Here is a 52416-nt window from a genome sequence, read left to right on the forward strand (position 1 = left end):
CGAGCTGGCGATCCTCGGCTTTATCGCGGTGGTCGAGAACCTCGGCTACCGCCAGCTGTCGAATGTCTGGCGGCTCAAGGGCTGGTGGCAGTTCGCCCGGCGCGAGCAGGGCTGGGGAGCGATGACGCGCAAGGGCTTCGGCGGCACGACGGCCTAGCCGCGGGCGCGTTCGATCGCCGCGATGAGCTGCGAGAGCTGCCCCGCGTAGTCGGCGCCGCTGCGCGCGCTTTCCTCGAGCTGCAAGGCGGTCTCGCCGACCTCGGGCGCCCCCACCATACCGGCGAGCCCGGCGAGCTTGTGGGCGCGCTCGATGATCGTCTCCCGGTCGCGCCGCGCCCAGGCAGCGCGGAGGGCCTCGATCTCGCCGGGAAGCCGGTTCGCGAACTTCGCCCTGAGCGGCGCCAGCCAGTCCTCGTCGGATGTCATGCGAGGAAGCCGCGCACCTGCTGCGCGAGGCTCATCGGGTCGAAGGGCTTGGCGATCACGCCGCGCGCGCCCTGCGTGGCGAAGGACTGCATTTCCGTCGGCTGGGCCCGCGCCGTGATGAACACCACCGGCAGCTGCGCGGTCCGGGGATCCTCCCGCAGCCGTGCGAGTGTCGCGGGGCCGTCCATGCCGGGCATCATGACGTCGAGGAGGACGAGGTCGGGCATCCAGTCCGCGACGGTCGCGATCCCCTCGGCCCCGCTCGACGCGGACCGCACCTCGAGCCCTGGATCGAGGGACAGCGCCAGCAGCGCGATCTCTCGAAGGTCGGGCTCGTCGTCGACGTACAGGATGCGGAACATAGGATGATTTACTTGGGCTTGGCGGGTTTCGCCATCACGCTTTTCGTGAGGGTCGTGGGGTCACGACGAAGCCTGATCTCGCTTGGCTCGACTGCTGCTGGACGGTAGCGAAAACCATCTTCTATTCGCGTCGTTTACGACCCTGACGAGGGATAATCCATGTCTTGGAGTTCCACGCCACTTGGCGCCAGAAGCCGCCCCCGAAAGGAGAGAAGGTGTCCGGTGCTTGGACTTCTCGCATCGATCGGAGCTTCCTCGTCGCTGATGGCGAGACAAGTTGGCTCATGCGTTCTCTCGACTGGTCAACCTCACCCTGCTACGCCTTCCTGCCGACCGCGACGATCAGGGTGTCGAAGAGGATGCGCACCGCGTCGCCCGCGCGGGTGGCGACGAGCACCCGGTCCTCGATCCGCGCCGCCGTGTGGCCGGTGAGGACGCGCACCCCGTCGGCTGCGAAAGGCCAGTAGGTTCCGCGCACCGTATCATTCCAGCCGCGGCTGACCGTCAACACGGTGCGAGCGGCGCTTCGCTCTGCGATCGCAGGCGTCGGCGTCACCAGGCTCTACTCCTATCACGTCGCCGAGGCGGTCGCTGCGGGGCAGCTGCGCATCGTTCTCGCCCACGCCGAACACCCCCCGCTACCGGGGCACCTTCTGACCCCGGCGGGGCGGGTCTCGATGCCCAAGGTTCGCGCCTTCCCCGATTTCGGAGCACCGCGGCTGCGCGCCGCGTTTGCACGCCTTGCTGTCGAAGCCGCCGCGATGAATTGATCTCCATCTCGGTGAGCGCGGCCCTCAAGCGGCCAGCCGAACTGCAGCAGCTTTCGCGACCCGAGGCAGGTCCGGGACGATCCAGGGGCCAGCTTATCGGAGAGCGGACAAGGGAGCAGAGCCCTCAGGAAGAAAAAAGGTCAACCCAATCAGTATAGATTGGCGGAGCAGGAGGGATTCGAACCCTCGATACGGTTTTGCCGTATACACACTTTCCAGGCGTGCGCCTTCGACCACTCGGCCACTGCTCCGTGCTCACAAGTGCGCTACCGCTTCGCTGCATCGGCGCGAGGAGGGACGCCTCTCGGGGCAAGTGCGCGCCGATAGCGGCGAACGTGCGGGGGCGCAAGGCGCTGTGGATTGGTCGGCTTGTGAAATCGTGGTAAAGGAATCGCCGTGGCCAGCGCTGCGCGGATTCGGCATTCCCTGCGAACGCTGCCTCGAGAGCCCCTTTCCGCCCCTCGTGCGCGCGGAAAGGGGTTTTTGCTTTGGCGGGCGAGTGTGCCACAAGCATCGCCCATGAGAACCGCATTCCTCGCCGCTGCCGCGGCCCTCGCCCTGACGCTTCCGTTGGCCGCGCAGGAGGCCGCCAAGCCCGCCTACCCCGCCCCGAACGAGATCGTCGCCGCCGCGCCCCCGGCCGACTGGGTGGCGATCCCGGCGGAGGACCTGCTGGTGATGACCCTCGCCCCCGATGCCAAGGGCAAGCCCCGCACTGTGGTGATCCAGCTCATGCCCGCGCCCTTCTCGCAGGGCTGGGTCCACAACATCCGGCTGTTCGCGCGGGCCAGGTGGTACGACAACATCTCAGTCAACCGGGTGCAGGACAACTACGTCACCCAGTGGGGCGATCCCAATTACGACAACCCCGAAGCCAAGGGGAAGCCGAAGCCGCTGCCCGGGGGGCTGAAAGTGATGACGGAGAAGGAGTATACAGTTGATGTGACAACGTCAGCTGCGGCGGGCGTTGATGGCGCTCTTCAAGACGAGTTTGAGAGCTTAACCGAGCAGCGCGGCAGATGGCGCGAAGGAACTGACAAGCTGCCTCGCACCGGCAATTATGCTGATTTCGATTCCTTCTTTGAAGGGTGGCCCTTCGCTGGCAACGAGGATAATCCTGATGTCTGGCCCACCCACTGCTACGGCATGGTCGGCGTCGGCCGGAACTACTCCCCCGACACCGGCTCGGGTGCGGAGCTCTACACCGTGATCGGGCACGCCCCCCGCCATCTCGACCGCAACATCGCGCTCGTAGGGCGGGTGATCGAGGGGATGCAGCACCTCTCCTCGCTCCCGCGCGGGTCGGGGGCGCTGGGGTTCTACACCGAGGAGGAGGCGGGCAAGCGCACGCCGATCCTCACCGTCCGGGTGGCGAGCGACCTGCCGCCTGCCGAGCAGCCCAGGTTCGAATACCTCTCGACCGAGAGCAAGACCTTCGCGGCTTACGCCGAGGCCATCGCCAACCGCCGCGACCCGTTCTTCATCGTGCCGGCAGGCGGCGCGGATATCTGCAACATCCGGGTGCCGGTGCGGCGGGCTGCACCTTAATCGTCATTGCGAGGAGCCAAAGGCGACGCGGCAATCCATGGACTGACGTTGACCAATGCAGAACCGTCAATCCATGGATTGCTTCGCCTGCGGCTCGCAATGACGAGGAAGGAACTTACACCCGCTCCATCAGCTCGATGCGGTTGCCGAAGGGGTCTTCGGTGAAGAACCGCTGGTAGCCTTCGACCGGCTTGTCGTCACGGATCGCGCAGCCCGCCGCTTCCAGCCGATCGCGCAAACCGGCAAGATCGTCCACCAGCAGTGCCGGATGCGCCTTGCGGGCGGGGCGGAAATCGGGATCGACGCCGAGATGCAGGGCCAGCGTGCCGCCGGTGAACCAGCAGCCGTTCGGCGAGAGGTTGGCGGGCTTGGGCACCTCGACCATCCGCAGCAGCCCGGCATAGAACTCGCGCGCCCGCTCTTCGCCGCCTGCGGGAATGGCGAGCTGAACATGGTCCAGCCCCAGGACGGCCATCATTGCCGCTCCGCCTGCGCCACCGCGTCGCTCGCCCGCAGGGCCGAGACGATCCGGTTCAAGTGCGCCACGTCCTGCACCTCGACCTCGATGTCATAGGTCACGAAAGGCGGGTCGAGCTGCGACTGGGCGAGGGTCGTGATGTTCGCCTTGTTCTGCGCGAAGATGCCCGTCATCTCGGCAAGCGTGCCCAGCCGGTCGTAGATCGTCACCGAGAGTTGGCCGAGCGCGCCCACCGAGCGGTTGCCCCAGGCTAGATCGATCCAGTCGCTGTCGACCCCGCTCGCGAGTTCGAGGCAGTCGATCGCGTGGACGGCGACCCGCTCTCCCTTGCGGCGGATGCCGACGATGCGGTCGCCGGGGACCGGGTGGCAGCAGGTCGCGAGCTCGAAGGCGACCCCCGGTGTGAGGCCCCGTATCGAGATCGCTCGCTCGCGCCGGGTCCAGTGCTCATCCTCGTCGATCCCGGCGGTGCAGCCGGGGACCAGCGCCTCCATCACCTCGCGGTCGGATATCTTGGCCGCGCCGATGGCGTACATGAGGTCGTCGGGCTCCTCCATCCCGAGCCGCTCGACCGCCTCGCGGATCGCCTTCTTGCCGATCTTGGCGGGGACGCGCGCGGAAATCTCGTCGAACAGCTTGGCGCCGATGCTCGCGACCTCGGCGCGCTCCTTCATGCGCACCGCGCGGCGGATCGCGGCGCGCGCCTTGCCGGTGACGACGAAGGCGAGCCACGAGAGCTGCGGCGAGGCGCGCGGGTTCCTGATGATCTCGACGACGTCGCCGTTGCCCAGCGGCGTGCGCAGCGGCATGTGCCGCCCGTTGATCTTGACCCCCGCGGTCTCGAGCCCCAGCTTGGTGTGCACCGCGAAGGCGAAGTCGACCGCGGTCGCGCCCTTGGGCAGCTGGAACAGCGCGCCCTTGGGGGTGAAGGCGAAGATGCGGTCCTGATAGATCGCGAGCCGTGTGTGCTCGAGCAGCTCCTCGGCATCATGGCTGGCATCGACGATCTCGATGAGGTCGCGAAGCCAGCCGACCTCGCCGTCGGGCTTGTCGCCCTGCTTGTAGGCCCAGTGCGCGGCGAGGCCGTATTCGTTGGTGCGGTGCATCTCGCGGGTGCGGATCTGCACCTCCACCCGCATCGAGTTCTCGTACATCAGCGAGGTGTGCAAGCTGCGGTAGCCGTTCGACTTCGGCGTCGAGATGTAGTCCTTGAAGCGCCCGGGAAGGAACTGCCAGGTGGTGTGGAGGATGCCCAGGGCCCGGTAACAGTCCTGCTCGCTGTCGGTGAGCACGCGGAAGGCCATGATGTCGGTGACCTGCTCGAAGCTGACGTGCCGCTCGGACATCTTGTGCCAGATCGAATAGGGGTGCTTCTCGCGCCCCGAGACCTCGACCTTGAGCCCGGCCTCGGCGAGCGCCTGCTTGATCTTGAGCGCGATGTCGTCGACCTGCCCGCCGTCCTGCGAGCGCAGCTGTTCGAGCCGCCCGGTGATCGTGGCATAGGCCTCGGGCTCTAGCTCGCGAAAGGCCAGCGCCTGCATCTCACGCATGTATTCGTACATCCCCACGCGCTCGGCGAGGGGGGCGTAGATGTCCATCGTCTCGCGGGCGATGCGCTGGCGCTTCTCCGGCGACTTGATGAAGTGCAGCGTGCGCATGTTGTGGAGGCGGTCGGCGAGCTTGACCAAGAGCACGCGGATGTCCTCGGACATCGCCAGCAGGAACTTGCGCAGGTTCTCGGCCGCGCGCTCGTTCTCGGGCATGGCCTCGATCTTGGAGAGCTTGGTGACCCCGTCGACCAGCCGCGCGACCTCGCTGCCGAAATGGGCCTCGATGTCGTCGATGGTGGCGAGCGTGTCCTCGACCGTGTCGTGGAGCAGCGCGGTGATGATGGTCGCCTGATCGAGCTTCAAGTCGGTCATCAGCCCGGCGACTTCGACGGGGTGCGAGAAATAGGGGTCGCCTGACGCGCGCTTCTGCGAGCCGTGCTTCTGCACGGTGTAGACATAGGCGCGGTTGAGCATCGCCTCGTCGGCGTCGGGGTCGTAATCGAGGACCTTCTCGACGAGTTCGTACTGGCGCAGCATCACCGCAGAATATGTGCGCCGGGGCCGCCTGCCGCAAGTGCGAAGAACGCCGCAGTCACGGCGCCCACAGCGCGCCTATCGCCGCCCCGCCATTCGCCCCCCTCACGGGTCGAACCCGCAGCGGCGTTCCAGCGGCTCGATCGCGCTGCGAAGATCGCCCCTTGCGCGCGCGGCAGAAACATCTTGGGCAACCTTGTCGCGGGCCGCGACGAGATCCTGCGTCAGCACGGCTTCGTAGCCCTGTGTCTCGATGCCCCCGCGTTTCGCTTCGGAAAGCCTGCCAGCGGCGTGCAGTTCGTTGAGGATGGTCAGGCTGTGCTCAGTCCAGCGCTTGCCTCGCGCAGCCGCGGGCTCTCGTTGAGGATTGCTCTGGGACAGAGCGCTGCCGAGGAACAGGTAATAGCCAGCGCAGGCGATGCCGGCTTCATACTGGGCCATGTCGCGCGGCGGCGCGGCGGGCACCTGCGCGCCGAGCGGCGCAGCGGCGAGCGCAAGGCTCGCGAGGCCCGCTGCCCCCTTGGCGATTGCAAACAGCCTCACGACCACGTGGCTCTGGGCGGCAGGCTCATCAGGATCGCATCGATGTTTCCGCCGGTCTTGAGGCCGAAGATCGTGCCGCGGTCGTAGACCAGGTTGAACTCGGCATAGCGCCCCCGGTATTCGAACATCTGCGCCTCGTCGGCGGCGTCGAAGGGCTGGTTCATCCGCTTCCTGACGATCGCCGGGAAGATGCTGAGGAACTGCGAGCCGATGTCCCGGATGAAGGCGAAGTTGGCCTCGAAACCCGCCTCGTCGGTGCATTCGAGGTGGTCGCAGAAGATGCCGCCCACGCCGCGGTGGACCTTGCGGTGGGGGATGTAGAAATAGTCCTCCGCCCACTTCGAATAGCGCTGGTAGTAATCGGCTCCGTGGGGATCGCAGGCGGCGCGCATCGCGGCGTGGAAGGCTTGCGTGTCCTCCTCGTAGGGGATCGGCGGGTTGAGGTCCGCTCCGCCCCCGAACCACGCCTTGGTGGTGGTGAGGAAGCGGGTGTTCATGTGCACCGCGGGCACGTGCGGGTTGCTCATGTGCGCGACGAGGCTGATGCCGGTCGCGACGAAGCCGGGGGCTTCCGCGCTTGCCCCGTTGATCGAGCCCGCGAACTCCTTGGCGAAGCTGCCGCGCACGGTCGAGACGTTGACGCCGACCTTCTCGAAGATCTTGCCCTTCATCAGGCCCTGCACCCCGCCGCCGGGATCGGGATTGCCTTCCTCCTCGCGGTTCCACGGGGTGTAGGTGAAGGCAGCGTCCGAGCCCGCCTCGCGCTCTACGCTCTCGAAGGCGGCGCAGATGTCGTCGCGCAAGGCCTCGAACCACGCGCGGGCGCGCGCGGTGTGTGGTGTCCAGTCCGTCATACAGCCCCATCCGTCATTTTCGCGGGCCAGCATAGGCGATGGGGCGCGGCGCACAAGTCCCCGATCGGGTCGCCGCAAGCGGTCTTGCCAAGCCGCCTGGCGGCAGGCAGAGGAGGCGCATGGTTCGCGCTATGTTCGCCCCCTTCGCCTTCGCCGGTCACGAGCTCGCGCTCGGCGCGGCGCGCGCGCTCTACTGGCCGGCGGAGCGCGCGCTGCTGGTCGCTGACCTGCACCTCGAGAAGGCGAGCTGGTTCGCGGCGCGCGGCCAGATGCTCCCGCCCTACGACAGCCGCGACACGCTCGAGCGGCTGGCGGACGCGGTGAAGGCGACCGGCGCGCGGCGGGTCATCACATTGGGCGACAATTTCCACGACGATGCGGGCGCGCTCCGGCTCGACGCGCATTGCACCGGAATGCTGGAAGCGCTGACTCGGTCGCTCGACTGGGTGTGGATCACCGGCAACCACGACGAGCAGCTGCCGCGCGGCTTCGGCGGCACGATCGTGGAGGAACTCGCGATCGGCGGCGTGATCCTGCGCCACGAGGCCCGCCCCGGCGAAACCGCGCCGGAGCTCTCCGGCCACTATCACCCCAAGCTGCGCCTCAACGTCAGGAACCGCCACATCGCCCGCCCTTGCGCCGTGATGGGCCGCAGCATGGGCGGGACCGAGCGCATGATCCTGCCCGCTTTCGGCAGCCTTACGGGCGGGCTCGACGCGGCCCACCCCGAAATCCTCGGCGCGCTGCAACCGGCCGCGCGGATCGAGGCGCTGATGCCCGCCGATGGCCGCATCGCGCGTTTCCCGCTATGGCAGGCGGCGGCTCAAGACTCCACCTAGCGCTCAGGCCCGTTTCGCACTACATAGCCGCCAGCACGAAGCTACCACAGGAGAACACCCCATATCTCGTCCACCCCGGCGCTCGTTGGCCCCGCCTGTCAAAAGCGGCCCTCGTTTTGATTTCATGATCCAGGTTCCCAAGGTCCGCGTCATCGACGACGAAGGCGAGAACCTGGGGGTGATGTACACGCGCGAAGCGATTGAGCAGGCGAACGAAAAGGGCCTGAACCTCGTCGAAGTGTCCCCCAACGCGGACCCGCCGGTGTGCAAGTTCCTCGATGTCGGCAAGTATCGCTACGAGGCGCAGAAGAAGGCCAACCTCGCGCGCAAGACGCAGAAGACGCAGGACATCAAGGAAGTGAAGATGCGTCCGAACATCGACACGCACGACTACGACGTGAAGATGCGCAACGTCCACAAGTTCATCGAGCACGGCGACAAGGTGAAGATCACCCTGCGCTTCCGCGGCCGCGAGATGGCGCACCAGCATCTCGGCATGGACCTCTTGAAGAAGGTCCAGGACGACGTCGCCGAGGTCGCCAAGGTCGAGGCCTTCCCACGGCTCGAAGGCCGCCAGATGCTGATGGTGCTCGCGCCCAAGTAGCCGTGCGGCCAAGGACTCGGACAATCGCGGTGCGGACGCGCCACGCTCCCGCACCGCGCCTTCCTGCCGACCAGCGACGTGGCGCGTCGACAAAGCGCTGAATCATCCCGATTGCCGACAACACGAGGCCTCGGAACTGCGCTATAGGATCGGTGCGGTCCGGGCGGCCATCTGGTCCCCGCCGAGCCTGCCCGGACCGCATGACCCTTTTCGCAAGACCCCGGCAGGCGACGCGCCTCGCGGGGGCCTTCATGCAGGAAGACCCTTGACGATGCCGTTCCTGTCCCGCCCGCTCGCCCCCGCCCTGCTGCTCTCCGCCGCCGCGCTGGCCTTCGCCGCGCCTGCCCAGGCTCAGGCGCGCAGCGACGACGCGCTCGCCGCCTTCGCGCCCGCCGACCGGCTCGACCCCAAGACCATCGACTATTCGATTTGGGACGAGGCGATGAAGAGCATCGTCATCTCGATGGGCCCCTCCTTGCGCGAAGGCGCGCCGCGCCCCGACCCGAGCTTCGGCACCCGCCGCCAGTACGGCCACGTCTCGCGCTTCCGGCTGGAAGGCACGCGGGTGATGTTCAGCTTCCTCGATTCCGACGTGATCGCGAGCTTCACCGAGTACCGCAAGGACCTCGAGAACACCGCCAACATCGTCGACATCCAGTCGCTCTCGCGCAACGAGCAGCTCGCCTACTGGATCAACCTCCACAACGTCGCGATGGTCGAGCAGATCGCCAATGCCTGGCCGATCCGCCAGCCGCGCGAGATCAAGGTGGGCGGCGTCCCGCTCGACGATGCGCCGTTCATCACCGTCGAGGGCATCCGCCTCTCCCCCCGCGATATCCGCGAGAAGATCGTCTACCGCTACTGGAAGGACCCGGCGGTGATCTACGGCTTCTGGCGCGGCGAGATCGGCGGGCCCTCGCTCCAGAAGGAGGCCTACAACGCCGACAACGTCGCGCGCCTGCTCACCCGCGGGGCGATGGACTACGTCAACTCGCTGCGCGGCTCGCAGGAGAGCGGCGGCAAGCTCCAGGTCGCCGAGCTCTACCGCGAAGCCGCCCCGTTCTTCTTCCCCGATTTCGAGAAGGACGTGCGCGCCCACCTCGCCCGCTATGCCGACGAAAAGACCGCCGCGCTGCTCGAGAAGACCAGCGGCGCCGACCCGGTCATCAACGAGCACGACATCGCCGACATCGAGGGCGGCGTGCGCGAGCCGACCTATTCGAACATCACCTCGAACGGCCAGGCGATCAGCTTCCGCATCCCGCAGAGCGTCGCCTCGCTGCTGCGCGAGCGCGACGAGAAGTTCCAGGAGATCATCCGCCAGGGTCGCACCGGCACGGTGACCTTCAGCAACATCACCCTGCCCGGCGTCGAGAACGAGACCGGCGAGGTCGAATAGGGCGCGCGCCCTCCTGAACATTCGTTCATCGGCGGTTTAGCTTCCTGTAATATCATCGCTTCCCGACGGGATTCTCACGCTCGGGGAGGCATGACATGATCTACCAGCTGGTGATCGGCGCTCTGGCAGGTTCGGCAATCATCGCCCCGGCGATTGCCTCCGGGCCCGTCGAACGCACACCTTTGGCGGCCGCGACCGTCGCCTTCGCCCCGCCCCCGACTGCACTCGCGAACGAACCCGGCGCAGTCGATCCTCTTGCGATCTTCACGCCCACCACCGACCCGGTGCGGACCAGGATCGATTTCGAGATCTGGGACTATGCGCTCAAGCGCCTCGTCCTCAACATGGGCCCCTCCAGCGGCAAGGGCGCACCGCGGCCCGACCCGCAGGTCGGCACCCGCCTGAAATACGGTCCGCAGTCGCGCTACCGCCTCGAAGGCTCGCTGGCGATGTTCCGGTTCTTCGACAAGGATGTGATCGCAAGCTTCACCGAGTACCGGCAGGACCTGGAGCGGGTGGTCGCCACCCACGATATCGCTGCCCTCCCGCGCAACGAACAGCTCGCCTTCTGGCTGAACCTGCACAACGTCGCGCTGATGGAGCAGTTGGCGAAGGAATGGCCGGTGCGCGAACCGCGCGAGATCACGATCGGCGGCGTGCCGCTCGACGAGGCGAAGATCATCGATCTGCGCGGCATCCCGGTGTCGCTGCGCGACATCCGCGAGAAGATCGTCTTCCGTCACTGGCGCGACCCGAAGGTGATCTATGGCTTCTGGCGCGGCGAGATCGGCGGGCCGCAGCTCCAGTCCTACGCCTTCACCGGCGCCAATGTCCCCTCGCTGCTCGACGTTGCGGCGGCCGATTTCGTGAACTCGCTGCGCGGCACGCAGAAGTCGGGCGACACGCTCGCGGTCTCGACGCTCTATGCCGAGGCGGCGCCTTTCTATTTCCCGAACTTCGAGACTGATCTGCGCGCGCACCTGACCAGGTATGCCGAAGCCCGCGTTTCCGCGCTGCTCGCGGAGACGAGCGGCGTCAAGGCGACGATCGACGAACCCGCCATCGCCGACCTGCATGGCGGTTCGCGTCCGCCCAGCACGCTGTTCGCGTCCTCGCAACCGGGCGGAAGCGAAGACCCGCTGGCGATCATCGGCTGTTCGGACGAACTCGGGCAGGCGGTCTGCGATCTGACCAGGGAGCGCACGCGCAAGCTTCAGACCATGGCGCGACGCAAGGACCTGGCGCCGCGGGTGTTCTTCTCGAACATCGACCTTCCCGGCGACCCGCCGAACAAGCACGCGGTCGAGTGACCTTGCGCCTGTGCGCGCAGCGAGCGGCGGGCTTGCCGCCACGCGCCGGGTGCTGATACTCCCCCCGGGACACCACCGGGGGGGAGCCGAACATCGCATGACACCGCGCCGGATCGGTCTCGTTCTCGGGCCGCTCGCCTTCGCGCTGACCCTGCTGCTCGCGCCCCCCGCCGGGATGGGCGCGGGCGCCTGGGCGGTCGCGGGGCTGACCTTGTGGATGGCCGCCTGGTGGATGACCGAGGCGGTGCCGCTGACGGTCACCGCGGTGCTGCCCTTCATCGTCCTCCCCCTCGCCCGCGTCTCCAACGCCGAGGCGACCGCGGCGACCTATTACTCGCCGATCCTGTTCCTGCTTTTGGGCGGCGCCTTCATCGCGCTCGCGATCGAGCGCACCGGGCTGCACCGCCGCCTCAGCCTCGCGATCCTGCGCGCGGTGGGGGCGAACGGCGGGCCGGTGCGGCTGCTAGTCGCCTTCATGCTCTCGACCGCGCTGCTGTCGATGTTCATCTCCAACACCTCGACCGCGCTGATCATGATGCCGATGGCGCTGGCGGTGCTGGAGGGGGGCGGGAGCATTGCGGAGGAGGGCACGCCCTCAAGTAGCGAAGCGGTAGGGCAACAAGGACTCCCGCAGGAGGGCATCGCCGGGGCGCTTCCCATGGGCATCGCCTTCGCGGCGAGCATCGGCGGGCTAGGGACGATCGTCGGCTCGCCCACCAACGCCATCGCCGTCGGCCTGCTCGACAAGATCGTCGGCGTGCGCATCACCTTTGCCGAGTGGTCGCTCTACGGCATTCCGCTGGTGCTGCTCGGGGTGCCGCTCGCCGCGTGGATCATCGCCCGGGTGCAGTCCGTAGCGGCGCATCCCTTCGACATCGCCGCCGCGCGCGCCGCGATCCGCAGCGACGCGCGCTGGACCACGCCCGAGCTCAGGCTCGTGCCGATCTTCGTGCTCGCCTTTCTCGCCTGGACCACCCAGCCGCTGGTCGCCCCGCTGCTGCCGCCCGGCTCGTGGACCGACGGCACCATCGCGGTGATCGCCGCGCTCGCGCTGTTCCTGATGCCCGACGGGACGGGACGCCCGCTGCTGGTCTGGCAGGAAGCCGAGCGCGCGCCGTGGAGCGTGATCTTCATGTTCGGCGGCGGCCTTGCGCTCGCCGCGGGGATGCAGGCCTCGGGGCTCGCGGCGTGGATCGGGCAGGCGCTGCTGCCGCTCGCGAGTTGGCCGCTGATCGCGGTCGCGCTCGCGGTGGTGGTGCTGGTGATCGTGGTCACCGAGTTCGCCAGCAACGTCGCGACCGCGACGGGGATCGTGCCCGTGGTCGGCTCGCTGGTCGTGGCGCTCGGCGTCGACCCGATCCTGCTCGCGCTCCCCGCGGCGATCGCGGCGAGCTGGGGCTTCATGCTCCCCGCAGGCACCGGCCCCAACGCGATCGCCTGGGCGACGGGGCGCATCCGGATCGGCCGGATGGTGACGGCGGGCGCGCTGCTCGACGTCGCCGGGGCTCTGCTCATCGTCGGTGTGGTGTGGTTGATCGCAAGCATCACGTGAAATCTTTCGCGCCCCGCTTGAAAGGATCGTACGCGGGCGATAGCTCTCGGCCCAGCACAGCGGCGGCAGCGGAGAGGCGTTCCTGCGGAGGTTAGGAACGGGCGCCCTGCCCCGCGGACCGGCTCCCGCCTTCCTGGGAGCGCGCTCACGAGGAAGGACCCGTCGCCATGACCGACGCCGTCGATGCGACCCACACCCCCACCCCCCGCCGCAAGCCCAAGCCCGCCCGGCGCGAGATCGGCGGCCGCCCGCTCAGCCCCGCGACGCTGATGATGGGCCACGGCTTCGATCCGGTGCTCTCGGAAGGCTCGCTGAAACCGCCGATCTTCCTCACCAGCACCTTCGCCTTCGAGAGCGCGGCCGCGGGCAAGCGCCACTTCGAGGGCATCACCGGCCTGCGCGAAGGCGGCGCGGAGGGCCTCGTCTATTCGCGCTTCAACGGCCCCAACCAGGAGATCCTCGAGGACCGTCTCGCGGTGTGGGACGGGGCCGAGGACGCGCTGACCTTCGCCAGCGGCATGACCGCGATCTGCATCCTGATGATGGCCTATGCAAGCGCGGGGGACGTGATCGTCCACTCCGGCCCGCTCTACGCCGCGACCGAGGGCTTCGTCGCCAGGACCCTGTCGCGCTTCGGGGTCAGCTATGTCGACTTCCCGGCCGGCGCGACCCGCGAGGAACTCGGCGCGGTGCTGGCGAAGGCCAGGGCCCAGGCGGATGAGCGCGGGGGCAAGGTCGCGATGATCTACCTCGAGAGCCCCGCGAACCCCACCAACGCGCTGGTCGATGTCGAGGCGGTGCGGGACGCGCGCGACGCCGCCCTGCCCGGCACGCCGATCGCGATCGACAACACCTTCCTCGGCCCCCTGTGGTCGCGGCCGCTGGAGCACGGCGCGGACATCGTCGCCTATTCGCTGACCAAGTATGTCGGCGGGCATTCGGACCTCGTCGCGGGCTCGATTGCCGGGGCGAAGCAGTGGATTGCGCCGGTGCGGGCCCTCAGGAACACGATGGGCGGGATCGTCGATCCCAACACCGCGTGGATGCTGCTGCGCAGCCTCGAGACGGTCGAGCTCAGGATGCAGCGCGCCGGGGAGAACGCCGCGAAGGTCTGCGCCTTCCTGCGCGATCACCCCAAGGTCACCGGGCTGGGCTATCTCGGCTTCATCGAGGACCCGCGCCAGCAGGATATCTACGACCGCCACTGCCTCGGCGCCGGATCGACCTTCTCGCTGTTCCTCAGGGGCGGCGAGGCCGAGTGCTTCGCCTTCCTCGACAACCTCACCATCGCCAAGCTCGCGGTCAGCCTCGGCGGCACCGAGACGCTGGCGAGCCACCCCGCCTCGATGACCCACCTCTCGGTCCCGCAGGCGAGGAAGGACCTGCTCGGCATCACCGACAACCTGGTGCGGGTGAGCATCGGCATCGAGGACGCCGGCGACCTCATCGCCGACTTTGCGCAGGCGCTGGAGCACGTTTAGGTTGCCCTGCCCACCCCGCTGCGACTAGCCAGCAAAGCTGGCAGGTCTCGCTCCCCTCCCGCAGGCGGGAGGGGTTGGGGGTGGGCTTGCAGGGAGGACAGCATGACCGACAGCCGCAAACCCGTGTTCCTCGTGATCGGCGCGGGCGCCGGCATCGGGGGCAATGCCGGCTTACGCTTCGCCGCGGGGGGCTATCACGCGGTGCTCGCTCGCCGCTCGGACGAGGCGGGGCTGGCCCGCATGGTCGCCGAGATCGAGGCGGCGGGCGGCAGCGCCTCAGGCACGCTGCTCAACGCCGCCGAGGACGGCACGATCGAGGAGCTGGTCGAGCGCACCGAGCGCGACATCGGCCCGATCCGCGCGGCGCTCTACAACCTCGGGGCGCAGATCGGGAACCGCAGCCTCGAGAACACCCCGCACCGCATCTTCGAGCTCGGCTGGCGGCTCGGCACCTACGGGGTGTTCCGCCTCGCCCATGCCCTGCTCCCGCGCATGGTCGAGCGCGCCGCGAACGGCGGCCCGCACGGCACGATCCTCGTCACCTCGGCGACCGCGGCGGTGCGCGGCAATGCCGGGCAGCACAGCCACGCCGCGGCGATGGGCGGGCGGCGGATGCTGTGCCAGACGTTGAATGCCGAGTTCGCAGCCCAGGGCGTCCATGTCGCGCACGTGGTGGTCGACGGCGCGGTCGATGCCCCCGACACGCTCGGCAAGCTGCTGGGCGACCGCTTCGAGGCCTTCAAGCAGGGCAAGGGCGCCGACGGGGTGATCGACCCCGCGGCGCTCGCCGAGACCTACTGGCACCTCGCCCACCAGCCGAGGAACTGCTGGACGCACGAAATCGACGTGCGCCCCTGGACCGACGTCGCGTGGTGGAACGACAACCCCGACCCGCAGATCAACGCGGTCGCCAAAGGCTTCGCCGGACCGCGCGCCGACTAGGCCCGGCTCAGCCCTTCCAGCTGCGCCGCTCCTCGGCGGCGCGCAGGACCTCGTAGGCGGTCTGGACCAGCTGGAACTGCCGCGCCGCCTCGGCGTCGCCGGGCTTGACGTCAGGGTGGACCTCCTTGGCCTTCGCCCGCCACGCCTTCTTCACCGCCTCGAAATCGGCATCGGCCTCGAGCCCCAGCACCTCCAAGGCGCGCATCTCGTCGGCCGAGCGCGAGCCGTCGCCCGAGCCCGCCCAGCCGTAATGCGAGGCTTCCGCATAGCCCGCGTTGTCGCGGCGCTCGGCACGGGCGCGTTCCTCGCGCTCGGCCTGTTCGAGACCTTCGAAATAGTCCCACTTGGCGTTGTATTCGGCGGCGTGCTTCTGGCAGAAATACCAGCGGTCGCGGCTGTTGGGGGCCTTGGGCGCGGGGCAATCGCCCGGTTCCTCGCAGCCGTGCCGGTCGCAGATCCGCACCTTGGCCGCCTCGCGCGAGGAGCCGTAGCCCCGCCAGCGCGGGAAGCCCCAGTCCATCGAGCGACCGGCGCGGCTCATTGGCCGCGTCCGCGGGCAGCTGGCTGCATGTCGTTGGTCGATGGAGTCACGCTCCCCATCTAGGCGCGGTGGCCCGAAATGGGAAGGCGTGAGAACGGTGGGAACCGGTTGCAATGTGAAATGTTGCACCGCAAAAGGACGAGCGGCGCCTCCCCTGTGCGGAGCGCCGGCGAGAGACGGATGATGAGCCAGCAACTGACCCTTTCCAGCCTGTTCTGCGCGCTTGCGCTGGCGGGGCTGTGCGTGGTCGGCTCGGCGCGCGACCTCGCCGGCCTCGACGCTCCGCTGGTGGCCGAACAGGCCGAGCTCGCGCCCGGCCTGCTCAACGGCTGATCCCTCAGTTGATGATCACCGAGGCGGCGCGGCGGTTCTGCGCCCAGGCAGCCTCGTCCGAGCCGAGCGCGACCGGGCGCTCCTTGCCGTAGCTGATCACCGCAATGCGGTTCCCGTCGACGCCGAGACTGACGAGGTAGGCCTTGGCGGCATTGGCGCGGCGCTCGCCGAGCGCGATGTTGTATTCGCGGGTGCCGCGTTCGTCGGCATGGCCTTCGATGGTGAAGGTCAGCTGCGGGAAGCGCGCGAAGTACTGCGCCTGCGCCTGAAGCGCGGCGGCGTCCTGGGTGTCGATGTTGTAGCGATCGGTGTCGAAATAGATCGTGGTCGAGGAGCCGACGGCCTGGGCGAAATGCGCCTGCGTGCCGACCTGCGGGCCGCTCGGCGGGGTGTAGGTCTCGCGCGGGGTAGTCGGCGCGGGGGTCTCGCCCGCGACCGGCGGGAGGGTCTCGGGCGCCTTCTTCGCACAGGCGGCAAGTCCGGTGGCCGAGGCCAGCAGCAGGATCGTGGCAATCTTCTTGTTCATCGCTCTTTTCCTTTCACGTGATCGTCAGGGCCGGATCGGGCCCCAGGCAGGGTCGGAGGCATCGACGGGAGTGGGCAGGCGACGCTCGTTCTGGCCGGTGAGATCCACCTGCCAGATCCCCGAACGCCCGGAATTCTTTTCGGTGCGGAAGAACTGGATGATGCGACCATTGGGGGCCCAGGTGGGGGCCTCGTCCTGCCAGCCGTTCGTCAACACGCGCATACCGCCGCCGCTCGTATTCATCACGGCGATGTTGAAGTCCCCGGCGATCCGCGTAAAGGCGATCTGGTCGCCGCGCGGGCTCCATTCGGGCGTGGCGCAGCGCCCGCCGAAGAAGCTGATGCGCTTCTGGTTCTTCCCGTCGGCGTCCATGATGTAGCACTGCTGGCTGCCCGAACGGTCGCTTTCGAAGACGATCCTGGTGCCATCGGGTGAGAACGACCCGCCGACATCGATCCCCGGATTGTCGGTGAGCTTCACCGCCGGCCCGCCGGTCGCGGGGATGCGGTAGATGTCGGTGTTGCCCGCGACCGCCATCGAGAACAGGATCGAGCGGCCGTCCGGCGACCAGCGCGGGGCGAGGGTCGGGTTCCTGTTCTCGGTCACCAGCGTCTGCCTGCCGGTGCCGATGTCATAGACATAGATGCGCGGATTGCCGTCGACATAGGAGAGGTAGAGGATCTTCGAATAGTCGGGCGAATAGCGCGGGGTGAGCGCGGTGGCGCTGCCCAGGGTGAGGAAGCGGTGGTTCGCCCCGTCGCTGTCCATAACCGCGAGGCGCTTGACCCGGCGGTCCTTGGGGCCAGTCTCGGCGATGTAGGCGATGCGGCTGTCGAAGAAGGGGCTCTCGCCGGTGAGGCGCGAGAAGATGAGGTCGGAGCACTTGTGCGCCGCGCGCCGCCAGTCCCCGGGCGCGACCACCCAGCCCTCGCGCACCAGCTGGTTCTTCAATTGCACGTCGTAGAGGTAGCAGCCGACCACCAGCCGGCCATCGTCGCGCGCGCGGACATAGCCCTGCACCAGCATCTCCGCGCCCCGCCCACTCCAGGTGTCGTAGACCGGCGCGGTGACCTGCGGGAAGCCCGGCGCCGGGAGGGCGTCGGGGCCCACCGGCTTGAACAATCCGTTGTTCCGGAGGTTGGCGGTGATGACCCGCGAAATCTCGCGCCCGAGCGCGGCGGTGCCCGCCTCGTTCGCCGGGGTCGGCTTGTTGGCGTCGGTGGCGAAGGCGGGAATGGCGATGCCGATGTCGGACCAGGCGCTCTCGTCGGTGACGGTGCCGCGCAGCGGGCCGTCGTCATCGTCTTTGCCATCGACAGCCACGCTCTCGACCTTCTGGTCGGTGCCGATCGGGGCGCCGAGATCCTGCGCGGCGAGCGGGCTTGCCAGCAGCGCGGCGGAGAGCAGGAGGAACGTCTTGGTCATGTCAGAGCCTTCGGTCGAATTGCCACTCGAGGTCGTCCCAGCGACTATAGAACTGTTCGGGCAGTTTGGAGAAATCGGCAAGCTGCACCGCGCGGATCGCGCGCTCGCAATGGAGCGCGGCCTGCGGGCGGTTGCTTTCGGTGATGCTGTTGGGGTTGGTACGGCAGGTCGGGCGGCCCTTCAGCGACCCGTCGGGATTGAGCCGCCAGCTCACCACCGAGACGAGCAGCTCGGCATCGACCCCATTGGGGGCGGTCCAGTTGCGCTTGATCTGGCGGGTGATCGCCGAGCGCAGGTCGGCCGCCTCCTGTGCGCCGAACTTCGCCGCCGGGGCGCGGGTTTCCTGCGTGGTCGTCGAGGAGCCCTTCCCGTCGAGGAAATCGTCGCCGATCCGGCTCCCGCCCCCGGCCTTGGGCGCGGGGCGCTGCTGAGCCGTCTGACTGGACGCCGGGCGATCGGGCCGCGAGCGGTCGCGCGAAGTTGCGGGCTGGCTCGCCGGGTTGCGCACCGTCGGCTTGGGCGGCGTCGGCTGCGGGCGGCTCGCCGGCTGGGGCTGCGCCGGTTCGGGCGCAGGCGCGGGCTCGGGAGCGAGCGTCGGGGCGATCGCGGCGCGGCTTTCCGACACCGGATCGGGCGCGGCAGCCTCGAGGCCGACGTCGGTCGCGAGGCTCACCTCGATCCGCTCGGGGAAGACCGAGACCTCGCTGCGCACCGCCTGCATCAGCAGCACGGCGACCAGCGCGCCGTGCAGCACGAGCGCCGCGGCAAGGCCGACCTTCTCGTCGTTGCGGAGCGTCCTCTCACCCATCTCACCCTCGAGCTATGGCGGCGTAACTGAACCGTCGGTGACCAGCGAAATCGAGGTAAACCCGGCGCGCCCCAGCTCGCCCATAACCTGCATCACCCTGCCATAGTCGAGGCTGCGGTCGCCGCGCAGGACGATAAGCGGGGGCTCGCCGCCGCGTTGCAGCGCCGCGAGCGCGTCGGGGAGCCCGCCGGCGGGCACCGGGTCCTCCTCGATGTAGATCGTGCCCGCGGCGTCGATCGAGACGGTGATCTGGTCTGGCTTCTCCTCGACCGGCGCAGCGCGGCTTTCGGGCAGCTCGACCGGCACGCCATCCGCGGGGAGCGTCACCGTCACCATGAAGATGATCAGCAGCACCAGCATCACGTCGACGAGCGGGGTGACGTTGATCTCGGACATCGCCGCGCGGCGGGTGCGCTTGCTGCGACGGCCTCGCCCGCCGGAGGAAAGACCCATCCCCATCAGGCGCGGTCCAGCTCGCGGCTGAGGCCCATGTGGAGCTTGTCGGCGAAGCGCTGGAGGCTCGCCTCGTAGCGGTCGACCGCGCCGCCGAAGCGGTTGTAGGCGATCACCGCGGGGATCGCCGCGAACAGCCCGATCGCGGTCGCGAACAGGGCCTCGGCGATGCCGGGGGCGACGACGGCGAGCGAGGCGCTCTGCTGCGCACCGATCTGGAAGAACGAGTTCATGATCCCCCACACGGTCCCGAACAGGCCGACGAAGGGCGCGACCGAACCGACCGTGGCGAGGAAGTTGAGCCGCCCGGCGAGCTCGTCGGCTTCGACGGCGATCTGGCTCTCCATCGCCGCGGCGATGCGCTGGCGGGCGGCGTCGCGATCCACGGGCTGCTTGGCGGTGGACTTCTTCCACTCGTCGAGCCCGGCCCCGGCGACCCGCGCGGCGGGGATGTCCTTCCTCGCCTGCTTGGTCAGCAGCCCCTCGCGGTCGCGCTGTTCCCAGAACTCCTCCTCGTAATCGCGCGACTTCCGGCGCAGCGAGCCCGCGCGCAGCGAGAAGGAGACGATGATCGTCCACACCCAGACGCTGGCGAGGATCAGCCCGGCCATCACCGCCTGAACGATGATGTCGGCCTGGAGGAACAGGTCGACCGGGTTGAGCCGGGTCGGAGCGGCAGCGGCGGCGCTGAGCAGGTCGAGCGTCACGGGGTCAGGCATCCTTGTTCATGAAGGTTTGAAAGGCGTCCCGCCACGCGGCGGGCTGGCGGCGCGGGCGGCCGCCCAAGGTGATGAAGCCGACGCGCATCTGCGCCTCGCACAGCAGCTCGTCCCCGCGCGAGGCGGTCTGGTGCATCCGGCACGAGGCCGCGCCGACCTCGGTGCAGCTTGTGGCGATCACGACGTCGTCGTCGAGCCGCGCGGGGCGCAGGTACTTGAGGTTGACCTCGGAGAGCGCATAGGCACCCTCCCCGCTTTCGATCGCGGCGCGCTGGTCGATGCCGAGCAAGCGCAACAGGTCGCTGCGCGCGCGCTCGAACCAGCGCAGGTAATTGGCGTGGTAGGTGATCCCCGAGAGGTCGGTGTCCTCGTAATAGACGCGCACGGCATAGAGATGCCGCGCACCGTCGAGGATGCCGCCGGGGGGAGTGGGAGAGGTCATCAAGCGCCACCTAGCCTAGCGGGGAATCCCTGCAAAGAGCGGTCTGTGCCATTTCTGGATGAACCGCCACCGAACGGGGGCAGCCGGTCAGCGTCGCGCGATCATCGGCCCCAGGGGTTCGCCGCCGAAGATGTGGACGTGGAGGTGCGGCACCTCCTGCCCGCCGTGCCGGCCGATATTGGCGAGGAGGCGATAGCCGGGCTCGACGAGGCCCTTTGCGCGCGCCACTTCACCGACGGCGCGGATGAAGCCGGCGATTTCTTCTTCGGAGGCCTTAGCGGAGAAGTCGTCCCAGCTGACGTAGCGCCCCTTGGGGATCACCAGCGTGTGCACCTCGGCCTGCGGGTTGATGTCCTCGAAGGCGAGCGCCCAGTCGTCCTCGTAGACCCGCCGCGAAGGGATCTCCCCGCGCAGGATGCGGGCGAAGATGTTGGTGTCGTCATAGGGAAGGGTCGGGTCGATCGGCATCTATGCGCTCCGGCTGGCTTTTTCCGTGAGGCCCGAGGTGCCCTCGCGGCGGTCGAGTTCGGCGAGGACCTTCTCGAGGGGCACGCCCTTCTCGGCGAGCAGCACCATCAGGTGGAACAGCAGGTCCGCCGCCTCGCCGACGAGTTCCTGTTCGTCCCCGGCGAGCGCGGCGATCACCGCCTCGGTGGCTTCCTCCCCGAGCTTCTGGGCGATCTTGTTGAGCCCCTTGGCATGGAGCTTCGCCACGTAGCTCGTCTCCGGCGAGGCGGCGAGGCGTTGGGCGATGGTCGCTTCGAGGCGGGCAAGGGTGTCGGACACGCGGCTCTCTGTCGTCATTGCGAGGAGCCGCAGGCGACGCGGCAATCCATGGACCTGGCTCGCCACAGTTGGAGACACCGGTCCATGGATTGCTTCGCTACGCTCGCAATGACGAGAATTCAACCGCGCGCCGGCAGCCCCGCCGCCCGCAGCGCCGCGTGGGCCTCGGCGATGGTGTGGTGGCCGAAGTGGAAGATCGAGGCGGCGAGCACCGCGCTGGCGTGGCCCTTGGTGACGCCTTCGACGAGGTGTGCGAGGCTGCCGACGCCGCCGCTGGCGATCACAGGAATGCTTACGGCGTCGGCAATTTCGCGGGTGAGGTCGAGGTCGTAGCCGCGCTGCGTCCCGTCCCCGTCCATCGAGGTGACAAGGAGTTCCCCCGCGCCCAGCCCCGCAACCTTCAGCGCGTACTCGACCGCGTCTATCCCGGTCGGCTTGCGCCCGCCGTGGGTGAAGATCTCCCAATTCCCGCGCGGGGTGCGGCGCGCATCGACGCTGGCGACGACGCATTGGCTGCCGAACTTCTGCGCGATCTCGCCGACCAGCTCGGGCCGGGCGACGGCGGCGGAGTTGACCGCGACCTTGTCCGCCCCCGCGAGCAGCAGCGCCCGCGCATCCTCGGCGGAGCGCACGCCGCCGCCGACGGTCAATGGCATGAAGCACACCTCCGCCGTGCGCCGCACCATGTCGAGCAACGTCCCACGCCCTTCGTGGCTGGCGGAAATGTCGAGGAAGCACAGCTCGTCCGCCCCCGCCGCATCATAAGCGCGCGCCTGCTCGACGGGATCGCCCGCGTCCTTGAGGTCGACGAAATTGACGCCCTTGACCACGCGGCCATCGGCGACATCGAGACAGGGGATGACGCGGATGCGGACGGTCATTGCGCTGAGAACTTCCAAACGGCGAATCCAAGACAGGCAAGCGAGATGACAGCCCACCCCGAAGCCTCCAAACGAAACCGGGTTGGCGAGTCACTCTTTGCGATGCGACGGCCATTCTCGCCGATGAATTCACCGCGCATGAGCGAGGTGACAGTCACCCACAGCCCGCCTAGTCCGATAAGCAGAGCAACAATCGCCTCAATCTCGTTCACACCCGCGCCCCCATCGCGATCGCCGCCGCGAGATCGAGCCGCCCTTCGTAGAGCGCCCGCCCCGTGATCACCCCCTCGATCCCCTCGTGCGCGTGGAGCGAGAGGATGTGGATGTCGTCGAGGCCCTTCACCCCGCCGCTGGCGATCACCGGAATGTCGACGCGGCGGGCGAGGTCCACCGTGGCCTCGATGTTCACGCCCTTCAGGAGGCCATCGCGGCCGATGTCGGTGAACAGCAGCGAGGCAACGCCGGCGTCCTCGAAGCGGCGGGCGAGGTCGGTGACGGGGACGTCGGAGACCTCCGCCCAGCCCTCGGTCGCGACCATGCCGTCACGCGCGTCGACCGCCACGACGATGCCGTTTGCCCACTCGCGAGCCATTTCCTTGACGAATTCAGGGTTCTTGAGCGCCGCCGAACCCATCACCACCCGCGCGACGCCGAGGTTGAACCAGCCCTCCACCGCCGCCGCATCGCGGATGCCGCCGCCGAGCTGCACATAGCCGGGAAAGGCCGCGACGATCGCCTCCACCGCCGCGCGGTTGCGGCTTTCGCCTGCGAAGCTGCCGTCGAGATCCACGACGTGGAGGTGCTCGGCCCCGGCCTCGGCAAAGAGCAGCGCCTGCGCCGCCGGATCGTCGCCGTAGATGGTGGCGCGCGCCATGTCGCCCTCGGCGAGGCGCACCACCTGGCCGTCCTTGAGGTCGATGGCGGGGAAGACAATCACGGGAACCACTCCAGAAAGCGCCGGAGGGTGGCGAGGCCGTAGGCCTGGCTCTTCTCCGGGTGAAACTGCACGCCGAGGATGTTGTCGCGCGCGACCGCGGCCACCAGCCCCTCGCCGTGGTCGGTCATCGCGGCGACATGTTGCGGGTTCTCCGCGGCGAAGTGGTAGGAGTGGAGGAAATAGGCCTCGCCCTCCTCAATCACCTCGTGGTCCTTCGCGTGGGGGAGCACGGCGACGTCGTTCCAGCCCATGTGCGGCACCTTGATGCTCGCGTCCGAGGGCTGGATCAGCCGCACCTCGCCGGGGACCCAGCCGAGGCCCGGGGTTTCGCCATGCTCGAGGCCGCGGTCGGCGAGCAATTGCATCCCGACGCAGATGCCGAGGAACGGCGCAGCCCCCACGTGGACCCGCTCCTTCATCGCCTCGACCATCCCGGCAATCGCGTTCAGCCCCTCGGCGCAGGCCCTGAAGCTGCCGACGCCGGGCAGCACGATGCGATCGGCGGCGCGCACGACATAGGGGTCGGCGGTGGCGGTGACACTCGCCCCCGCGGCCTTGAGCGCATTGTGGACCGAGTGGAGGTTGCCCGCGCCGTAGTCGATCAGGGCGATGACCTCGGCCATCAGTCCCTCCCCGTCCTGAAGGGATGGGGAGGTGGCACCGCGCAGCGGTGACGGAGGGGTACTCCTCCACCCGAACAAGACCCCTCCGTCAGCCCTGTGGGCTGCCACCTCCCCATTCCTGCGGAACGGGGAGGGACGCTGTCGGTCTCACCCACCAAGCTGCCCCTTGGTGCTCGGGATCGCTCCGCCCTTGCGCGGATCGCGCTCCACCGCCTGGCGCATCGCGCGGGCGAAACCCTTGTAGAGGCTCTCGCAGATGTGGTGGTTGTTGGTGCCGTAGAGCAGCTCCATGTGAAGCGTGATCCCGGCGGCCTGCGACACGGAATGGAACCAGTGCTCGATCAGCTCGGTGTCCCATTCGCCGAGGCGCTCCTGGGTGAACTTCGCCTTCCACACGAGGTAGGGCCGCCCCGAGATGTCGAGCGCGACCCGCGAGAGGGTCTCGTCCATCGGCGAATAGGCCGCGCCGTAGCGGCCGATCCCGGCCTTGTCGCCGAGCGCCTGCGCAATCGCCTGCCCGAGCGCGATCGCCGAGTCCTCGGTGGTGTGGTGCTGGTCGACATGGAGGTCGCCCTCGACCTTCATCGTCACGTCGATCAGCGAGTGGCGGCTGAACTGTTCGACCATGTGGTCGAGAAAGCCGATGCCGGTCGCGACGTCATAGGCGCCGGTGCCGTCGAGATCGACGGTAATGGCGATCTTCGTCTCGGTGGTGTTGCGGCTCACCGAGCCGGTGCGGGCGGGGATGCTGGCCATGCCCTGCGCCTATAGTCGGCTCCACCGCCATGACAACCATCAAGACTGGCGCGCGGCGCATGGGGCGATCGAAGTGTCAATGCAGCGCGACACGCCAAAGCACTTGACCGGGGCCGCATCTGAAGCCACGAATCCGCATCGATGAGCAGCGATACGCCCGACAGCCTGATCCCCTATGACGAGATCGTGCAGGAAGCCCTGCGCGCGGTTGTCGGCCGGGTGCTGGGCTCGATCGTCGGCGGCGGCGGCACGCTGCCGGGGGCGCACCACTTCTACATCACCTTCAAGACCGGCGCCCCGGGGGTCAACATCCCGCCGCACCTGCGCGAGCGATTCCCCGACGAGATGACCATCGTGCTCCAGAACAAGTTCTGGGACCTCGAGGTCGGGCCGCACAGCTTCTCGGTCAGCCTCACCTTCAACCAGGTGCCGGCCAAGCTCACCATCCCTTTCGCCGCGATCACCGCCTTCGTCGACCCGGCGGTCGATTTCGGCCTCCAGTTCCAGGCCGCGGTCGAGGAATTGGAGCCCGAGGCGCACGAGGACGCGGAGAACGACGGGCCGGACAGCGATCCCGACGGCTCGAACGTCGTCAGCATCGATTTCGGCCGCAAGAAATAGGCACCGATGGCGCGCCGGAAACGGACGAGCGGCAAGAAGACGGAGGGCGAGGCCGGGACTCCGACCAGGCCCGGCCTGCCGCTCCCCAGCCCCGAGGCCTCGACCAATCTCGTCATCGCCGACATCGTGCTGCGCGCCGCGGGCGGCCTGCTGCGCGACCGGCTCGAGAAGGGCCTGATCACCCGCCACCACGACAACGATCCCAAGGCGCACCGCCTCGTCGACAAGCGCGGGGTCGCCGCGAGCGCGATGCTGTGGGGCGCAAGCCACCTCGCGCGGCGCTCGCCGATCGGGCTCGCGGTGGTCGCGGGCGGGCTCGCCGCCAAGGTCTTCTACGACCGCGGCAAGCGGCTCGAGGCGCAGCGCAAGGCGAAGCGGCGCCCCGGAGGCGAGAACTGATCGCCGCTTGATTTGTGACACGCTCATGGTGCAACGGGGCCCATGGGCGACTCCTCACACCATCCCTCGCCGCAGCACGCTGGCGACACGCTCCAGCGCCGGGGCCTGATGTTCATCCTCTCCTCGCCCTCGGGCGCGGGGAAGACCACGCTGTCGCGGATGCTGCTCGCCCGCGACAGCGAGATCCGCCTGTCGGTCAGCGCCACCACCCGCCCGCCGCGCCCCGGCGAAGTCGACGGGGAGCACTACCACTTCGTCTCGCCCGAACGCTTCCAGGAAATGATCGACGAGGATGACTTCTATGAATGGGCCGAGGTCTTCGGGCATCGCTACGGCACGCCCAAGGGGATGATCCGCGCAGGCCTCAAACAGGGGCAGGACTTCCTCTTCGACATCGACTGGCAGGGCACCCAGCAGCTCTACCAGAAGGACCAGCAGGACGTGGTGCGGGTATTCATCCTGCCCCCCTCGATCGACGAGCTCCACCGCCGCCTCAATGGGCGCGCCACCGACAGCGCAGAGGTGATCGCCGCGCGCATGGAGCGCGCCCGGGCCGAGATCAGCCACTGGGACGGCTACGACTACGTCATCATCAACGACGACGTCGACGTGTGCTACGACAAGGTCCGCGCGATCCTCGAGGCCGAGCGCATGAAGCGCGCGCGCCAGACCGGGCTCATCCCCTTCGTGCGCGGGCTGATGGGCTGATCCATGTGAAAGCGCGGGAAGTCAGCGCCTGTTCAACCGCCCGCCGCCAAAGACTTGCCCCTGACCTCACCGAGCCGCGCGCTCCCCAATCTTCAGAGAGATGATGCTTATGAAGGCCCGAATTCTGGTCCCGATCCTGTCCACCGTCTGCGCCGCCGCACTCGGCCTGCCGGTGCTCGCCCATGCGGAAGGAACCGCCATGACCGCTGCTGCCCCGTCCAAGAGCAAGACGTCCGCCCCCGCCCAGCCCGCCGCCGCGCCCGCCGCGACCGGGCCCTTCGCCGCTGTCAGCACCCTCCCCTTCCAGGCGCCCGACTTCACGGCGATCAGGGAAAGCGACTACCTCCCCGCCTTCGAGCAGGCGATGGCGATCCACCGCGCCGAGGTCGACGCGATCATCGCCAACAAGGAGGCCCCGACCTTCGCGAATACCATCGTCGCGCTCGAGACCTCGGGCCAGATGCTCGGCCGGGTGGCGCGGGTGTTCTTCGCGCTGACCGGCGCCAACACCACCGAGGCGCTCGACGCGATCGACACCGAGGTGAGCCCGAAGCTCGCCGCGCATAATGACGCGATCAACCTCGACCCGCGGCTCTTCGCCCGCGTCAAGGCGGTCTACGACAACCGCGCGGCGATGAGCATGACTCCCGAGGACGCGCGCCTGCTCGAGCGCACGTACGAGCAGATGGTCCATGCGGGCGCGATGCTCACCGAGGCGCAGCGCGAGGAGGTGAAGGCGATCAACACCCAGCTCTCGACCCTCACCACCCAGTTCGCGCAAGGGGTGCGCGCCGCGACCAACGGTCAGCCGCTGATCGTCGACACCAGAGAGGAGCTCGCCGGGCTCTCCGAGGCCGAAATCAAGGCCGCCGCCGACCTCGCCGCCTCCAAGGGCCAGCCGGGCAAGTATGCCATCGCGCTCCAGAACACGACGCAGCAGCCGCTGCTTCCTTCGCTCGAGAATCGCGCGACCCGCGAGGCGCTTTTCCAGCGCAGCTACCACCGCGCCGACGGTCAGGCCTCGCCCGGCAGCGACACCCGCCTGCTCGCCGCCCGCATCGCCGAGCTGCGCGCCCGCAAGGCCGCACTGTTCGGCGCGCCCGACTGGGCGAGCTATGCGATGTACGACCGCATGGCGAAGCAGCCCAAGACCGCGCTTGGCTTCATGGAGCAGATGGTCCCTGCGCTTGCCGCCACCCAGCGCCGCGAGGCGGCCGAGCTGACCGCGGCGATCGCCAAGGACGGCGGCAATTACGAGGTCCAGCCCTGGGACTGGTACCGCTATGCCAATCGCATCAAGGCCGAGCGCTTCGACCTCGACGAGGGCAAGGTCGCCGAGTATTTCCAGATCGACCGGGTGCTCGAGGACGGCGTGTTCTTCGCCGCGAACAAGCTCTACGGGATCAGCTTCAAGAAGCGCACGGACATTCCGGTCTATCACCCCGACGTCACTGTCTACACCGTCTACGACAAGGACGGCTCGGAGATGGGCCTGTTCTACTTCGACCCCTACCAGCGCCCCTCGAAGCGCGGCGGTGCGTGGATGAGCAACTTCGTCGACCAGAGCCACCTCGCGGGCACGAAGCCCGTCATCTACAACGTGCTCAACATCTCCAAGGCCGCGCCGGGCGAGGTGCAGCTCGTCACCTTCGACGACGTGACCACCATGTTCCACGAGTTCGGCCACGCGCTCCACGGCCTCTTCGCCGACCAGCGCTACGCCTCGATCTCGGGCACGGCGACGGCTCGCGACTTCGTGGAGTACCCGAGCCAGGTCAACGAGATGTGGGCGACCGATCCGGCGGTGCTCCAGAATTACGCCAAGCACTACAAGACCGGTGAGACGATCCCGGCGGCCATGATCGAGAAGATGAAGGCCGCGAGCAAGTTCAACCAGGGCTACGATTTCGGCGAGACGGTGGAAGCGGCGCTCCTCGACATGAAGTGGGCCGCGCTCACTCCCGAGCAGGCCGCCGCGATCGACACGCCCGAGGAGGTCGACGCCTTCGAGGACAAGGCGCTGAAGGAGCTGGGGCTCGAGGTCGGGCTGGTGCCACCGCGCTACCGCTCGACCTATTTCAACCACATCTTCAGCGATCCCGAGGGCTACTCGGCGGGCTATTACAGCTACCTGTGGACGCAGATGCTCGACGAGGACAGCCGCAAGTGGTTCCGCGACAATGGCGGGCTGACCCGCGCCAACGGCGACCACTACCGTGCGACGGTTCTGAGCCGCGGCGGGACCATGGACTATTTCGAGATGTTCCGGAACTTCGCCGGGCGCGAGCCCGACGTCGCCCCGATGCTCGAGGCGCGCGGGCTGGTCGAACCCGCGAAGTAAGCGCACCGCGGACAGCGAAAAGCCCGCCGGATCGCTCCGGCGGGCCTTTTCGTGTCCGCTCGCGAAGGCTCAGTGCCCGCCGCCGCTCGGGTCGGCGAAGTGGTTGGGCAGCAGCGCGTTGACCACCCCGCCGTCGACCGTCAGCGTCTCGCCGACCACATAGTCGCCCGCGCGGCTGCACAGGTAGATCGCCGCGGCCGCCATGTCCTCCGCCGTGCCGATCCGCTTCGCCGGAATGCCCGAGGCGCTGGCGTCGGGGGCGTCCTTGGCGGCCTTGTTCATCTCGGAGGGGAAGGCCCCCGGCGCGATCGAGGTGACGACGATGTTGTCCTGGATCAGCCGCGCGGCCATGCGCCGGGTGAGCTGGATCACGCCCGCCTTCGAGGCCTGGTAGGCGTAGGTCTCCCACGGATTGATCCGCTGCCCGTCGATCGAGGAGACGTGGATCACCTTGGCGGGACGCCCCTGCCGGCCGCCTGCCACCAGCAGGTCGTGGAGCTTCTGGGTGAGGAAGAACGGGGTCTTGACGTTGAGGTCCATCGTCCGGTGCCAGCCGGCCTCGGTGAACTCGAGATAGGGCTGGCCCCAGGCGGCGCCCGCGTTGTTGATGAGGATGTCGAGGTGGCTCTCGCGCGCCTTCAACTCGTTGGCGAGGGCGACCATGCCGTCCATCTGGCTGAGGTCGGCAGGGATGCCGATCACGCGATCCGCGCCGAATTCGTCGATGGTCGCCTGCATCTGCTCGACCTTGCGCGCCGAGATGTAGACCCGCGCGGCGCCGGCCGCGAGGAGCCCTTCGACGAACATCTTGCCGATCCCGCGCGAGCCGCCGGTGACGAGAGCGACGCGGCCCTCGAGGCTGAAGAGTGATTGAATGTCCATGATGATAACCTCCCGTCTTCCCGGGCTTGACCCGGGACCCCGCTTGTCTTTGCCCGCCGCAGGAAGAAGCGGGGCCCCGGGTCAAGCCCGGGGCGGGGGTATGCTCAATACCCGCTCAGCTCCGCGACGCGGTTCGCATGGTAGTAGGCGTCGCCGAGGAACTCCGCGAGCGCGCGGTCGCGCTTCATGTAGAGGCCGATGTCGTATTCGTCGGTCATGCCGATGCCGCCGTGCATCTGCACGCCTTCCTGCACCGCGAGGCGCGCGGTCTTGGCGACTTTGGCCTTGGCGACACTCGCCATCAGCTCGGCCTGGGGGGCGCCGGCGTCGAGCAGCTGCTGCGCCTTGATGGTCGCGGCGCGGGCGATCTCGACCTCGGAATAGAGGTGGCTGGCGCGGTGCTGGAGCGCCTGGAACTCGCCGATCAGCTTGCCGAACTGCTTGCGCTGCTTGAGATAGTCGACGGTCATGTCCATCGCCCCGCGCGCGACGCCGACGCCCTCGGCCGCCGCCCCGACGCGCCCCGCGAGGAGCATCGCATCGAGCACCGCGCGCCCGCCGTCAATCTCGCCGATCACGGCATCGCCGTCGAGCTCGACGCCATCGAACTTCGTGTGGGTCGCCATCGAGCTGTCGACCAGCCGGACCGCGTCATGGCTCATGCCGGCAGCCTCCTTCGGGACGGCGAAGAGCGTGATCCCGTCCGCGTCCTCGTCCGCGCCCGAGGTGCGGGCGGCGACGACGATCATGTCGGCGCTCGCGCCGTGGATGACGAAGCTCTTGGAGCCGGTCAGGCGGAAGCCGTTGCCCGACTTCTCGGCGCGCGTGGCGATCCGCGAGGGGCGGTGTTTGGCGGTCTCGTCGATCGCCACGGCGAACACGCTGTCGCCCGCGATGAGCCCCGGCAGGTAGCGGCCCTTGAGGTCGTCCGACCCGTGCTTCAGCGCGGTCGCCGCCAGCACCGACGACGTCAGGAACGGCGAGGGCGTAAGGTTGCGGCCGATTTCCTCGAGCACGATCCCGGCCTCGACATGGCCCATGCCGAGCCCGCCGTCGGCCTCCTCGACCAGCATGCCGGTGAAGCCCATCTCGGCCATCTGCTTCCACAGGCCGTGGCCGAAGCCGTCCTTGCAATCGCGGTCGCGCCAGTGGCGCAGCTGCTTGGCGATATTGCCTTCCTCGGCGATGAAGCCGCGCGCGGTGTCGGCGAGCATCGCCTGGTCTTCGTTGTGATACAGGGGCATTCGAATTTCCTCTCCCATACCCCCTCCCGCCTGCGGGAGGGGCAGCGAGACTTGCCAGCTTGCTGGCTAGTCGCAGCGGGGTGGGCCTGCGAGCATTCGCGCGTGCCCACCCCCGCCCCCTCCCGCGAGCGGGAGGGGAGAATGACAGTTCAAGCCCCCGGCAGGTCGAGGATGCGCTTGGCGATGACGTTGAGCATGACCTCGCTGGTGCCGCCCTCGATCGAGTTCGCCTTGGTGCGCAGCCAGGCGCGCGACGGCTTGCCGCCCTCGGTCGCCTCGCTCTCCCATTCGAGCGAGCGCGAGCCGCCGACCGCCATCACCAGCTCGTGGCGGCGCTTGTTCAGCTCGGTCCCGGCATATTTCATCATGTTCGGCTGCGCGGGGTGCGCCTTGCCGACCTTGATCTCGTCGAGGAACTTCTCGCCCATCGCCGTGTAGGCGAGCGCGTCGACGTCGAACATCGCCAGCTCGGCGCGCAGCACCGGATCGAGCTCGTCGCCGAGCTTCGCCGCGTGGCGCTTCATCGCCGCGCCGATCCCGGCGGTGCGCTCGCCGCCGTCGGCGCCCGAGATCATCTCGCGCTCGTGGCCGAGGAGATACTTGGCGACGTCCCAGCCGCGGTTGATCGTGCCGACATAGGCGGGCACGTCAGCGCCGTAGCTCTTGGGCACCTGCACGTTGTCGAAAAAGGTCTCGCAGAAGGGCGAGTTGCCGCTGATGAGCTTGATCGGCTTGGTGGTGACACCCTCGCTCGCCATGTCGAAGAGCATGAAGGTGATGCCGCCGTACTTGTTCTCCTTGTCGGTGCGGACGAGGCAGAAGATCCAGTCGGCGTGGTCGGCGTAGGAGGTCCAGATCTTCTGGCCGTTGACGATCCAGTGATCGCCCTTGTCTTCCCCGAACGTCTGCAAGGAGACGAGGTCGCTGCCCGAACCCGGCTCCGAATAGCCCTGGCACCAGCGGATCTCGCCGCGCGCGATCTCGTTCAGGAAGCGCTGCTTCTGCCCCTCGGTGCCGAAGTGCAGCAGCGCCGGGCCGAGCATCCAGATGCCGAAGCTCGAGAGCGGCGGGCGGGCATTGATGCGCCCCATCTCCTCGCGCAGCACCTTGGCTTCGGGCGGCGTCAGGCCCGCGCCGCCATATTCCTTGGGCCACATCGGCACGGTGTAGCCCTTGGCGACGCAGGCCTCGAGCCAGGCTTTCTGCGCATCGTTCTTGAAGGTGGCGCGGCGGCCGCCCCAGTAGATGTCCGCCTCGTCGCGCACCGGCTCGCGCATTGCGGGCGGGCAGTTCGCTTCCAGCCACGCGCGGGTCTCGGCGCGGAACGTCTCCAGATCGGCCATGACCGATTCTCCTCTTTCAGCCTCTCACTTGACGCTTACGTTAGTGGCATTTCGGCGCGGCCTGCAAGCGCTCTTGGCAAGGCCTGCGATGCCGTAGCGTCAGCGACAAGCGCGATTGACGTCCGGCGCTTTGTCCCTAGGGTCTTGCCCTGAGAGAGGGAGAGAGACGTGAGCCTTACCAGCCCCGGGGCAGGCCCGCAGAGGGTGCGCGCATGACCGCGGTTAAGGGCCCGGTGCCGCTGCGCCTGCGGCTGATCCACGGCGGGGGCGCGGTCGCCTTCGGGGTCAAGGACAACGGCTTTGCCTATTTCCTGCTGATCTACTTCAACCAGGTGCTCGGCATGAACGCCGAGCTGGTCAGCCTCGCGCTGCTGATCGCGCTGCTGGTCGATGCGCTGGTCGACCCGCTGCTCGGCAACCTCTCCGACCGCACCTACACCCGCTGGGGACGGCGCCTGCCGTGGCTCTATGCCGCGCCGATCCCGCTGGCGATCGCCTGGGCGGTGCTGTGGAGCGAGCCCGTCGGCGGGCCGCCCAGCTTCCTCGGGCTCGTCGGCATCGCCATCGTGGTGCGGCTGCTGCTCTCGGCCTGCGAGGTACCCTCGATCAGCCTCGTGCCCGAGATCACGCAGGACTACGACGAGCGCACCACGCTGTTCCGCTACCGCGCGCTCGCCGCCTGGATGGGCGGCCTCGCGATGATGATCCTCGCCTACACCGTGTTCATGCCGGGCAAGGAGGGGCTGCTCGAGCCCGAGGGCTATGCCGCCTTCGGCCTGTTCGGCGCGGGGCTGATGGCGGTCTCGGTGATCGGCTCGGCGATCGGGCAGCACCGGCTGCTCGCGCACCTCCCGGCGCGCAGGCCCCCACCCTTCTCGCTGCGCCTCGCCTTCGCCGAGATCGTCGAGGCCTTCTCCGAGCGCGCCTTCCTGATCTTCGCCGCAGGAGCGCTCGCCGCCTATATCAGCCAGGGAATGGTGTTCTCGATCACCAACTACCTCAACCTCTTCGTGTGGCGGCTGACGGGCGACCAGCTGATGCTGTTCCCCTTCGTGCTGTTCGCCTCGGTGGTGCTGATGTTCGTCATCATCGCGCCGCTGCACCGCCGGATGGGCAAGGCGCGCGCGGCGGCGGTCTCGGCGGTGGCGGGGATGGTGATCGGGCTCGCCCCCTATGTCCTGTTCCTCGCCGGTTTCTGGCCCGCGGTCGGCAGCAACGCTTCGACCTATTCCTTCTACGCCTTCCTGCTGTTCGCCAACGCGCTCGGCACCACGGCGGTCGTGTCGGCCACCTCGATGATCGCCGAGGTGGTCGAATCCTTCGAGGAGCGCACCGGGCGGCGCGCCGAGGCCTCGTTCTACTCGGGCAACTGGCTGATCCAGAAATGCGCGACCGGCGGGGGGATCTTCCTCACCGGCCAGATCATCGCCTTCTCGGGCCTGCCCGCCAACGCCGCGCCGGGGAGCGTTGCGACAGGCATCATCGCCAGCTTCGTGATCGCCTTCGCGATCGCCGGCGCGGTGCTGGGGCTCGCCTCGGCCTGGTGGCTGGCGCGCTTCCCGATCAGCCGCGAGGAGCACGAGGCCCGGCTCGGCCGGCTCGCCGCGCGGCGCGGCCACGCCTCGGAAAGCCCGCTCGACGAGGCCGCCCGCGCCGACCCGGAGGGCCATTCGATCGGCGCCTGACGGCCCACAAATGAGAGCTTGGCGGCTCGCGCAGGCTCTGCCACCAACACCCGCAGATTCGATTGCAATCAAGGACGAGAGAGGAACCGGCCCATGGATTTCGAACCCACCGAACGCCAGGTCTATTGGCGCAACCGGGTGCGCGATTTCATCGAGCAGCACATCCGCCCGAACATGGACACCTATAAGGCGCAGGACGCCGCGGGCGACCGGTGGAAGGTCATCAAGATCATCGAGGACAAGAAGAAGCTCGCCAAGGAATCGGGCATCTGGAACCTCTTCATGCCGCCGCGCAACGACAGCCACCACCATGTCGACGACACCTTCGAATTCGAAGGTCCGGGCCTCACCAACCTCGAGTATGCCCTGTGCGCCGAGGAGATGGGCCGCATCGGCTGGGCCTCGGAAGTGTTCAACTGCTCGGCGCCCGACACCGGCAACATGGAGGTCTTCCACCGCTACGGCACGCGCGAACAGAAGGAAGAATGGCTGCGTCCTCTGATGAACGGCGAGATCCGTTCGGCCTTCCTGATGACCGAGCCCTACACCGCCTCCTCGGACGCCACGAACATCGAGACCCGCATCGAGCGCGACGGCGATCACTACGTCATCAACGGGCGCAAGTGGTGGTCGAGCGGCCTCGGCGACCCGCGCTGCAAGGTCGCGATCGTGATGGGCAAGACCGACTTTTCCGCCCAGCGCCACGCGCAGCAGTCGATGGTGCTGATGCCGATCGACAGCCCCGGCGTGAACATCATCCGGCACCTGCCCGTGTTCGGCTATGACGATGCGCCGCACGGGCACATGGAAGTCGAGATGAAGGACGTGCGCGTCCCCGTCACCAACATGCTGCTCGGCGAAGGGCGCGGCTTCGAGATCGCGCAGGGGCGCCTCGGGCCGGGCCGTATCCACCACTGCATGCGCACCATCGGGGTGGCGGAAGAGGCGCTCGCCAAGATGTGCCGCCGCCTCCAGGAGCGCGAGGCTTTCGGCAAGCCGGTCTACAAGCACTCGGTCTGGGAGGAACGCGTCGCGCGCGCCCGCATCGACATCGAGATGACCCGCCTCCTGTGCCTCAAGGCCGCCGACATGATGGACAAGGTCGGCAACAAGTCGGCCAAGCAGGAAATCGCGATGATCAAGGTGCAGGCGCCGAACATGGCGCTCAAGATCATCGACGACGCGATCCAGGCCCACGGCGGCGGCGGGGTGTCCGAGGACTACGGCCTCGCCTCGGCCTATGCCCACCAGCGCACCCTGCGCCTTGCCGACGGGCCGGACGAGGTCCACGCCCGCTCGATCGCGCACATGGAGTTCGCCAAGCACGCCCCGGTCGCGGGGCCGACCGCCAACGCCCTGCGCGGCAACCACGGGCGCGCCGCCAACGACGCGGCGAGCTTCAGCTCGGGCGACATGGGCGTGGCGCGGTGATTCGGGCGCGCCGAACCTGTAGGCGCGCTTGTTGATGTAGTGCATGCGGAAGGCCTCCTTGGAGGGTGGCCTTCCGCGAACGAACCTCCGGCACCTCCTGTAGGACCGCCGGAGGGCCGATCCAACCGCAAGAAAGTAGGAAAGCATGGCCAAGGCAGCCATTCTTGAACAACCCGGACAGGGCCTCACCATCAAGGAGGTCACCTATGCCGAGCCCGGCCCGCACGAGGTTCTGATCGACACCAAGGCCTGCGGCCTGTGTCATTCGGACCTGCACTTCATCGACGGGCACTACCCCCACGCGCTCCCCTGCATTCCGGGGCACGAGGCGGCGGGGATCGTGCGCGCGGTCGGCTCGGAGGTGCGCACGGTGAAGCCCGGCGACCATGTCGTCTCCTGCCTCTCGGCCTTCTGCGGGCATTGCGAGTTCTGCGTCACCGGCCGCATGGCGCTGTGCCTCGGCGGCGACACCCGCCGTCAGAAAGGCGAGACCTCGCGCATCGCCTTCGCCGACGGTTCGCCGGTGAACCAGATGCTCAACCTCTCGGCGCTCAGCGAGCAGATGCTGATCCACGAGCACGCCTGCGTCGCGATCGACAAGGACATGCCCTTCGACCGCGCGGCGCTGCTCGGTTGCGCGGTGACGACCGGCGCGGGCACGATCTTCAACGCCTGCAAGGTGACGCCGGGCGAGACCGTGCTGGTGGTCGGCTGCGGGGGCGTGGGCCTTGCCGCGATCAATGCCGCGAAAATCGCTGGTGCGGGCAAGATCATCGCCGCCGACCCGCTCCCCGAGAAGCGCGAGCTCGCCAAGGTGCTGGGCGCGACCCACACCGTCGACGCGCTCGCCGAGGATGCGGCGAAGCAGATCGTCGCGATCTCCGGCGGCGGGGTCGACTGGGGGATCGAGGCGGTCGGACGGCAGGCCTCGGCAGACCTCGCGGTCGCCTCGCTGCGCCGCGGGGGCACGGCGGTGATCCTCGGCATGATGCCCTTGGACTGCAAGGTCGGGCTCGGCGCCTTCGACCTTCTCTCGGGCAAGAAGCTGATGGGCGCGATCATGGGGATGAACCACTTCCCCGTCGATCTGCCGCGCCTCGTCGACTTCTACCTGCGCGGGCTGCTCGACCTCGACACGATCATCGCCGAGCGCATCCCGCTCGAGGCGGTGAACGAGGGCTTTGCAACAATGCGCAAGGGCACCTCCGCGCGCACCGTGGTGGTGTTCGACTGATGACTGACGCACCGCAAATCGACTTCGACACCGAAATGGTCGGCACGGTCGCAGTGTCCGAGAAGGATGCGCTCGACCTCGGCAATCTGACGGCATGGTTCGAAGCCAACGTCGAGGGCTTCGCCGGCCCGATCAGCTACACCAAGTTCAAGGGTGGCCAGTCGAACCCGACCTACCGGATCGACACGCCGGGGGCCTCCTACGTGCTGCGCCGCCAGCCCTTCGGCAAGCTGCTGCCCAGCGCCCACGCCGTCGACCGCGAATATGCGGCGATGACCGGGCTCTACCCCACCGGCTTCCCCGTGCCGCGCACCTACGGGCTGTGCGAGGACGTGGACGTCATCGGCTCCAAGTTCTTCGTCATGAGCCTCGCCGACGGCCGGTCCTTGTGGAACGGCGCGCTCCCCGGCCTCTCGCCGGACGAGCGCCGCGCGCATTACCACGCGCTGATCGACACCATGGCCGCGCTCCACCTCAACGATCCGCAGGCGATCGGCATGGGCGAGTTCGGCAAGCCCAACGACTACTGCGCGCGCCAGATCACCCGCTGGACCAAGCAGTACAAGCTCTCCGAAACCGAGCACATGCCCGAGATGGAGCGGCTGATCGAATGGCTGCCCGCGACCATCCCGCCGCAGCACGGCTCGAGCGTGGTGCACGGCGACTACCGGCTCGACAACGTGATCTTCCACAAGGAGGAGCCCCGGATCATCGCGGTGCTCGATTGGGAGCTCTCGACCCTGGGCGATCCGATCGCGGACTTCAGCTACCTGATGCTCAACTGGCACAACCCCGCCGACGGGCGCGCGGGGCTGCTGGGGCTGGATATCGACGCGCTCGGCATCCCCTCTCAGGAAGAGGCAGTCGAGCGCTACGTCGCGAAGACCGGCTACCCGGTCCCGCCGATGGACTGGTACTTTGCCTACAACCTCTTCCGCCTCGCCGGGATCATGCAGGGCATCAAGAAGCGGGTGATCGACGGCACCGCCTCCAGCGCCCACGCCCAGGCGATGAGCGACCGGGTGCGGCCGCTCGCCGAGCGTGCCTACCAGTTCGCTATCGCCGCAGGCATGCCTGCCTAGGAATCAGGCAGGCCGCGGGCGGTCTACGTATACTGCCCGCGGATTGTGCAGCCCCGCTTGCCCGGCGCGCGCCGGGCAGCTAGGCGCGCGCAGGTAACCTGTCGCCGGAGAGTGCGCATGACCGACGCCCTGATCACCGCCATTGAAGCCGCGTGGGAGAACCGCGCCGAGGTGTCCCCCGGCCATCCGGTCGGCGAGGCGGTGAATGCCGCGCTCGAACTGCTCGATAGCGGCAAGGCGCGCGTCGCCGAGCCCGACGGGAACGGCGGCTGGCGGGTAAACCAATGGCTCAAGAAGGCGGTGCTCCTCAGCTTCCGTCTCAACGACAACGCGGTCGTCGAGGGCGGCGCTGCGAGCGCGCCGGCCTATGACAAGGTGCCGCTGAAGTTCGCCACCTGGGGAGAGGACGAGTTCCGGGCGGGCGGCTTCCGGGTCGTCCCCGGCGCTGTCGTGCGGCGCGGGGCGCACATCTCGAAGGGCGCGGTGCTCATGCCGAGCTTCGTCAACATCGGCGCCCATGTCGGCGAGAACACCATGATCGACACCTGGGCGACGGTCGGCTCCTGCGCGCAGATCGGTGCAAACGTCCACATTTCTGGGGGAGCGGGGATCGGCGGGGTGCTCGAACCGCTTCAGGCCGAGCCCGTCATCATCGGCGACGGCGCCTTCATCGGCGCCCGCGCGGAAGTCGCGGAAGGCGTGCGCGTGGGCGAGGGCGCGGTGCTTTCGATGGGGGTCTATCTCGGCGCCTCCACGAAGATCGTCGACCGCGCGAGCGGCGAGGTCCACATCGGCGAAGTGCCGCCCTATGCGGTGGTCGTCCCCGGCTCGATGCCCGGCAAACCGCTCCCCGACGGCTCGCCGGGCCCGAGCCTCTACTGCGCGGTGATCGTCAAGACGGTCGACGCCCAGACCCGCTCCAAGACCGGCATCAACGAGCTGCTGCGCGACTGACCGACGCCCGGCCCCGCCTCGCCGCGTTTCGCCGGCTTCCCTTACGAGGGTGGCGAAACCTGCGCGGCCCGCGCGACATAGTCCCTGCCCCATTCATGCAGGAGACTCCCATGCCGCAGACCGACCGCTCGCCCCGCGTCGACAAGACCGACGCCCGCGCCGGCTCCAAGGAAGGCGTGGTCCGCTGGGTGCTCGCGATCAGCCTCGGCCTCACCGTCCTCGCCTTCGCCATCATCGTCCTGTCCGGCGCGCTCAGCCAGGGGCCGGTCGAGAGCCAGCAGAACGCCGAGCGCAAGGTCGAGGCGGCCCGCGAGCAGGGCACCGGCAGCGACAGCACGATCGACGGCGTGGTCGTCGACGACGAGGCGGCCGGCGCCCCGACGAGCAACGGCGCGCCGTGAGCGACACCTTCCGCAAGGGCCAGCAGGTGATCTGGGACTGGGGCGGCGGCACCGCCACCGGCACGATCCGCGACCGCTATGTGCGCAAGGTGACGCGGCGGATCAAGGGCTCGGCGATCACCCGCAACGGCGATGTCGACAACCCCGCCTACCTGATCGTCCAGGAGGACGGCGACGAGGTGCTCAAGCTCGCCAGCGAGCTGCGCCCGGCCCGCTGACTTTCCGGATATTTCACAGCTCGCCGCATCGCGGGAACAAATCGTCGCCGCGCGGTTTGATTGACGCTACGGAAAGTATTTCCCTAGCGGCAACCATGCGCGGGAGAGCGACAATGGCCGACCAGAACCGAGCCCACCATATCCACCACGATCACGCCCGCGGGGCGGTGAGCAACACCGGCCTGCGCTATGTGCTCGCCTTCAGCCTCGCCTTTGCGGTGATCGCGATGAGCCTCGTGTGGATCATCCCCGCGCTGGCGATGGCGCACCACCATTGATCACGGCGCCGGCGCGGAGGCCGGGGCGCCGATGAGCGTCTCGATCGGCGGCTGGTCGGCGACGCTCGCCGCATAGGCCTCGGCCGCGCGCAGGACGCGCAGGGCGTTGCGGCTCGCGATCATCTCGAGCTCGGCCTGCGAATAGCCGCGCCGCGCGAGTTCGGCGAAGAGCAGCGGATAGCCGCGCACATCCTCGAAGCCCTGCGGGCCCGAGGGCATGCCGTCGAAGTCCCCGCCGATGCCGATGTGCTCGACACCCGCGATCTTGCGGATGTGGTCGATGTGGTCGGCCATGTCCCTGATCGTCGCCTTGGGCTCGGGATTGGCCTTGTCCCACGCGGCGAGGCCTTCGGCGAGCTTGGCGGGCTGACCCTGCCACAGGCCCTTGAGCCGCGCCTCCTCGCCCGCGCGCTTGGCGGCCCATTGCCGCGCGGGCTCGCTGATGAAGCGCGGGAGGGCGACCACCATCACGATCCCGCCGTTCCCGGGCAGGCGCGCGAGCACCGCATCGGGGACGTTTCTCGGGTGCCCGTCCACGGCCCGCGCGCCCGAGTGGCTGAAGATCACCGGCGCCTTCGCGACATCGAGCGCGTCCATCATCGTCGCCTCGCTGACGTGGCTGAGATCGACCAGCATGCCGAGGCGGTTCATCTCGCGCACCACATCCTTGCCAAAGTCGGAGAGCCCGTCGAACTTGGGATCGTCGGTCGCCGCGTCCGCCCACGGCGTGTTGCTGTTGTGCGTGAGCGTCATGTAGCGCACGCCCAGCGCCTGGAGCTGGCGCAGCACCGCGAGGCTGGAGCCGATCGCATGGCCGCCCTCCATGCCGAGCAGCGAGGCGACCCGCCCCTCGGCCATCGCGCGTTCGACCTGGTCGGCGGTGGTGGCGAAGCGCAGCGCTTGCGGATAGCGGGCGATCAGGCGCTTGGTGACGTCGATCTGCTCGATCACCTGCTGCACGGCGGCGGGCTCGTCGGCGGTGAAGGGGACATAGACCGACCAGAACTGCGCGCCCACCTTGCCCTGCCTGAGGCGCGCAAGGTCGGTCTGCATCGCCGGCTTGTCCGGACCGTCGGCGGTGTGGCTCGTATCCTCGAAGTCGAAGGCGTTGATCCGGTTCTGCACCCGGTCGCGCAGCTGGTTGGGGACGTCGTTGTGCCCGTCGAACACCGGCGCCGCGGCGAGCGCGGCCTCGGCGGTGGCAGTCGCGGTCGCATCGTCGATGGCGGGCGGGCTCGGCGCCTTCTGCGCGGCGAGCGGGTTCGCGGCAAGCAGCGCGGCGAGCGCCGGGGCGATGGGGACAAGGCGTTGCATGGGAGTGGCTCCGGAAGCTAGAGCGCCGGGGATCGGCAGACAGGGATGGCGACATGGATAGCGCAGACGCGTTGATCGAACAATTGCAGCTCACCGCACACCCGGAGGGCGGGTGGTATCGCGAGACCTGGCGCGGGCCCCCCGGGCCGGACGGGCGCGCGGGCGGCACCGCGATCCTCTTCCTGCTGCGCGCCGGGGAGGCCTCGCACTGGCACAGGGTCGACGCGGCGGAGCTGTGGCTGTGGCAGGCGGGCGACCCGGTCGAGCTGCGGCTCGCGGCGAGCGAGGCGGGGCCGGTGCGCTCGGTGATCCTGGGCAGCGACGTGGGTGCGGGGCAGCAGCTCCAGGGCCTCGTCGCGCCGCACGAGTGGCAGGCGGCCCGCCCCCACGGCGCGGCGGTCCACGGCTACAGTCTCGTTTCCTGCGTGGTGGTGCCGGGCTTCGACTTCGCCGGCTTCACCCTCGCCCCGCCGGGGTGGGAGCCCCGAACCGGTCAACGCGCTTGAAGACGGCGCTGCGCTGGCTGCTCGCGGCCTTCTACTTCGCCGCCGGGGTGATCCACCTCGCGGCCCCTGCGCCGTTCCTGACGATCATGCCCGGCTGGGTGCCCGCTCCGCACGCGGTGGTGCTCTGGACGGGGGTGGCCGAGATCCTTGGTGCCATCGGCCTTGCGCAAGGCGTCTCGCTGCCGCTGCGCCGCGCCGCGGGGTGGGGGCTGGCGCTCTACGCGCTGTGCGTGTGGCCGGCCAACATCAACCACTTCGCGCTCGACATGGCGCGCGCCGACGGCGGGCTCGGCCTTGCCTATCACGTGCCGCGGATGTTCGCACAGCCAGTGATTATCTGGCTGGCGCTGTGGGTCGCAGGGTGCCTGCCCTTGCGCCGCGCCCCCGCATGACTCCCGAGGACGCGATCCTCGCGCTGCTCGCCGAGCGGGCGGAGGGGGCAACGATCTGCCCGAGCGAGGCCGCGCGGCGCCTTGTGGGGCCGCAAGGGGACTGGCGGGCGGAGATGGAGCGGGTCCACGCCGCCACCGACGCGCTCCTCGCAGCGGGCGCGATCAGGCTCTCGTGGAAGGGCGCGGCAAAGGAAAAGCGGCGCGGACCCTACCGGATCGCGCGCCGCTGAACCTGTCCGACGGACGCCCGAAGGCGCCGACCGGCTTACTTGAGGTGCTTGCTGACCGCAGCGGTCATCTTGAACATCGAGATCTGGTCCTTGCCGATCACCGCGCCGAGCTTGGCGTCGGGATTGATCTGGCGCTTGTCGGTCTTGTCCTGAAGACCGTTGGCCTTGATGTATTCCCACACCTTCGAGGTCACCTCGGCGCGGGTCATCGGGCCCTTGCCGATCACCGCTTCGAGATCACCCGAAAGCGTCACCGGCTTCTGCAGTGCGTTCGTCGTTCCAGCCATCATTCACTCCCTTGTCATAGTGGCAGGTTGATCAAAAATCGTCATCTTCCCAGCCCGCATCCTCGTTGTCCCCGCCCCCGGTGAAGGTTGCATGGAGCACGGCGCAGGCCGTCACCGACCCTTGCAGCGATGCGAGCAGGTCCGCCCGCCCCGCGCCGGGCATCAGCACCAGCGGCAGGTCGGTCGCGAACAGCTGAAACAGGTAATGGCGCGTCTCGCCCTCGGGCGGGTCGGGCAGCAGCCATTCGGAATTGCCGGCGGCGTTCTTGCCGGTGCGCGGCGGGACCTCGCCCTCGAGCAGCTTGCCGCGCTGGCCGGCGAGGCCCCAGACGAGCCAGTGGCACGCCGGATCGCCGGTCTTCGCGGCCGAGGCATCCTCGACCACCAGCACCAGCTCCTGCGAGCCCGGCGGCGGCGCGCTCCATTCGAGCGGCGGGGCGACGGCGTCCTCTTCCGCCGCGGTGAAGCTCGCGTCGAGCTCCTCCCCGCTGCGGAACGCCGGGCTGGTCAGCGCGAAACCGCCACGCGCGAGCGTCTGCGCCGATCCCAGCTTCGCGATCGCAAGGCCGGGATGACGCGCAGGCGCAGGCACCTGGGGTGCGAGCCAGCCGGGGAAATCAGTCATGATTCTGTCGCCTCATCGCCCTCGTGCTAGTCCCTTCGGATGCCCGATACGAGACGTCGTAGCCTCGATTCTGGCGGTTTCTGAGGAAAACCACGGATAAGCGGGCAAAAAAGCCACGCTTTCTGGTGGGCCCAGGCGCAATTCGCCACAGTCGTCTTGCTCTTGGCGCGGTGCCCATGCATCTCTCGCGCACCGGGTCGCACCGCCGATTCCGGCTTTCGACTGCCCGGAGTTGCTCCTTCCCATGAAGCCTGCCCGCACCGCCCTCAGCCTCGTCCTGGCCCTCCAGCTTGCCGCCTGCGGCGGAGGCGGAGGAAGCTCCTCGGCCCCGCCGACCGGCGGCGGGGGCGGCACGCCGACCCCCTCGCCGACGCCGACGCCGGCCGCCTGCTCGCTGAGCGCACAGCAGGACTTCGCCGACCAGGTGCTCAACGAATGGTACCTGTTCCCCGACCTGCTCGCGACAGTGAACCGCAACTCGGTCACCAACCTCGACGACTATCTCGACGCCCGCGTCGCCCCGGCGCGCGCGCAGAACCGCGACCGCTTCTTCACCTTCGCGACCTCGATCGCGGAAGAGAACGCCCTCATCAACTCGGGCGCGAGCGCCGGGTTCGGCGTGCGCCTGTCCTACGACAACACCGCGCGGCGGCTGTTCGTGGTCGAGGCCTACGAGGGCGCGCCGGGCCTTGCCGCGGGGCTCGACCGGGGGAGCGAAATCCTCGCCATCGGCACCACTGCCAGCAACCTCCAGACCGTCTCGAGCCTGTTTGCGAGCGGCGGATCGCAGGCGGTGGCGAATGCGCTCGGGCCCTCCACCCCCGGGACCGCGCGGGTGCTGCGCTTCACCCGGCCCGACGGCGCGATCGTCGAGCAGACCGTCGCCAAGACCGAGTTCTCGATCACCCCGGTCTCGAGCCGCTACGGCGCGCTGGTGCTGACCGACGGGGCGCGCAAGATCGGCTACATCAACCTGCGCACCTTCATCGTCTCCGACGCGGCGAACCAGCTGCGCAGCGCCTTCGCGACCTTCTCCGCGCAAGGCGTGCGCGAGCTCATCATCGACCTGCGCTACAATGGCGGGGGCCTCGTCAGCGTCGCCGACACCTTCGGCGACCTGATGGGACAGGGGCGCGTCGGGCAGGTGTGGAGCAGGACCGTGCTGCGCCCCTCCAAGTCGAGCGAGAACGAGACCCGCCAGTTCCGCACCGAGGCCAACGCGATCGCCCCCACCAAGGTCGCGGTCATCACCACCGGCGCGAGCGCCTCGGCGAGCGAGCTCGTCACCAACTCGCTGATCCCCTACCTCGGCAACAATCTCGCGCTGGTCGGCGCCAATTCCTTCGGCAAGCCGGTCGGCCAGTTCGGCTTCGACCTTGCCGCCTGCGACCTCCGGGTGCGCGCGGTGGCCTTCAAGACGGTCAACGCCAACAACCAGGGCGACTATTTCACCGGGCTCGCCAGCGTGGTGCCCAACACCTGCCGCGCCGGGGACGACATCTCGCGCCCGCTCGGCGACCCGCGCGAGGCCTCGATCGCGGCGGCGCTCGATTTCCTCGCCGGGCGCGCCTGCACGCCGATCGCGGGGAGCGGGCAGGACAATGCGGTCAGCACCGCGCCGGGCCTGACGGGCCCGCAGGCGGCGCGCATCGGCCTCGACCTGCCCGACCGCCTGCCGCTCCAGCCGAAGCGGCCCGCACCGGCGCAGCACGAACTGCCGGGGCTGTTCTAGGCCTCAGAGCCCCTCGGGGACGGTCTGGAAGCTCGGCAGCTCGCCGAGGTCCACCCAGTCCTGCTTGCTCTTGGCGTAGCAGTGGAAGGCGGGCTTGAGGATGCTCGTGTCGTCGAGCGTTCCCGCCTTGATGAACATCATACCCGGCGGGCTGTCGACGCGGGTGAAGACCGGCGATCCGCAGTCCGGGCAGAACTGCCGCCGGACGGTCGCGCCGCTGTCGCCGGTGTCGTTGTAGGTCCTGAGCTCGCCCTCGAGCGCGACGGCCTCCTCGGGCACCATGACGATCACCGAGAGCGCGCTGCCCGCCTGGCGCTGGCAGTTCTTGCAGTGGCAGGTGACGCAGAGCAGCGGATCGCTCGCGCAGGTGTAGCGCACCGCGCCGCACAGGCAGCCCCCGGTCATGGTCCCCGTGCTGGTCATGGCGTGTCTCTCCCCTTCGTGCCCGGCGCGTCTCAGGGCGCCTCGTCGCCGCTGAACGGCTGGCTGGTGGTATAGCCGCAGCCCGCGAATGTCTCGCCCCCCAAAGCGATAGTGGCGACAAAGGGGAAGCGCCGGTCGCTCATCCCGTCCGAGCAGGTCCCCGGCGTGAGCGTCGCGGTGAAGGGCTTGCCGCCGAGCGTGCCGGAAAAGCCCAGACCATTGTTCCCGGCGAAGCGGGTGAGCGCGAGCCGCGTGCCGGGCTGGTTGTCGGGCGTGCTCCAGGTGCCCTCGCCGCCCTCGATCCTGAGGTTCCAGAAGGGCTCGGTGCCGAGCATGGTGACGGTCTCGGAAGGCGCGACCTTGTCGAAGGCCCTCGCCTCGGGGTCGATGCCGTCGTGCTGCTTGGCCGGGGCGCAGGCGGCGAGGAGCAGCAGGAGCGGGATCGCGGGGGAGCGGGTCATGGGGCACGGTCTCCTTGCCGGGGCGGCGCGCGAGGATAGGCCGGAACCGGCGCCCCGCCAAGGCATTGGGCGCGCATGCACTTCATCCCGACCCGCGCCGCCGGCCTCGCCCGGCTCGCCGCCTTCACCCCCGCCGCCGGCCGTCGCTACGCCGAGACCCGCAACGCCGACGACGGTCCCGCCGAAGGCGGGCGCGGCAACGTCTCGCAGCTCTCGCCGTGGCTCCACGCCGGACTGCTGGGGACCCGCGAGGTGCTCGAGGCGGTGCTCCGCGAGCACGGCCCGCGCGCGTCCGAGAAATTCGTCGCCGAGGTGTTCTGGCGCATCTACTTCAAGGGCTACCTCGAGCAGCGCCCCGCGATCTGGGAGGACTATCGCAAGGGCCGCGACGGGGCCCTCGCCGCTCTCGATGCCAATGCCGGCCTGCGCAAGGCCTATGCCGAGGCCGTGGAAGGGCGCACCGGGATCGCGGCCTTCGATGTCTGGGCGAAGGAACTGGTCGCCACCGGCTACCTCCACAACCACGCGCGGATGTGGTTCGCGAGCATCTGGATCTTCACCCTGAAGCTCGACTGGCAGCTGGGGGCGGATTTCTTCCTGCGGCACCTGATCGACGCCGACGCCGCCTCGAACACGCTGTCGTGGCGCTGGGTCGCGGGGCTGCACACCCGGGGCAAGCACTACCTCGCGCGGGCCGAGAACATCGCCCGCTACACGGCGGGACGGCCCGAGGGGCCGCTCGCTGCCGAGGGCCTCGACGAAGACGCCGCGCCGCTCAGCGAGCCGCAGGAATTCCCGCGCCGCGGGCTCGACCTGCCCGCCCAGGCGACGGCGGCCGACCTCGCCGCGCCCTTCGCGCTGCTTCTCCACGACGAGGCCGCGCATCACGCGCCCCTCGCCCTGCCGGCGCGCCCGGCGCTGGTGATCGGCGCGAGCCGGCCCGCGGTGCGCTCACCCGGTACCGTCGCGCCCCTCGCCCGCAGCTTCGCCGAGCAGGCGGTCGCGGGCGGCATCGCCGAGGCGGCGCAGGACCTCGGCTGCCCGGCGGTGGAGTGGCGCGCGGGCGAGCCGCTCGCCCCGCTGCTTGCGGCGGCGGGGGTCGAGCGCATCGCCCTCCCCTACCTCCCGACCGGATGGACCCGCGACGCGCTGTGGCCCGACCTCGCCCCGCTCAGCGACAAGGGCCGCGTCGTCACCCTCCTCGCCGATCTCGACCGCGCCACCTGGCCGCTCGCCAAGGCCGGGTTCTTCGGCGTCGCCAAGGCAATCGATGGCATCCTCGAAGCGGCGGCAATCGGCTGACAGCCTAAACGGGCTCTTAAGGATGATGCGCTAGGCTTCGCGCGACCAACCTGCCCGAGGCGCTCGCGTTCATGCTCTACCCCAACAGCCTGCAAGCCGTGCTGCTGTTCGACCGGGCCCTGCCCGATCTCGACGCGATGATGCGCGACTTCACGCGCATCGAGGCGATGCGCAGCGGGACGACCTTCTCCCCCAACGAGACGATCCCCGGCCGCCTCCACCGCCTGTTCGTCCCCGGCGAGGAGCTCAACGTCAGCTTCGAGCTGATGAACGGGCCGCCCAAGATGCAGGTGCTCGCCCCCGCGCTGGGCTCGGCCTATATCGGCATCGTCACGCCCGACATCCGCCAGCGCGTCGCCCGCGCGGCGAGCCACGTGATCATCGAGGTCTCGCACGGCGTGCTCGCCGGGGTCGAGGCGATCCCGGGCGTCGCGAAGATGATGGGCGAGCTCGGCATGGCGCGCGCCGGGGCGACCCGCGCGGAGTTCGAGCGGCGGCTCGGCGTGCTCGCGCTCGCGGCGCGGGTCGCGATCGACCACACGATGCCGGTCGCGGTGCACTGGACCCAGTCGGACCAGCTGGTGAGCGGCGAGGCCTTCGACCACCTCGCGGGGATGGAGGGCGTGCCCGGCCCCTTGCACATCCACCCCTACCTGTTCGGCCCCCGCCCGGCGCCGGGCGAGGAGCAGCTCGTCGGTTTCCGCACTTTCGGCGCGCGGCACTGGCTGGGGCGCGAGATCATCGTCCAGCCCAACGTGCTGCCGTGGGACGCCAACCTCGACACGGTGTTCGCCTTCCTCAGGCTCGCGACCATGCCGAACGGCTACGTCATCCCGCATGGCGACACCTTCGGCCCTGAGGACCGCAGCCTCTCCTACAAGGTGCTCCACCACGCGGTCGGCGACGATATCGGCTACCAGGAGCCCGAGCCGGCGGACGTGCCGTTCTACGAGCTGTTGCCGCTGAAGCACCTCGCCCACGGTTTCGTCGCGCCCGCGCACGTGCCCGAGGCCAACGCCTTCGACGATCGCGCCTTCCCGGTCGGCCTCATGCCCGAGGACCAGGACGCGAAGGCCGCGCTCGCCAACGAGTGGGCCGAGAAGCGCCGCCTCGCCGAGGGCGTCGGCGGGCGCTTCGAGGTGCGCGCGGCGGGCCCCGAGGGCGCCGCGCCGCCCGATCCGCCGAGCCCGCCGCCCGCGCCGGTCAGCGCCCCCACCCCGAGCCAGCCCGGAATGCCGGGGCTCAGCGGGCGGGGCCTCAGGGCGCGGGTGTTCGGGCGCAAGGGGCTCTAGGGCCCCCGCGCCCGCCGGTCAGATCTGCTTTTCGGGCGAGGGGTCGCGGCGATGCCGCTCGGCCTTGCCGAAGATCCGCCCGAGCCGCTCGGCCATGATGTTCGCCGCGATCCGCGCCGCGGCATCGACGTTGCTCGCCTTGCCGGTCACCCCGATCGGACGGCTGCCGCGCGGGCGCGCCTCGATCGTGCAGTGCTTGTCGTCGGCACCGTGCTTGGCGCTGTTGACGTCCGCGACATGCACCTCGAGCCGGGTCAGCCGGTCCTCGTAGCGGGCGAGCTTCTGGCGCACCTGCGCCTCGATCCGGGCCGCGACGTTCCGGGTGCCCGTCAGCGAGCTGTTGGTGTTGAACTGGAAGTGCATGGTGCTCATGGCCCTCATCTCCTTCTGCCGTCAGTCACCTGTTGCCCGAAGACAATATGGGCCGTGCGGGCCCCTCTTGCCAGTCCGTTCAGGTGGGCCGTTCGGCAGCAAGGGCGTCTTCCGCCGCGCGGCGTTCGAGGCGCTGGGCGTCAGCCTTGAGGCGCTCCTCGGCGATCTTGCGGGCGTGCTCGGCAAGGCCGCGCCAAGTCCGCTCGGAGCGCAGCTCGCGCTCGCGGACGTTGTCGAGAGTCGCCTCTTCGGCAAGTGCGGCGGCCGCGTCGGCGCGCTCGCAGTAGAATTCGTAGGTCTGGGCCATCGGGGACATCCTGCCGGGAGGGGGGGGGGGGGAGGCGGGATTCGCAGGCGTATTGGAAAAGGGGCGGGACGCGCGCGGCGCCCCGCCCCCTGAAGTCGCTGGATCAGGCAGCCGTCAGGTTCACGGCGCTTTCCTTGCCGTTGCGGCCGCGCTCGAGGTCGTAGCTCACGCGCTGGTCTTTATCGAGGCTGTGCATCCCGGCGGCCTGCACGGCGGTGATGTGGACGAAGCTGTCCGACGAGCCGTCGTCGGGCTGGATGAAGCCGTAGCCCTTCTCGGTGTTGAAGAACTTCACGGTTCCGGTCTTGGTCGTCATGGGATGTTCCTTTCAAGAACAAACATCTGGTCCTCGCGACATGCGAGGAGGGAGTGCGTCGTATCGTCCGATGAAAGGAAGTCGTCGTCTGGGTAACGCCGCGAAGGGCCGGAGCCGGAGCGGAGAGGCGCAAAGTCGGAAGTCCGTCGCAAATTTCGACGTCAGCACGGGACTTATACCACAGCTTTGCCGGTTCGCCTAATCGGCCTGCCGCAAAGGCAGCCGCGCCCGGCCGGAAAGCGGACAAAGCGGACACCCTGTCCGCTTCACACATCCCAGCCATTGCCCTGTAATTGCTGCATGATTTCCTCGTCCGACAGGCCGGACGGACAGTGGGGATCGGCGCGGCGCGCACCCTGCGCGGCGCTGCCGGGCACGAAGCGGTGCAGCGCCTCGATCTCGCCCGGCTCGTCCACATCGCGCGCGCCGGTCTCGACCGCCTCCCCCGCCTCCACCTTCGCGAGCAGGCTCTCGAAATCACGCGCGTGGCGCTCGGCCGTCGGCCCCAGTCGCCCGAAGCCGGGATTGCCGCCCTGCGTGAACCGCCCGAGCAGCGCCACCGTCAGGCGCTCGTCGAAGCGGCGATAAGTGTGGACCAGCTCGCCCTTGTAGAACACCGGGACCTCGACGCCGTTGAGGGCGCGCTCCAGCGCGGTGTGGGCGAGCACGTCGTAGGAGTGGTGGAACGCCACTTCCCAGGCGAGGTCGAAGGGCCCGCCCTTGAGCCGCGAGCGCAGACGATAGGCCGACTGGCGCGACTTGCCGACCGAACGCGCGGCCTCCGAGACCGAATGGGTCGCGGAGAGCGCGCGCAGGAAGGCAGCCTGCACGTCGAGCGGCCAGCCGTCATGCCGCTTGGCGCGCTCCGGCGGGGCGTCCGAAGGGGCGGTGGCGGGGACAGCACGGAGCCGGGGCGCGGCGGGGCTGCGGGGCGGGCAAGGGGTCTGGGCGCGGGTCATCGCGGGAGAGTGTCCGGCCGCCGCCGAGTAGGAAAGGGGTCGCACGCGTGCCGCCCGCGCCCCCCCGGCAAATGCAGAAGGCCCTCTCCCGCCGGGGGAGAGGGCCTTCACCCGGTGATGCGCGAGGCTCGCTTCGGGGGGCTTGGGCTTGCGCCCACGCGGCCGGGGATCGCGTCAGGGTCGGCGCGGGTCGTGCTCGCCGGGGAGCCCGCGCGGCGCCTCGTCGCTGCGGCGGCCGCGTTCGTCTTCGTAGTTCCCTGCGCGCTCGTCGGCGCGGCGGTCCGCGTAGGAGCCGGTGCCGAGGTCGTCCTCCGCGCGGCGCGGACGGATCTGCTCGCCCGGCCCGCCATGATCGAGGCCCTGCTGGTTCTGCCCCGCCGGGTTGCCGGCCTGCTTGGCCGCGGGGTCTTCGAGGTGGCGCGGATCGGCCTCGAGCGGCTGGAACACGCTCCCCCCGCCGGGCGCCGACTGCGTCTCGCGGATCGCGTCGCCATGCTGCGTCGGCCCGCGCTGGCGGCTGGTCGGGTGCTGGTCGCCCGAGCGGGACGCGGCGCCCTGGTCGATGACATAGTCGCTGTTGTCCTGCTGGCGCTGCTCGTCCGAGCCCGCGCGCAGCGGCTGGTAGGTCGAGCCCTCGTGCGGCGCGGCGGTCATGTGGCCGCGATCGTCGAGCCCGTGCTCGGCATCGACCGCCGGCTTCTCCGCCGCCTGCTGGTTGGCACGATTGCGCTCGGGGGTCTGGTTGTTCAGCCCGTCGTCCCGGCGGTCGCCGCGCATGTCCTTGTTGATGGCCATGATGATCTCTCCTCATGCGATGGAGAGACTATGCGGCAGATGGAGCGGGGGCGCGCTAACGTGGGAGGGTAACCGGGCTTGCCGGCGTGCCGACGCCTTCGGCGATGCCGTGCCCGCTTCAGGCGGCCACGGGCGAGGAGGCCGCGACGGGGATCGGCCCCGAGGAATGTGGCGCCGCCAGACGGTCGGCGAGGCGCAGCGCGAGCGCGACCGCCGTCAATGTCGGGTTCGCCTGGCCGGACGTCGGCAGCACCGCCGTGGAGGCTATCGAGAGATTGGGCGCCTCGAAGCTGCGCAACTGCGCGTCGACGATCCCTTCGCGCGGCCCTGCGGCCATGCGGGCGATCCCGATCTGGTGCGCCCCGTGGCGGGCCTGGCCCAGCACCGCGGCGGCGCGCTCGGCCGCGGGCACGCGGTAGTGCAGCGAGGCGAACCCTGCCTCGGCGAGCCAGGCTTCGAGCAGGTCATGGGTCCGGACGATCGAATCCGCATCCCGTTCCGAAAAGCGCAGGTCGATGCGCAAGCACGGCACCCCCAGCCGGTCGCGCGATCCCGACAGGGTGACGCGGCTGTCGGGGTTGGGCCATTGTTCGCTGTGATACTGGAGGCCGTAGCGCCCTGCCGGATTGCGGATGAAGAGGCCCGGCAGGCGGGTTGTCCGGTCATAGCGCTTGCGCAGGAAATCCACGCCGAAGGCCGCCGTCGCAGGCAGGCCTGACATGACGTTGAGCAGGTGGCGGGGAATGGGCGAATCCTCGGGGGTGAGGTTGGCGAGCCGCAGCTTCTCGGCGATCAGCAGCCGGGCGACCGGCTTCATCCGCATCACCAGCCAGATCATCGAGAGGATCGCGCTGCCGTGGGCGGCATGGCCGATCTGCGGCACGACCGGCCAGAAGGCGCAGTTGAGCAGGCGATGCTCGATCTGGAGCGCATCGGCCGGAACGATGCGGCGACGCACGTAAGACCCGTGCGCATCGACGCGGAAATCGAAAGCACTCGCAAGGGCAGGGTCCTCGAAGCGGATATCCGCGATCTCGCCCGTGACATGCCCCATGTAATAGCGTCCGAGCGGACCCTCGGCGCCTCCGAAACGGCCCGGTGCGTCGAGCTGGGCCGCGAGCAGCAGGCGCACCGTCTCGAGCCCGCCTCCGGCCAGCACCACTTCGTTGACGGGCAGGCGCCGCTGCTCGCCCGAGCGCGTGTCGCAGATGGCGAGCGCGGCGACGCGGCCGTCCGCGAACTCGAGGCCGGTCACCGTCACATGGGTGCGCAGGTGGAGCAGCGCGTCGCGCGCGATGGCATCGGCATGGATCCGCTGCGCCTGCTGCACGTTCGCCCAGCGCTCGAGGGGCGTCGCATCGAAATCGGGGCCGGCTCCCGCGAGGGGCCCTGACGCCGCCTCGCGGTAGACCGGCGCGCCCGAGGCCGTGGCGGCCACCGCATCGCCCAGGTAGCGCGCGATCACGTCGTAGGCGATCGGCCAGGACGCCCCCACCCAGGGCCGCTCGGCAAAGTCGATCGGATCGTAGGGCAGGCACCGGGCGCCCCACAGGTTGGACGTGCCGCCCAGCCGGCGCGCGGTGGCGATCATCAGGTCATCGTGCACGTCTTCGTCGACGCGCTCGGCCTGCGCGAGCGCTTGCACCTGCGGATCGGCTGCCACGCCGCCGGATTCCAGCAGCAGCACCGGCACGCCCTGCGCAGCGAGCCGGGTCGCGAGCGCGAGCCCGACAGGGCCGCTCCCGACCACGCAGACCTGCTGCGGCACTGCCTCGATCCCGTCCAGCCCATCGGCAATCATGCTGTCGCGCCCTTCATGCCCTGTTCCCGGCTCAAGCCCTTGCTGCGCTCCCCTCGATT

At 69.1% G+C, this 52416-nt stretch carries 63 protein-coding genes and 1 tRNA gene (1 of these 64 cut by a window edge); 29 read left to right on the top strand and 35 right to left on the bottom strand.

Features of this window, described 5'->3' with window-relative positions:
* Nucleotides 1-157 carry the 3' end of a glycosyltransferase gene (locus ACLBKU_RS02220; RefSeq protein ID WP_410177902.1) on the top strand. 1247 nt of this gene lie to the left of the window's left edge, so only the last 157 of its 1404 coding nucleotides appear in the window; its start codon lies beyond the left edge, outside the window; its stop codon occupies nucleotides 155-157.
* Here the strand turns inward: ACLBKU_RS02220 and ACLBKU_RS02225 are convergent.
* From ACLBKU_RS02225 to ACLBKU_RS02235, 3 genes are all read right to left on the bottom strand, one after another.
* The gene (locus ACLBKU_RS02225) at nucleotides 154-426 is read right to left on the bottom strand and encodes an Hpt domain-containing protein (RefSeq protein ID WP_410177903.1); all 273 of its coding nucleotides are present in this window, start codon (nucleotides 424-426) and stop codon (nucleotides 154-156) included. The two genes, ACLBKU_RS02220 and ACLBKU_RS02225, sit on opposite strands and share 4 nt — an antisense overlap.
* On the bottom strand, nucleotides 423-788 hold the full coding sequence (locus ACLBKU_RS02230; protein WP_410177904.1) for a response regulator: 366 nt from the start codon (nucleotides 786-788) through the stop codon (nucleotides 423-425). The genes ACLBKU_RS02225 and ACLBKU_RS02230 overlap by 4 nt, the downstream gene beginning before the upstream one ends.
* Before the next feature lie 316 nt (nucleotides 789-1104).
* Nucleotides 1105-1296: a hypothetical protein gene (locus ACLBKU_RS02235; RefSeq protein WP_410177905.1), complete on the bottom strand. Its 192-nt coding sequence runs from the start codon at nucleotides 1294-1296 to the stop codon at nucleotides 1105-1107.
* A gap of 4 nt (nucleotides 1297-1300) precedes the next feature.
* Between ACLBKU_RS02235 and ACLBKU_RS02240 the strand changes: the two genes are divergently transcribed.
* Nucleotides 1301-1558: a LysR substrate-binding domain-containing protein gene (locus ACLBKU_RS02240; RefSeq protein ID WP_410177906.1), complete on the top strand. Its 258-nt coding sequence runs from the start codon at nucleotides 1301-1303 to the stop codon at nucleotides 1556-1558.
* A 160-nt stretch (nucleotides 1559-1718) separates the two neighbouring features.
* On the opposite strand, the gene ACLBKU_RS02245 is transcribed toward ACLBKU_RS02240, so the two are convergent.
* A tRNA-Ser gene (locus tag ACLBKU_RS02245) sits at nucleotides 1719-1809 on the bottom strand.
* Nucleotides 1810-2077: 268 nt separating this feature from the next.
* On the opposite strand from ACLBKU_RS02245, the gene ACLBKU_RS02250 reads away from it, so the two are divergent.
* The gene (locus tag ACLBKU_RS02250) at nucleotides 2078-3106 is read left to right on the top strand and encodes a peptidylprolyl isomerase (protein ID WP_410177907.1); all 1029 of its coding nucleotides are present in this window, start codon (nucleotides 2078-2080) and stop codon (nucleotides 3104-3106) included.
* 115 nt (nucleotides 3107-3221) lie between these two features.
* On the opposite strand, the gene ACLBKU_RS02255 is transcribed toward ACLBKU_RS02250, so the two are convergent.
* From ACLBKU_RS02255 to hemF, 4 genes are all read right to left on the bottom strand, one after another.
* Nucleotides 3222-3584 (bottom strand): VOC family protein, encoded by a 363-nt coding sequence (locus ACLBKU_RS02255; protein ID WP_410177908.1) that lies wholly within the window; start codon nucleotides 3582-3584, stop codon nucleotides 3222-3224.
* Nucleotides 3581-5671, bottom strand: a complete 2091-nt coding sequence (locus ACLBKU_RS02260) for a RelA/SpoT family protein (protein ID WP_410177909.1) — start codon at nucleotides 5669-5671, stop codon at nucleotides 3581-3583. Before ACLBKU_RS02260 ends, ACLBKU_RS02255 begins: the two co-directional genes overlap by 4 nt.
* Nucleotides 5672-5773: 102 nt before the next feature.
* On the bottom strand, nucleotides 5774-6217 hold the full coding sequence (locus tag ACLBKU_RS02265) for a hypothetical protein (protein WP_410177910.1): 444 nt from the start codon (nucleotides 6215-6217) through the stop codon (nucleotides 5774-5776).
* Entirely contained in the window at nucleotides 6208-7065 is an 858-nt protein-coding gene (gene hemF, locus ACLBKU_RS02270; protein ID WP_410177911.1) for an oxygen-dependent coproporphyrinogen oxidase, read from the bottom strand. Before hemF ends, ACLBKU_RS02265 begins: the two co-directional genes overlap by 10 nt.
* 119 nt (nucleotides 7066-7184) lie before the next feature.
* On the opposite strand from hemF, the gene pdeM reads away from it, so the two are divergent.
* From pdeM to ACLBKU_RS02305, 7 genes are all read left to right on the top strand, one after another.
* Nucleotides 7185-7904, top strand: a complete 720-nt coding sequence (gene pdeM / locus ACLBKU_RS02275; RefSeq protein ID WP_410177912.1) for a ligase-associated DNA damage response endonuclease PdeM — start codon at nucleotides 7185-7187, stop codon at nucleotides 7902-7904.
* Between the two features lie 124 nt (nucleotides 7905-8028).
* A complete protein-coding gene (gene infC, locus ACLBKU_RS02280; RefSeq protein WP_410177913.1) occupies nucleotides 8029-8508 on the top strand; it encodes a translation initiation factor IF-3 in 480 nt (159 codons plus the stop codon).
* 271 nt (nucleotides 8509-8779) lie between these two features.
* Nucleotides 8780-9907: a DUF547 domain-containing protein gene (locus ACLBKU_RS02285; RefSeq protein ID WP_410177914.1), complete on the top strand. Its 1128-nt coding sequence runs from the start codon at nucleotides 8780-8782 to the stop codon at nucleotides 9905-9907.
* 95 nt (nucleotides 9908-10002) lie between these two features.
* On the top strand, nucleotides 10003-11217 hold the full coding sequence (locus ACLBKU_RS02290) for a DUF547 domain-containing protein (RefSeq protein WP_410177915.1): 1215 nt from the start codon (nucleotides 10003-10005) through the stop codon (nucleotides 11215-11217).
* Between the two features lie 97 nt (nucleotides 11218-11314).
* Nucleotides 11315-12769 (top strand): SLC13 family permease, encoded by a 1455-nt coding sequence (locus ACLBKU_RS02295; protein WP_410177916.1) that lies wholly within the window; start codon nucleotides 11315-11317, stop codon nucleotides 12767-12769.
* Nucleotides 12770-12936: 167 nt separating this feature from the next.
* Complete coding sequence (locus tag ACLBKU_RS02300) at nucleotides 12937-14250, top strand: cystathionine gamma-synthase family protein (RefSeq protein WP_410177917.1); 1314 nt, start codon at nucleotides 12937-12939, stop codon at nucleotides 14248-14250.
* A 102-nt stretch (nucleotides 14251-14352) separates the two neighbouring features.
* Nucleotides 14353-15192 (top strand): SDR family NAD(P)-dependent oxidoreductase, encoded by an 840-nt coding sequence (locus tag ACLBKU_RS02305; protein ID WP_410177918.1) that lies wholly within the window; start codon nucleotides 14353-14355, stop codon nucleotides 15190-15192.
* Nucleotides 15193-15199: 7 nt separating this feature from the next.
* Here ACLBKU_RS02305 and ACLBKU_RS02310 read toward each other — a convergent pair whose 3' ends face one another.
* Nucleotides 15200-15733, bottom strand: coding sequence for a J domain-containing protein (locus ACLBKU_RS02310; RefSeq protein ID WP_410177919.1), 534 nt, complete (start codon nucleotides 15731-15733; stop codon nucleotides 15200-15202).
* Between the two features lie 183 nt (nucleotides 15734-15916).
* Between ACLBKU_RS02310 and ACLBKU_RS02315 the strand changes: the two genes are divergently transcribed.
* Nucleotides 15917-16066: a hypothetical protein gene (locus tag ACLBKU_RS02315; protein ID WP_410177920.1), complete on the top strand. Its 150-nt coding sequence runs from the start codon at nucleotides 15917-15919 to the stop codon at nucleotides 16064-16066.
* A 4-nt stretch (nucleotides 16067-16070) separates the two neighbouring features.
* Here the strand turns inward: ACLBKU_RS02315 and pal are convergent, their stop codons facing one another.
* From pal to hisB, 12 genes are all read right to left on the bottom strand, one after another.
* On the bottom strand, nucleotides 16071-16592 hold the full coding sequence (gene pal, locus ACLBKU_RS02320) for a peptidoglycan-associated lipoprotein Pal (protein ID WP_410177921.1): 522 nt from the start codon (nucleotides 16590-16592) through the stop codon (nucleotides 16071-16073).
* A gap of 24 nt (nucleotides 16593-16616) precedes the next feature.
* On the bottom strand, nucleotides 16617-18017 hold the full coding sequence (gene tolB, locus ACLBKU_RS02325; protein ID WP_410177922.1) for a Tol-Pal system beta propeller repeat protein TolB: 1401 nt from the start codon (nucleotides 18015-18017) through the stop codon (nucleotides 16617-16619).
* A gap of 1 nt (nucleotide 18018) precedes the next feature.
* Nucleotides 18019-18825 (bottom strand): energy transducer TonB, encoded by an 807-nt coding sequence (locus tag ACLBKU_RS02330; RefSeq protein WP_410177923.1) that lies wholly within the window; start codon nucleotides 18823-18825, stop codon nucleotides 18019-18021.
* A 12-nt stretch (nucleotides 18826-18837) separates the two neighbouring features.
* The gene (locus ACLBKU_RS02335; protein WP_410177924.1) at nucleotides 18838-19284 is read right to left on the bottom strand and encodes an ExbD/TolR family protein; all 447 of its coding nucleotides are present in this window, start codon (nucleotides 19282-19284) and stop codon (nucleotides 18838-18840) included.
* A complete protein-coding gene (gene tolQ / locus ACLBKU_RS02340; protein WP_410177925.1) occupies nucleotides 19284-19985 on the bottom strand; it encodes a protein TolQ in 702 nt (233 codons plus the stop codon). Before tolQ ends, ACLBKU_RS02335 begins: the two co-directional genes overlap by 1 nt.
* 4 nt (nucleotides 19986-19989) lie before the next feature.
* Entirely contained in the window at nucleotides 19990-20439 is a 450-nt protein-coding gene (locus ACLBKU_RS02345; protein WP_410177926.1) for a YbgC/FadM family acyl-CoA thioesterase, read from the bottom strand.
* Between the two features lie 87 nt (nucleotides 20440-20526).
* Nucleotides 20527-20907, bottom strand: a complete 381-nt coding sequence (locus ACLBKU_RS02350) for a histidine triad nucleotide-binding protein (protein WP_410177927.1) — start codon at nucleotides 20905-20907, stop codon at nucleotides 20527-20529.
* Nucleotides 20908-21243, bottom strand: a complete 336-nt coding sequence (locus tag ACLBKU_RS02355) for a phosphoribosyl-ATP diphosphatase (protein WP_410177928.1) — start codon at nucleotides 21241-21243, stop codon at nucleotides 20908-20910.
* A gap of 101 nt (nucleotides 21244-21344) precedes the next feature.
* The gene (hisF, locus tag ACLBKU_RS02360; RefSeq protein ID WP_410177929.1) at nucleotides 21345-22106 is read right to left on the bottom strand and encodes an imidazole glycerol phosphate synthase subunit HisF; all 762 of its coding nucleotides are present in this window, start codon (nucleotides 22104-22106) and stop codon (nucleotides 21345-21347) included.
* Nucleotides 22107-22314: 208 nt separating this feature from the next.
* A complete protein-coding gene (gene hisA / locus ACLBKU_RS02365; RefSeq protein WP_410177930.1) occupies nucleotides 22315-23043 on the bottom strand; it encodes a 1-(5-phosphoribosyl)-5-[(5-phosphoribosylamino)methylideneamino]imidazole-4-carboxamide isomerase in 729 nt (242 codons plus the stop codon).
* Entirely contained in the window at nucleotides 23040-23666 is a 627-nt protein-coding gene (gene hisH / locus ACLBKU_RS02370) for an imidazole glycerol phosphate synthase subunit HisH (RefSeq protein ID WP_410177931.1), read from the bottom strand. The genes hisA and hisH overlap by 4 nt, the downstream gene beginning before the upstream one ends.
* A gap of 147 nt (nucleotides 23667-23813) precedes the next feature.
* On the bottom strand, nucleotides 23814-24422 hold the full coding sequence (gene hisB / locus ACLBKU_RS02375; RefSeq protein WP_410177932.1) for an imidazoleglycerol-phosphate dehydratase HisB: 609 nt from the start codon (nucleotides 24420-24422) through the stop codon (nucleotides 23814-23816).
* Between the two features lie 141 nt (nucleotides 24423-24563).
* On the opposite strand from hisB, the gene ACLBKU_RS02380 reads away from it, so the two are divergent.
* The 4 genes from ACLBKU_RS02380 (at nucleotide 24564) to ACLBKU_RS02395 (ending at nucleotide 28491) form a co-directional block, all read left to right on the top strand.
* Entirely contained in the window at nucleotides 24564-25043 is a 480-nt protein-coding gene (locus ACLBKU_RS02380; protein WP_410177933.1) for an SspB family protein, read from the top strand.
* A 6-nt stretch (nucleotides 25044-25049) separates the two neighbouring features.
* Complete coding sequence (locus ACLBKU_RS02385) at nucleotides 25050-25442, top strand: hypothetical protein (protein ID WP_410177934.1); 393 nt, start codon at nucleotides 25050-25052, stop codon at nucleotides 25440-25442.
* A 42-nt stretch (nucleotides 25443-25484) separates the two neighbouring features.
* Nucleotides 25485-26150 carry a guanylate kinase gene (gmk, locus tag ACLBKU_RS02390; protein WP_410177935.1) on the top strand — a complete coding sequence of 222 codons (666 nt, stop codon included), beginning with the start codon at nucleotides 25485-25487 and terminating at the stop codon, nucleotides 26148-26150.
* 109 nt (nucleotides 26151-26259) lie between these two features.
* Nucleotides 26260-28491 carry a M3 family metallopeptidase gene (locus tag ACLBKU_RS02395; protein WP_410177936.1) on the top strand — a complete coding sequence of 744 codons (2232 nt, stop codon included), beginning with the start codon at nucleotides 26260-26262 and terminating at the stop codon, nucleotides 28489-28491.
* A 69-nt stretch (nucleotides 28492-28560) separates the two neighbouring features.
* On the opposite strand, the gene ACLBKU_RS02400 is transcribed toward ACLBKU_RS02395, so the two are convergent.
* The 3 genes from ACLBKU_RS02400 to ACLBKU_RS02410 all read right to left on the bottom strand — a co-directional run bounded on the left by ACLBKU_RS02400 (nucleotide 28561) and on the right by ACLBKU_RS02410 (nucleotide 31960).
* Nucleotides 28561-29373 carry an SDR family oxidoreductase gene (locus ACLBKU_RS02400; RefSeq protein WP_410177937.1) on the bottom strand — a complete coding sequence of 271 codons (813 nt, stop codon included), beginning with the start codon at nucleotides 29371-29373 and terminating at the stop codon, nucleotides 28561-28563.
* 104 nt (nucleotides 29374-29477) lie between these two features.
* Nucleotides 29478-30617 carry an acyl-CoA dehydrogenase family protein gene (locus ACLBKU_RS02405; protein WP_410177938.1) on the bottom strand — a complete coding sequence of 380 codons (1140 nt, stop codon included), beginning with the start codon at nucleotides 30615-30617 and terminating at the stop codon, nucleotides 29478-29480.
* A 149-nt stretch (nucleotides 30618-30766) separates the two neighbouring features.
* Complete coding sequence (locus ACLBKU_RS02410) at nucleotides 30767-31960, bottom strand: acyl-CoA dehydrogenase family protein (protein WP_410177939.1); 1194 nt, start codon at nucleotides 31958-31960, stop codon at nucleotides 30767-30769.
* Between the two features lie 212 nt (nucleotides 31961-32172).
* Between ACLBKU_RS02410 and ACLBKU_RS02415 the strand changes: the two genes are divergently transcribed.
* From ACLBKU_RS02415 to ACLBKU_RS02450, 8 genes are all read left to right on the top strand, one after another.
* Entirely contained in the window at nucleotides 32173-33645 is a 1473-nt protein-coding gene (locus ACLBKU_RS02415; RefSeq protein ID WP_410177940.1) for an MFS transporter, read from the top strand.
* A 93-nt stretch (nucleotides 33646-33738) separates the two neighbouring features.
* On the top strand, nucleotides 33739-35076 hold the full coding sequence (locus tag ACLBKU_RS02420) for an acyl-CoA dehydrogenase family protein (RefSeq protein WP_410177941.1): 1338 nt from the start codon (nucleotides 33739-33741) through the stop codon (nucleotides 35074-35076).
* Nucleotides 35077-35221: 145 nt separating this feature from the next.
* Entirely contained in the window at nucleotides 35222-36310 is a 1089-nt protein-coding gene (locus ACLBKU_RS02425) for a Zn-dependent alcohol dehydrogenase (protein WP_410177942.1), read from the top strand.
* Nucleotides 36310-37392 (top strand): phosphotransferase family protein, encoded by a 1083-nt coding sequence (locus tag ACLBKU_RS02430; protein WP_410177943.1) that lies wholly within the window; start codon nucleotides 36310-36312, stop codon nucleotides 37390-37392. The genes ACLBKU_RS02425 and ACLBKU_RS02430 overlap by 1 nt, the downstream gene beginning before the upstream one ends.
* 117 nt (nucleotides 37393-37509) lie before the next feature.
* Nucleotides 37510-38346 (top strand): 2,3,4,5-tetrahydropyridine-2,6-dicarboxylate N-succinyltransferase, encoded by an 837-nt coding sequence (dapD, locus tag ACLBKU_RS02435; protein WP_410177944.1) that lies wholly within the window; start codon nucleotides 37510-37512, stop codon nucleotides 38344-38346.
* Between the two features lie 110 nt (nucleotides 38347-38456).
* On the top strand, nucleotides 38457-38747 hold the full coding sequence (locus ACLBKU_RS02440) for a hypothetical protein (protein ID WP_410177945.1): 291 nt from the start codon (nucleotides 38457-38459) through the stop codon (nucleotides 38745-38747).
* Complete coding sequence (locus tag ACLBKU_RS02445; protein WP_410177946.1) at nucleotides 38744-38965, top strand: DUF2945 domain-containing protein; 222 nt, start codon at nucleotides 38744-38746, stop codon at nucleotides 38963-38965. The genes ACLBKU_RS02440 and ACLBKU_RS02445 overlap by 4 nt, the downstream gene beginning before the upstream one ends.
* 113 nt (nucleotides 38966-39078) lie before the next feature.
* Nucleotides 39079-39243, top strand: coding sequence for a hypothetical protein (locus ACLBKU_RS02450; protein ID WP_410177947.1), 165 nt, complete (start codon nucleotides 39079-39081; stop codon nucleotides 39241-39243).
* Here the strand turns inward: ACLBKU_RS02450 and ACLBKU_RS02455 are convergent, their stop codons facing one another.
* On the bottom strand, nucleotides 39244-40557 hold the full coding sequence (locus ACLBKU_RS02455) for a dipeptidase (RefSeq protein WP_410177948.1): 1314 nt from the start codon (nucleotides 40555-40557) through the stop codon (nucleotides 39244-39246). It abuts the gene before it with no gap.
* Nucleotides 40558-40610: 53 nt separating this feature from the next.
* Between ACLBKU_RS02455 and ACLBKU_RS02460 the strand changes: the two genes are divergently transcribed.
* From ACLBKU_RS02460 to ACLBKU_RS02470, 3 genes are read left to right on the top strand one after another with little or no spacing between them, the layout of a single operon-like run.
* Entirely contained in the window at nucleotides 40611-41063 is a 453-nt protein-coding gene (locus ACLBKU_RS02460; RefSeq protein WP_410177949.1) for a cupin domain-containing protein, read from the top strand.
* Complete coding sequence (locus tag ACLBKU_RS02465; RefSeq protein WP_410177950.1) at nucleotides 41060-41455, top strand: DoxX family protein; 396 nt, start codon at nucleotides 41060-41062, stop codon at nucleotides 41453-41455. Before ACLBKU_RS02460 ends, ACLBKU_RS02465 begins: the two co-directional genes overlap by 4 nt.
* Nucleotides 41452-41685: a DUF3253 domain-containing protein gene (locus ACLBKU_RS02470; RefSeq protein WP_410177951.1), complete on the top strand. Its 234-nt coding sequence runs from the start codon at nucleotides 41452-41454 to the stop codon at nucleotides 41683-41685. The genes ACLBKU_RS02465 and ACLBKU_RS02470 overlap by 4 nt, the downstream gene beginning before the upstream one ends.
* Nucleotides 41686-41720: 35 nt before the next feature.
* On the opposite strand, the gene ACLBKU_RS02475 is transcribed toward ACLBKU_RS02470, so the two are convergent.
* Together ACLBKU_RS02475 and ACLBKU_RS02480 are read right to left on the bottom strand one after the other, a co-directional pair.
* A complete protein-coding gene (locus ACLBKU_RS02475) occupies nucleotides 41721-41972 on the bottom strand; it encodes an SWIB/MDM2 domain-containing protein (protein WP_088913414.1) in 252 nt (83 codons plus the stop codon).
* 31 nt (nucleotides 41973-42003) lie between these two features.
* Complete coding sequence (locus tag ACLBKU_RS02480) at nucleotides 42004-42597, bottom strand: YbhB/YbcL family Raf kinase inhibitor-like protein (RefSeq protein WP_410177952.1); 594 nt, start codon at nucleotides 42595-42597, stop codon at nucleotides 42004-42006.
* Nucleotides 42598-42841: 244 nt separating this feature from the next.
* Between ACLBKU_RS02480 and ACLBKU_RS02485 the strand changes: the two genes are divergently transcribed.
* The gene (locus tag ACLBKU_RS02485; protein WP_410177953.1) at nucleotides 42842-44329 is read left to right on the top strand and encodes a S41 family peptidase; all 1488 of its coding nucleotides are present in this window, start codon (nucleotides 42842-42844) and stop codon (nucleotides 44327-44329) included.
* A gap of 3 nt (nucleotides 44330-44332) precedes the next feature.
* Here the strand turns inward: ACLBKU_RS02485 and ACLBKU_RS02490 are convergent, their stop codons facing one another.
* Nucleotides 44333-44752 carry a GFA family protein gene (locus ACLBKU_RS02490; protein WP_410177954.1) on the bottom strand — a complete coding sequence of 140 codons (420 nt, stop codon included), beginning with the start codon at nucleotides 44750-44752 and terminating at the stop codon, nucleotides 44333-44335.
* Nucleotides 44753-44784: 32 nt separating this feature from the next.
* Nucleotides 44785-45213: a COG3650 family protein gene (locus ACLBKU_RS02495; RefSeq protein ID WP_410177955.1), complete on the bottom strand. Its 429-nt coding sequence runs from the start codon at nucleotides 45211-45213 to the stop codon at nucleotides 44785-44787.
* A 75-nt stretch (nucleotides 45214-45288) separates the two neighbouring features.
* Between ACLBKU_RS02495 and ACLBKU_RS02500 the strand changes: the two genes are divergently transcribed.
* On the top strand, nucleotides 45289-46515 hold the full coding sequence (locus tag ACLBKU_RS02500; protein ID WP_410177956.1) for an FAD-binding domain-containing protein: 1227 nt from the start codon (nucleotides 45289-45291) through the stop codon (nucleotides 46513-46515).
* Nucleotides 46516-46586: 71 nt separating this feature from the next.
* Nucleotides 46587-47807, top strand: a complete 1221-nt coding sequence (locus ACLBKU_RS02505; protein ID WP_410177957.1) for a hypothetical protein — start codon at nucleotides 46587-46589, stop codon at nucleotides 47805-47807.
* Between the two features lie 18 nt (nucleotides 47808-47825).
* Here the strand turns inward: ACLBKU_RS02505 and ACLBKU_RS02510 are convergent, their stop codons facing one another.
* From ACLBKU_RS02510 to ACLBKU_RS02535, 6 genes are all read right to left on the bottom strand, one after another.
* The gene (locus ACLBKU_RS02510) at nucleotides 47826-48179 is read right to left on the bottom strand and encodes an HPF/RaiA family ribosome-associated protein (protein WP_410177958.1); all 354 of its coding nucleotides are present in this window, start codon (nucleotides 48177-48179) and stop codon (nucleotides 47826-47828) included.
* A gap of 79 nt (nucleotides 48180-48258) precedes the next feature.
* On the bottom strand, nucleotides 48259-48486 hold the full coding sequence (locus ACLBKU_RS02515; RefSeq protein ID WP_410177959.1) for a hypothetical protein: 228 nt from the start codon (nucleotides 48484-48486) through the stop codon (nucleotides 48259-48261).
* A gap of 103 nt (nucleotides 48487-48589) precedes the next feature.
* Nucleotides 48590-48802, bottom strand: coding sequence for a cold-shock protein (locus tag ACLBKU_RS02520; protein ID WP_410177960.1), 213 nt, complete (start codon nucleotides 48800-48802; stop codon nucleotides 48590-48592).
* A gap of 266 nt (nucleotides 48803-49068) precedes the next feature.
* A complete protein-coding gene (locus ACLBKU_RS02525) occupies nucleotides 49069-49761 on the bottom strand; it encodes a hypothetical protein (RefSeq protein ID WP_410177961.1) in 693 nt (230 codons plus the stop codon).
* 174 nt (nucleotides 49762-49935) lie between these two features.
* Entirely contained in the window at nucleotides 49936-50556 is a 621-nt protein-coding gene (locus ACLBKU_RS02530; RefSeq protein WP_410177962.1) for a hypothetical protein, read from the bottom strand.
* Between the two features lie 118 nt (nucleotides 50557-50674).
* Nucleotides 50675-52357, bottom strand: coding sequence for a GMC oxidoreductase (locus ACLBKU_RS02535; protein ID WP_410177963.1), 1683 nt, complete (start codon nucleotides 52355-52357; stop codon nucleotides 50675-50677).
* Nucleotides 52358-52416: the final 59 nt, after the last annotated feature.

Source organism: Erythrobacter sp. NE805 (genome assembly GCF_046452355.1).
GTDB lineage: Bacteria > Pseudomonadota > Alphaproteobacteria > Sphingomonadales > Sphingomonadaceae > Erythrobacter.

What these genes read in the sequence shown, in the direction of transcription:
- ACLBKU_RS02515 (WP_410177959.1), bottom strand. Translation starts at nt 48,486, where the DNA reads ATGGCCCAGACCTACGAATTCTACTGCGAGCGCGCCGACGCGGCCGCC.
- hisH (WP_410177931.1), bottom strand. Translation starts at nt 23,666, where the DNA reads ATGGCCGAGGTCATCGCCCTGATCGACTACGGCGCGGGCAACCTCCAC.
- ACLBKU_RS02255 (WP_410177908.1), bottom strand. Translation starts at nt 3,584, where the DNA reads ATGATGGCCGTCCTGGGGCTGGACCATGTTCAGCTCGCCATTCCCGCA.
- ACLBKU_RS02485 (WP_410177953.1), top strand. Translation starts at nt 42,842, where the DNA reads ATGAAGCCTGCCCGCACCGCCCTCAGCCTCGTCCTGGCCCTCCAGCTT.
- ACLBKU_RS02505 (WP_410177957.1), top strand. Translation starts at nt 46,587, where the DNA reads ATGCTCTACCCCAACAGCCTGCAAGCCGTGCTGCTGTTCGACCGGGCC.
- ACLBKU_RS02495 (WP_410177955.1), bottom strand. Translation starts at nt 45,213, where the DNA reads ATGACCCGCTCCCCCGCGATCCCGCTCCTGCTGCTCCTCGCCGCCTGC.
- ACLBKU_RS02225 (WP_410177903.1), bottom strand. Translation starts at nt 426, where the DNA reads ATGACATCCGACGAGGACTGGCTGGCGCCGCTCAGGGCGAAGTTCGCG.
- ACLBKU_RS02300 (WP_410177917.1), top strand. Translation starts at nt 12,937, where the DNA reads ATGACCGACGCCGTCGATGCGACCCACACCCCCACCCCCCGCCGCAAG.
- ACLBKU_RS02475 (WP_088913414.1), bottom strand. Translation starts at nt 41,972, where the DNA reads ATGGCTGGAACGACGAACGCACTGCAGAAGCCGGTGACGCTTTCGGGT.
- ACLBKU_RS02385 (WP_410177934.1), top strand. Translation starts at nt 25,050, where the DNA reads ATGGCGCGCCGGAAACGGACGAGCGGCAAGAAGACGGAGGGCGAGGCC.
- hisB (WP_410177932.1), bottom strand. Translation starts at nt 24,422, where the DNA reads ATGGCCAGCATCCCCGCCCGCACCGGCTCGGTGAGCCGCAACACCACC.
- hisF (WP_410177929.1), bottom strand. Translation starts at nt 22,106, where the DNA reads ATGACCGTCCGCATCCGCGTCATCCCCTGTCTCGATGTCGCCGATGGC.
- ACLBKU_RS02425 (WP_410177942.1), top strand. Translation starts at nt 35,222, where the DNA reads ATGGCCAAGGCAGCCATTCTTGAACAACCCGGACAGGGCCTCACCATC.
- ACLBKU_RS02455 (WP_410177948.1), bottom strand. Translation starts at nt 40,557, where the DNA reads ATGCAACGCCTTGTCCCCATCGCCCCGGCGCTCGCCGCGCTGCTTGCC.
- ACLBKU_RS02345 (WP_410177926.1), bottom strand. Translation starts at nt 20,439, where the DNA reads ATGACCTCTCCCACTCCCCCCGGCGGCATCCTCGACGGTGCGCGGCAT.
- ACLBKU_RS02420 (WP_410177941.1), top strand. Translation starts at nt 33,739, where the DNA reads ATGGATTTCGAACCCACCGAACGCCAGGTCTATTGGCGCAACCGGGTG.
- ACLBKU_RS02430 (WP_410177943.1), top strand. Translation starts at nt 36,310, where the DNA reads ATGACTGACGCACCGCAAATCGACTTCGACACCGAAATGGTCGGCACG.
- ACLBKU_RS02440 (WP_410177945.1), top strand. Translation starts at nt 38,457, where the DNA reads ATGCCGCAGACCGACCGCTCGCCCCGCGTCGACAAGACCGACGCCCGC.
- ACLBKU_RS02260 (WP_410177909.1), bottom strand. Translation starts at nt 5,671, where the DNA reads ATGCTGCGCCAGTACGAACTCGTCGAGAAGGTCCTCGATTACGACCCC.
- ACLBKU_RS02380 (WP_410177933.1), top strand. Translation starts at nt 24,564, where the DNA reads ATGAGCAGCGATACGCCCGACAGCCTGATCCCCTATGACGAGATCGTG.
- ACLBKU_RS02470 (WP_410177951.1), top strand. Translation starts at nt 41,452, where the DNA reads ATGACTCCCGAGGACGCGATCCTCGCGCTGCTCGCCGAGCGGGCGGAG.
- infC (WP_410177913.1), top strand. Translation starts at nt 8,029, where the DNA reads ATGATCCAGGTTCCCAAGGTCCGCGTCATCGACGACGAAGGCGAGAAC.
- ACLBKU_RS02405 (WP_410177938.1), bottom strand. Translation starts at nt 30,617, where the DNA reads ATGCCCCTGTATCACAACGAAGACCAGGCGATGCTCGCCGACACCGCG.
- pal (WP_410177921.1), bottom strand. Translation starts at nt 16,592, where the DNA reads ATGAACAAGAAGATTGCCACGATCCTGCTGCTGGCCTCGGCCACCGGA.
- dapD (WP_410177944.1), top strand. Translation starts at nt 37,510, where the DNA reads ATGACCGACGCCCTGATCACCGCCATTGAAGCCGCGTGGGAGAACCGC.
- ACLBKU_RS02450 (WP_410177947.1), top strand. Translation starts at nt 39,079, where the DNA reads ATGGCCGACCAGAACCGAGCCCACCATATCCACCACGATCACGCCCGC.
- ACLBKU_RS02395 (WP_410177936.1), top strand. Translation starts at nt 26,260, where the DNA reads ATGAAGGCCCGAATTCTGGTCCCGATCCTGTCCACCGTCTGCGCCGCC.
- ACLBKU_RS02335 (WP_410177924.1), bottom strand. Translation starts at nt 19,284, where the DNA reads ATGGGGATGGGTCTTTCCTCCGGCGGGCGAGGCCGTCGCAGCAAGCGC.
- ACLBKU_RS02305 (WP_410177918.1), top strand. Translation starts at nt 14,353, where the DNA reads ATGACCGACAGCCGCAAACCCGTGTTCCTCGTGATCGGCGCGGGCGCC.
- tolB (WP_410177922.1), bottom strand. Translation starts at nt 18,017, where the DNA reads ATGACCAAGACGTTCCTCCTGCTCTCCGCCGCGCTGCTGGCAAGCCCG.
- ACLBKU_RS02230 (WP_410177904.1), bottom strand. Translation starts at nt 788, where the DNA reads ATGTTCCGCATCCTGTACGTCGACGACGAGCCCGACCTTCGAGAGATC.
- ACLBKU_RS02285 (WP_410177914.1), top strand. Translation starts at nt 8,780, where the DNA reads ATGCCGTTCCTGTCCCGCCCGCTCGCCCCCGCCCTGCTGCTCTCCGCC.
- ACLBKU_RS02250 (WP_410177907.1), top strand. Translation starts at nt 2,078, where the DNA reads ATGAGAACCGCATTCCTCGCCGCTGCCGCGGCCCTCGCCCTGACGCTT.
- pdeM (WP_410177912.1), top strand. Translation starts at nt 7,185, where the DNA reads ATGGTTCGCGCTATGTTCGCCCCCTTCGCCTTCGCCGGTCACGAGCTC.
- ACLBKU_RS02535 (WP_410177963.1), bottom strand. Translation starts at nt 52,357, where the DNA reads ATGATTGCCGATGGGCTGGACGGGATCGAGGCAGTGCCGCAGCAGGTC.
- ACLBKU_RS02400 (WP_410177937.1), bottom strand. Translation starts at nt 29,373, where the DNA reads ATGGACATTCAATCACTCTTCAGCCTCGAGGGCCGCGTCGCTCTCGTC.
- ACLBKU_RS02525 (WP_410177961.1), bottom strand. Translation starts at nt 49,761, where the DNA reads ATGACCCGCGCCCAGACCCCTTGCCCGCCCCGCAGCCCCGCCGCGCCC.
- ACLBKU_RS02415 (WP_410177940.1), top strand. Translation starts at nt 32,173, where the DNA reads ATGACCGCGGTTAAGGGCCCGGTGCCGCTGCGCCTGCGGCTGATCCAC.
- ACLBKU_RS02520 (WP_410177960.1), bottom strand. Translation starts at nt 48,802, where the DNA reads ATGACGACCAAGACCGGAACCGTGAAGTTCTTCAACACCGAGAAGGGC.
- ACLBKU_RS02490 (WP_410177954.1), bottom strand. Translation starts at nt 44,752, where the DNA reads ATGACCAGCACGGGGACCATGACCGGGGGCTGCCTGTGCGGCGCGGTG.
- ACLBKU_RS02315 (WP_410177920.1), top strand. Translation starts at nt 15,917, where the DNA reads ATGAGCCAGCAACTGACCCTTTCCAGCCTGTTCTGCGCGCTTGCGCTG.
- ACLBKU_RS02350 (WP_410177927.1), bottom strand. Translation starts at nt 20,907, where the DNA reads ATGCCGATCGACCCGACCCTTCCCTATGACGACACCAACATCTTCGCC.
- gmk (WP_410177935.1), top strand. Translation starts at nt 25,485, where the DNA reads ATGGGCGACTCCTCACACCATCCCTCGCCGCAGCACGCTGGCGACACG.
- ACLBKU_RS02480 (WP_410177952.1), bottom strand. Translation starts at nt 42,597, where the DNA reads ATGACTGATTTCCCCGGCTGGCTCGCACCCCAGGTGCCTGCGCCTGCG.
- ACLBKU_RS02460 (WP_410177949.1), top strand. Translation starts at nt 40,611, where the DNA reads ATGGATAGCGCAGACGCGTTGATCGAACAATTGCAGCTCACCGCACAC.
- ACLBKU_RS02410 (WP_410177939.1), bottom strand. Translation starts at nt 31,960, where the DNA reads ATGGCCGATCTGGAGACGTTCCGCGCCGAGACCCGCGCGTGGCTGGAA.
- ACLBKU_RS02355 (WP_410177928.1), bottom strand. Translation starts at nt 21,243, where the DNA reads ATGACGACAGAGAGCCGCGTGTCCGACACCCTTGCCCGCCTCGAAGCG.
- ACLBKU_RS02330 (WP_410177923.1), bottom strand. Translation starts at nt 18,825, where the DNA reads ATGGGTGAGAGGACGCTCCGCAACGACGAGAAGGTCGGCCTTGCCGCG.
- hemF (WP_410177911.1), bottom strand. Translation starts at nt 7,065, where the DNA reads ATGACGGACTGGACACCACACACCGCGCGCGCCCGCGCGTGGTTCGAG.
- ACLBKU_RS02510 (WP_410177958.1), bottom strand. Translation starts at nt 48,179, where the DNA reads ATGAGCACCATGCACTTCCAGTTCAACACCAACAGCTCGCTGACGGGC.
- ACLBKU_RS02295 (WP_410177916.1), top strand. Translation starts at nt 11,315, where the DNA reads ATGACACCGCGCCGGATCGGTCTCGTTCTCGGGCCGCTCGCCTTCGCG.
- ACLBKU_RS02500 (WP_410177956.1), top strand. Translation starts at nt 45,289, where the DNA reads ATGCACTTCATCCCGACCCGCGCCGCCGGCCTCGCCCGGCTCGCCGCC.
- ACLBKU_RS02530 (WP_410177962.1), bottom strand. Translation starts at nt 50,556, where the DNA reads ATGGCCATCAACAAGGACATGCGCGGCGACCGCCGGGACGACGGGCTG.
- ACLBKU_RS02290 (WP_410177915.1), top strand. Translation starts at nt 10,003, where the DNA reads ATGATCTACCAGCTGGTGATCGGCGCTCTGGCAGGTTCGGCAATCATC.
- ACLBKU_RS02310 (WP_410177919.1), bottom strand. Translation starts at nt 15,733, where the DNA reads ATGAGCCGCGCCGGTCGCTCGATGGACTGGGGCTTCCCGCGCTGGCGG.